This is a genomic window from Streptomyces sp. BoleA5 (assembly GCF_000373665.1).
Lineage (GTDB): Bacteria > Actinomycetota > Actinomycetes > Streptomycetales > Streptomycetaceae > Actinacidiphila.
Map to the genome: position 1 here is coordinate 57,672 of NZ_KB892154.1, position 57,671 is coordinate 115,342.

Here is a 57,671-nt window from a genome sequence, read left to right on the forward strand (position 1 = left end):
TCCGTGGTCACCAACGGCTTCACCGCGGACCTGTCCGCCACGCAGGTGGCGGAACTCTCCAAGGCGCCCGGAGTGCTGTCGGTCGCGCCCGACACCCTCAACAAGGTCTCCGACGACCGGAACTCGCAGGACTTCCTCGGGCTCACCGGGCGGCACGGCCTGTGGTCGGCCCTCGGCGGCACCAAGGAGGCCGGCCGCGGAGTCGTCGTCGGTGACATCGACACCGGCATCTGGCCGGAGAGCCGCTCCTTCGCCGCCGCCCCGCTGGGTACCTCGCGGCCCACGTCGAAGGACCCGTACCGCCCCTACCGCAAGGGCGACAAGGTTGTCATGCGGAAGGCCGACGGCGGTACCTTCACCGGAACCTGCAAGGCCGGCGAGGAGTTCACCGCCGGCGCCTGCAACAGCAAGGTGATCAGCGCCCGTTGGTTCGGCGACGCCTGGCTGGCCCAGGTGCCGCCGGAGCGCCGAGCGGACTACGTCTCAGCGCGGGACGGCGAGGGCCACGGCACGCACACCGCCTCCACCGCCGCGGGCAACAGCGGGGTTGACGTCACCGTCGACGGGCGGCACCTCGGAGAGGTCTCCGGCGTCGCGCCGGCCGCCGCGATCGCCGTCTACAAGGCGTTCTGGACCGGCAAGGCGGCCGGCGACAGCGGCGGCATGACCTCCGACATCGTCGCGGCCGTCGACCAGGCGGTCGCCGACGGCGTCGACGTCCTCAACTACTCCGCGGGCTCGGTCATCGAGACCGCGCCGGACTCCCCGGTCCAGGCCGCCTTCCGCACCGCCGCGGCCGCGGGCGTCTTCGTCGCCACCGCGGCCGGCAACTCCGGCCCCGAGGTCTCCTCCGCCGACAACGTCGCCCCGTGGACGACCACGGTGGCCGCGAGCACCCTGGCGCCCTACGAGGCCACCGTGCGCCTCGGCAACGGCGACACCTACGTCGGCGGAAGCACCACCGTGGACTCCCCGCTCGGCCCGAAGCCCCTCGTTCTCGCCGAGAAGGTGAAGAACGCCTCCGCCTCCGCCGGCGACGCCGCGCTGTGCCAGGACGGCACCCTCGACCCGGCGAAGGCCGCCGGCGCGATCGTCGTCTGCGACCGGGGCGTCAACCCGCGCGTGGACAAGTCCCACGAGGTCCAGCGGGCCGGCGGAGTCGGCATGGTCCTGGTCAACGTCAGCGACCTCGACACCGACGGCGACCTGCACGCGGTGCCCACGGTGCACCTCAACACCCCCGGTGCCACCGACGCACGGGCGTACGCGGCCACCGCCGGGGCCGAGGTGAGCCTGCTCCCGGGCGGCACGACGGGCCAGCCGTACCCGCAGATCGCGCCGTTCTCCTCGCGCGGTCCGTCGACGGTCAACAACGGCGATCTGCTCAAGCCCGACATCGCCGCCCCGGGTGTCGGCATCCTCGCGGCCGTCGCGCCCGCCTCCAACTTCGGCCACGACTACGACTTCATGACCGGCACCTCGATGGCCACCCCGCACATCGCCGGCCTGGCCGCGCTCTACCTGGCCGAGCACCCCTCGTGGTCGCCCATGGCCGTGAAGTCCGCGATGATGACGACCGCCGTCGACACCAGGACGGCGACCGGTGCGAAGAACACCGACCTGTTCGCGCAGGGCGCCGGTGAGGTGCGGCCGTCGGACATGTTCGAGCCGGGCCTGGTCTACGACTCCGCCGAGAAGGACTGGCTCGGCTACCTGGAGGGCCTGGGCGTCGACACCGGCAGCGGGGTGAAGGCCGTGGACCCCAGCGACCTCAACTACCCGTCGATCGCCATCGGCCGGATGGTCGGCTCGCAGACCGTGACCCGTACCGTCACCGCCGTGACGCCGGGCACCTACCGGGCCTCGATCTCGGTGCCCGGGGTCAAGGCCACCGTCCACCCGTCCGTGCTGCACTTCGGCAAGGCGGGCCAGAAGGCCCGGTTCAGCGTCTCCTTCGAGCTGACGACCGGGCGGTCCGGCGAGACCGTCACCGGTGACCTCACCTGGCGGCACGGCCGCACCGGCGTGCGCAGCCCCGTCGTCCTCACCCCGTGGAGCCTGATCGCCCCCGACCAGGTGTCCGGCACCGCGGGCAGCGGCAGTGTCTCCTTCCAGGTGACGCCGGGCACCACCTCGCTCGCCCTGGCCCCCCGCGGCCCGGTCGCGGGCACCCCGGTCCGCAATGCGGTGTCCAACGACAAGCCCGAGCAGGACTTCACCTTCACGGTGCCGGAGGGCACGCAGGCCGGGCAGTTCTTCGTCACGCCCGACAACCCCGAGGCCCGCCTCAGCCTGCTGCTCGCGTATGACCCGGGCGACGGCCAGGACCCGTACATCGTCGGTGACCTCGCCCTCGACCAGACGCGGCCGGTGGTGAGCCTGCCGAGCATGAAGGCGGGCAAGTACCTGGCCCTCGTCATGACACTGGGCGGCCAGCCGGAGCTGACGGACTTCCCGTTCTCCTTCCAGGCCAACCTGATCGGCCCGGACAGCGCGCCGACGCAGGGCACGTTCACGGTGACACCGCAGAACCCCGCCACGAAGCCCGGCGTCCCGCTGACGCTGACCGCCTCGTGGAGCGGCGTCCCGTCCGACCGTCCCGCGACCGCCTACATCGGGTACCCCAACGCGGCGGGCACCCTCGTCACCATCGGCTGACGGGCCCCACGCGACGGTGCCGGCCCCCTCATGACGAGGGGGCCGGCACCGCTCCGTGCCCGGGGCCGACGCCTTGACCGGGACGGCGACGCACGGCGGCGCGGCACGGAACTCCGGCTCCCGCTCAAGCGCCCCGCGCGTCTGGCGGACCATCGCCACCCCGACGGCCAGTGCCACCACGGCGATCAGCAGCCATGCCCCGGCCGGAGACTTCTCCGGCTTCGCAGATCCCACCGCCTCTCCTCACCCCGCGCGACCCTCGCGGCCCCATCCGATCACGCCGTGCGGAGGCCGCCGAGGGCGGTTGTCGGCAGCGGGCGACCCGTCCGCCCTGCCGGGCCGAGACCGGCGACGGGCGAGCGCCGACGGAACGACGGCGCGGCCGGCCCCTCCGCACGGAGGGACCGGCCGCGCCGTGTGCGGACGCGGATCAGACCAGGCCGGTCGCCCGGATCACCGTCTGCGTCACCGTGTTGCCCCGCTTGTCCGAGGCGCGCACGCGCAGCGACAGGAACTCGGCCCGCCGCGGCGCGTCCAGCCGGACCCGGGCGGCGCCGTCCTCCGCGCCGCGCAGCGAGAGCCGGTGCCAGGTCCGGCCGTCGTCGTACGAGGCCTCCACCGCGTCGGTGCTGACCCGTCCGGCCGACACGCCCGGCAACGGGGAGGCGCTCACCGTGAGTTCGGCGTCGCGTCGCGCGGCGCCGCCCGCGTCGGTGCGGATCCCGTAGTCGAGCTGCAGGAGCGGGAGCACCTGCGGGTCGTCCGTGCCCGGCGTCGCCGAGGAGAAGCCCCACTCGGTGCGGGTCGCGGTGGAGTACGGGTACGCCTCCGTCCGCTCGGTGGACGTCACCAGGCGGTACCGGCCCGGCGCCGCGGGGACGTCGCCGCCCAGCCAGCCGCCCTCGGTGCGGGTGACCAGGTCGCCGCCCCGGTAGAGCTCGTTCACCTGCGAGGTGGTGCCCGGACCGACCACACCCGCGTGGTCGCGGCCGCCGTCACCCCAGGCCGGGATGGTGACGTCGAGGACGTCACCGCTGCGCTGCGGCAGCCACTGGCTCTCGTTCATCCGAGGGTGCTCCACGGGCCCGAACCACTGGACGTCGGTGGTGCGCCCCGCCGGGTACCCGACCAGCCCGGAGAACTGCATCGAGCGGATGCCGTTGGCGGCCTCCTCCATCCAGGTCGCCTCACCCGACGGGGTCACCCAGTCGGTGCGCTCGGCGCCGGCGGACGACAGCCGGGTGCCGCCGACCTTGACGCCCAGGTAGGGCTGGATGTCGTAGCGGAACTCGTCGACCTCCGTGCCGGGTTCGTTGCGGAACCCGACGTCGACCCGGGCCAGCCGGTGCTCGGCCGGCGCGTAGCGCTGGGTCTGCGGGATCGTCCCGTGCCAGGTGCGCACCAGGTCGTACAGGTAGTCCGTCTCGGCGTGGCCGACGACCCGCATGGGCACCGAGCCGGAACGGCTGTCCTGGATGCGGCCGATCAGGGTCTCCCCCTCGGTGCGGGAGATGCCCGCGACGACGAGGGCGGTGCGGCGCACGGGCTCGCGCAGCCGGCCGTCCAGGTCGTTCACCACGACGAGCAGGGCGACGCCCGCCTTCTGCGCGTCGGTGAGCTGGTCGTCGTCCCCCGTGTAGCGGACCACGGCCACCTTGCCCTTGGCGCCGGCGGCCGCGTACTCGGCAGCGGTGCCCTTGCCGGCGAAGACCGCCGGCAGCGTCCCGGTGCCCTCGGCGGGGCGGCCGGAACCGGGCTGCAGCCACAGGTCGTCGAAGACCTGGTCACCGGAGGAGAGCGCCAGCAGCGGCTGCTGCATGCGCCAGCGGACCGTGTACGCCAGGTCTCCGCCGGAGGCCTTCGGCATGGGCAGCGCCCACACGCTGTCGAAGCCGTCGCCGACCGTCGCGGTGTCCGTGATGGCGGGGGACCCGTCCTTGAAGGACTGGTTGAAGTCCATGCGGATGTCGCTGTCGGTGGAGGTCTTCGGCGTGACGACCTCGGTCCGGCGCAGCTTCGTGCCGTCCAGCGTCGTGTCGGTGTCGGCGTTGCCGACCACGACGCCGGTCCTGGCCAGCAGAGCCCGCCCGTAGGAGGACTCGCCGTGGACGCCGCGTACGGCGCCCCAGGTCCAGACGGTGTAGGTGCCCGGCGGGACGACGGTGTCGAGGACGCCGTCGAGGTCGGTGTAGAGCGCCTGTGCGTACTCGTCGCCCTTGCGCTGGTACATCACCAGGCCGACCATCGGGTCGCCGGCGCGGTCGGTGACGTGGACGCGCAGGTGGTGGTACTCGTCACGGGTGCTGACCGCGAGCAGGGTGCGCGTGACGGCCTTGCCGTCGACGACGCCCTCGACGTGCCCGGTGAAGCGGGATCCCGCCGGGGCCCGGTCGAGCGTGGTGGTCACGGTGGTGGACGCGGTGCCGTGCGCGGGGACGGTGACCTGGCGGTCCGTCACCGTGAACAGGCCCTCGGGCGCGTCCCCCGCGTCCAGGCGCGGCGTCACGGTGACCGCGGTGTCACCGGAGTTGGCCCACTCCACGGTGCGGGTCACGGTCCCGCCGGCCGCGCCGCCCGGGGGGTGGATGCCGGCGTCGGCGGTGGCGGTTGCCACGAGCGTGCCGCTGGTGGCGGCCACCGCGTCCACGCGGCCGTTGCCGCCGGAGTCCGCGGGGATGTCCGGCGTCGCCACGGAGGTCGAGACCAGGGCGTCCTTGATCCGGGCCCCGTTCCAGTCGGGGTGCTTCGCCGCCACCAGGGCGGCGACGCCCGCGACGTGCGGGGTGGCCATCGACGTGCCGCTGAGCGTGGCGTACGACCCGGTGCCGAAGGGCGCCCACTGCGAGCGGGCCGCGAGGATGTCGACGCCGGGGGCGGTGATCTCCGGCTTCATCGCGTCGTCCCGGAAACGGGGGCCTCGGCTGGAGAAGTCGGCTATGGCGTCGGAGGAGTCGACGGCGCCGACGGTGAGCGCGGCGTCCGCGGCGCCGGGCGCCGCCACGGTGCCCTCGTACGGGCCCGAGTTGCCGGCGGCTATGGTGAACAGCGTGCCGGTCTCGGCGCTGAGTTCGTTGACCGCCTGGCTCATCGGGTCGGTGCCGTCGGTGGGCTGGTCGCTGCCGAGGCTCATGCTGACCACGCGGGCCTTGGCCTCGCGGGCGGCCCACTCCATGCCGCTGATGATCCAGGAGTCGGAACCGCTGCCGGCGTTGCTGAGGACCTTGCCCACGTGCAGCCGCACGCCGGGGGCGACGCCCTTCTCCTTGCCGTCGGACGCGGCGCCGCTGCCGGCGATGGTGGACGCCACGTGGGTGCCGTGGCCGTGGTGGTCGTCGACGTCCTCGCCGGGCACGAAACTGCGGGAGTCGGTGACGACGCCGTCGAGGTCGGGGTGCCCGGGGTCGTAGCCCGTGTCCAGGACCGCGACGTCCACACCCTGGCCCGTGTCGCCGCCGGCCCACACGTCGGGGGCGCCGATCTGCGCGACGCTGTCCGCGAGGTCGGCCTCGACCTTGCCGTCCAGCCACACCTTGCGCACGCCGCCGGTGAGGGCGAGGCCGCTCGCCTTCGCCTTCGCGGTGGTCTGCGCGGTGGCCGGGCCGGTCAGGTCGGCCCAGAACTCCGCCGCCCGGTCGTGGTCCTGGGTGGTGGCGGTGCTGTCGATGCTGGTCAGCGCACGTGCGCCGGTGGCCCCCTCGGGGAGGGAGGGCGCCGCGAGCCTGCGGCGGGCGTCGGAGGAGTAGGTCAGGATGACGGGCAGGCCCTTGGACCGGGCGTCGTCGTAACCGTCCGCGATCAGGCGCGTGACGTTGAAGAGGTCGGTGTCGAGCAGTCCGGCCGCCACGTAGCGCTCGGCGGCGAACGGGTAGACGTAGGTGTCGCCTTGCCGCGTGGTGATGCGGGCGTCCGCGCGGTGGCCCCGGGGGCCCTCCACGGTCACGGAGGCGCGGCCGTCGCCGCCGGGAGCGACGGTGACCCGGTCGCCGGTGATGAGGGTGACGGTGCGCGGGGCGGAGCCGGCGGGGGCTCCGCCGGTCACGGTCACGCCGTCCGACGGGGAGCCGGTGGCGGCATGGTCGCTGGCAGCCGCCGGTGGGATCGCCATCAGCACGGCCGCGACACCCGCGACGATCGGCAGGCCTGTTCGGCCTGGGAAGAGCGGTCTCACAGGGGATCCTTCACGTTAGATCCATCCAATGTCCGCCGCATGCTAGCGAGTTAAACGATTCAAAGGGCGGTGAACGGCACACGGACTGCGGCGTCTTTCCGCCCCCTGTCGGGATCACGACAGGGCCTGGACCCGGCCGCGCGAAGCCCCGCTCGGCCGGGGTGGTTCGCACCGCCCGGCTGCGGGCCCTCGTCCGCGGGTGCCCGGTTCGGTGATCCGCCCTTCGGGGGCATGTCCGGGGCCATCGCGCGAGGGCGGCCGCGCCCCGCGGGGCCACGGACGGCCCAACGAGGGGACCGGCCGAAGGCAGCCGACCTCCCAGGCCGCCCCGGCGCAGACGGCCGCACAGTCCTTCACGCTGACGGTCTCCGCCGCGACATGCGCCACGGCCGCCGCGACCATCACCGGGACCGACGGCGCCAACGTCCTCGTCGGCACCCCCGGCGATGACGTGATCTTCGCCCGGGGCGGCAACGACGTCGTGGACGGCCGCGGGGGCAACGACCTGATCTGCGGCGGGGCCGGCAGCGACACCCTGACCGGCGGCACCGGCAACGACCGCGTCGAAGGCGGCGACGGCAACGACGCCCGGGCCGGCGGTGACGGCGACGACACCCTCTTCGGTGACGCCGGCAACGACGTCCTCTCCGGCGGTCCGGGCGCCAACGCCAACGACGGCGGACCCGGCTCCGACGTCTGCACCAACCCGGCCGCCGGTCCCGGCTGCAATCCCTGACCGCTCATCCGGCCGAGGGCCTGGCCGCAGCGGCCCGGGTGGCCCCGGCGAGGGCGCTACCGGGTCGTGCAGAGGCGGTCGACCAGGTCGTGCCAGCCGGCGTCCAGCCGCTCGGCGGGCATGCCCCGGACCGTGAGCAGGTACTCCACGAGCACGGTGTCGACGTAGGCCTGCAGGGTGTGCCCGGTCAGTTCGACGTCGCCGGGCGCACCGGCCTGCCGCAGCAGCAGCGTCAGGTGCGTGTGCCTGAGCTGGTAGGCCGGGTGGAAGCGGCGGCTCAGTTCGCGGCGTGCGGCCATGTACAGGTCCCGGTGGGCGTGTTCGTGCCGGATCACGGCGGGGCCGAAGGCGCGCAGCCGCTCCAGCGGCGGGGCGTCCGGTCCGAGGGGCGGCGGGCCGGTGAGGAAGGCGGCCTGGATCTGCTGCTCGATGTGGTCGAGCAGCGAGAGCATCAGCCCCGCGCGGTCGCCGAAGCGCCGGAACACCGTCCCCTTGCCGACCTCGGCCGCGGCGGCGACGGCCTCCATGGTCACGTTCGCCGCTCCGCGCTCGGCGGCGAGTTCGGCCGCCACCTCCAGGAGGCGCTTGCGGTTCCGCGCGGCGTCGGCGCGCAGCCGAGGCGGCTCGCCCGCCGGTGTGAGCGAGAGGTCCACGGGCCCGGCGGAGGCGTCGCGCACGGGGAGGGCGGCGCGGGGCGGCTCGGTCATGGCCACAGCGTAGCGGCGGGAATGGAAGTGGACCGCGGTCCGTTTAGCTGGTAGACAGGTAAGCGGACCACGGTCCGCTTCCGGTTCCCAGAAGGAGATCCCCCATGTCCGTCCGCATCCTCGCTCTCGTCGGCAGCCTCCGCGCCGGTTCGCACAACCGCCAGCTCGCCGAAGCCGCCGTGAAGCACGCCCCCGAAGGTGTCGAGATCACGCTCTACGAGGGCCTGGCGGAGGTCCCCTTCTACAACGAGGACATCGACGTCGAGGGCGCGCTGCCCGAGGCCGCCGCACGCCTGCGGACCACCGCCGCGGCGAGCGACGCGCTCCTGCTCTTCTCTCCCGAGTACAACGGCACCATCCCGGCCGTCCTCAAGAACGCCATCGACTGGATGTCCCGCCCCTACGGCGCCGGGGCCCTGGTCGGAAAGCCGGTCGCCGTGGTCGGCACCTCCCTGGGCCAGTACGGCGGAGTCTGGGCGCAGGACGAGGCCCGCAAGGCCGCGGGCATCGCCGGCGCCTCGGTCCTCGACGACGCCAAGCTCTCCATCCCGGGCTCCGTGAACCGCTTCGCCGAGACCCACCCGGCCGACGACTCCGAGGTCGTCGAGGGCCTGACCCGGGTCGTCCGGCAGCTCACCGAGGCCGGCGCCGCGGCCTGACCAATCCACGCCGGGACCCCGCGGGCCGTTGCCCGCGGGGTCCTGTGTTCCCCGCGACCCCGCGGCCCCGCGTCACCCGAAGGCGAGGCGCATGGCCGGGCCGTCGGCGTGATCGACAAGGACGGCGGCCCGCGCCGCGCATTCGTGCCCGCCCGCGCACCGAGCCCCTCGGACCTCGCGCTCCTGCACCGCGAGGCGCTGCGCGTCCCGCGGCCCGGCACGACAGCGCGTATCCCGACGCGTATACCGACGGTGTGTGGCCGCGGGAGGTCCGGTCCCCCTGGGCGGGCCTGCTCGCCCTGGTCCGGGAGGCGATGACGGCCGGACGCGCTCAGGGAGGGACGACCCCGGAACGGGATCGACATCGACGCACGGGACGACGCGTGGTTCGGCCTGCTGCTCGACCTGGCCCCGTACACGATCCACGCCGAGGGCCGGTGCGGAGGACGGACGGTGTTCACCGCCGACGATCCGGGAGACCTGTGCAGCGCCGTCACGCGGGCACAGGAGGCGGAACTCCTGGCGCGGATCGCGGCGCCCGGGATCCCGGAAGCCGCGCTCGCGGCGCGGGGGCGCCGACGGCGGTGCGGGCGGGCCGTGAACGGCCCGCCCGCACCGGTGGGGATGTGTGACGCCCTCCGTCAGCGCAGGCCGAAGGCCCGGCTCACGGTCTGGGTGACCGCGTTGCCCGCGGAGTCGTGCGCACGCGCACGCAGCGAGACGAAACGCGCCTGCTTCGGGGCGGACAGCTTGAAGCGGCCGTCGTGCCCGCAGGCGGTCTTCCGCCAGGTGCGTCCATCGTCGTAGGACACCTCCAGCGAGACGGCCGAGAGTGCGCCCGCACCCACCGCGCCCGGGAGGTGCGCGGCCGTCACGGACAGCGTGCCGTTGCGGGCGGCCCTGCCCTCCGCGTCCGTGGCGACGCCGTAGTCGATCTGCGGCAGCGGCAGCACCGCGGCGTCGTCGCCCGACGGCGCCTTGGACGTGAACTGCCACTCGGTGTGCGTGGCGGAGGAGTAGGGGCTCACCGACGCGTCACGGCTCGCGTCCAGCACCAGGCGGTAGGGCAGCTTGCCCGCGGCGGGGGCGGTGCCCCCCATGCTGGTGTTGGTGCTGCTCTGCCCGAGGCGCGTGCCGCCCTGGTAGAGCGTCAGAGCCTGCTTCGTGCGGTCGTAGTCCATCGACATGCCGACGTGGTCCGCGCCGCCCCAGGCGGGGATGTCGAAGGCCAGCCAGCTCCCGCTGCGGGTGGGCAGCTTGTAGTTGTTGTTGAGGTACGGCCGCTCGACCGGCTTGAACCACTCCTGGCTGTGCCGGCTGCCCGCCCGGTACGTGGCGCGCGGCTCGATCTCGTAGATCAGGCCGTCGACGTACGCCTCCTGGCCCCAGGAGTACCCGGGCCCGGTGGAGACCCAGTCGACCCGCCGGGAGTTCACCGGCTCCCGCATCGTCAGGCCGAGGCCCCAGTTGGAGTACACGGGCCAGTCGAAGCGGAACTCGCCGCCGCCCTGGGCCGGGTCGGGACTGTCGAAGGTGACGTCCACCCGGGCCAGGTTCTTCGTGCCGCCCTCGACGACCAGGTTGCCGGGGATCTCGTTGTGCCACGTCCACATGAGGTCGTAGACGTACGGGCTGACCGGCTGCGAGCCGACCTTCAGCACGGCGCCCCGAGCCGCCGCGCGGCGCATGAGCCGCTCGCCCTCGTCGGTGCTCAGCAGCGCGACGTCGATGGCGGCGGGCGGGAGGAAGGGGTCGCCGGTGTAGCTCCGCAACTGGCGTCCCGGCTGGTCGTTCACGACCAGCAGGAGCCTGGCCCCCGCCGCGACCGCCGCCGCGGCCTGCTCGGCGTCGCCCACGTTCCCGTTGCGGCGCACGACCACGGCCTTGCCGCGGGCGGAAAGGCCGGTGTAGTCCGCGCTCGCGCCGTCACCGGCGGCCACCAGGGGGAACGAGTACGTGCCCTCGGGGAGTGCGGTGACGTCCTCCTGCCGCAGGACGTCCGTGAACTCGTCGCCGCCGGTCGTCACGGACAGCGCGGGCTGCTCCTTGCGCCAGCGGGCGCCGAGGTGGAAGTCGCCGTGGGTGACCTTGTGCGTGGTGGGCTGCGCCCAGAGGCTGTCGTAGCTGGTCTGGGTCTCCATGTAGTCGCGCCAGCGGCCGCCGCCCATCGCCCGGTTGTACTCCAGGCGCTGATAGGTCGCCTCGGCCGGCTGCGGTGTCGTCATCTCGACCCGCGTGACCTTCGTCGCGTCGAGCGTCACCGTCCGGTCGCGGTCCATGACGACCTCGGGGTCGCCGAGGAGCGCCATGCCCATCGAGTGCGGGCCGTGCACGCCGCGTACGTCCTTGAAGGACAGCACCGAGTAGACGTCGTTCGGGAGCCAGGCCTCCAGCCGACCGGTCGCGTCGGCGATGTAGAACTCCGGCTCGAAGTTCCCGGAGCGCAGCACCTGGACGACCCCGGACATCGGCTTGCCGTCACCGTCTTTGAGGACCATCGTCAGCTTGTGGGCGCCGTCGCCCAGCGACACCGCCGTGTGGGTGACCGTCCTGCCGTCCGTGTCGGCCGCGACGACCTGGCCGGACCAGCGGCCGTTGCCCGTCGCCTTCGAGCCGTCGATGGTGACGGTGACGTCGGCGGTGTCGTGCGCCGGCACGACGACCTGGGCCGCGGACAGCGAGAACAGGCCCGCCGGGGCGTTGGGGGCCTCGACGGACAGGGCGAGCGTCACCGGGGCACTCCCGGTGTTGGTGTACGTGACCGGACGCCGGACCGCGGCCGCGCCGCCGCCCGCCTCAGCCTGGCCGGTGAACGCGGTCGCCGAGGCGAACACGTCGGCACCGAGCGCCGACGGGACGTCCACCCGTCCGCTGCCCCCCTGGAACGCGTCGTACTGCGGGGTCCGCTTCGAACTGCTCACCAGCAGGTCCTTCAGCTGGACGCCGGTCAGCCCCGGACGCGCGGCCGCGAGCAGGGCGGCCGCGCCCGCGACGTGCGGGGTGGCCATCGAGGTGCCGCTGAGCGTCTGGTAACTGCCCTCGCCCTCAGGCGCGTACTGCGAGCGGGCGGCGAGCACGTCCACGCCAGGGGCGGTGATCTCCGGCTTGAGCCCGCCGTCGCCGGCCCGCGGTCCCTGGCTGGAGAACCAGGCCACGTCGTCGGAGGAGTCGACGGCGCCCACGGTCAGGGCGGAGTCGGCCGCGCCCGGTCCGCCGATGCTTCCCGGCGCGCCCGCGTTGCCCGCGGCGATCACGAACAGCGCGCCGGTCTGCGCGCTCAGCCGGTCGACGGCCGCGCTGAGGGGGTCCGTGCCGTCGGACGGCGTGCCGGAGCCCAGGCTCATGCTCACGATGTCCGCGTCCTGCTCCACCGCGGCCCACTCCATGCCGGCCAGTACCCAGGAGTCCTGACCGGAGCCGGTGTCGGCCAGTACCTTGCCGACGTGCAGGTCCGCGCCGGGGGCGACGCCCTTCTCCCTGCCGTCCGAGGCGGCCCCGGTGCCGGCGATGGTGGACGCGACGTGGGTGCCGTGCCCGTTGCGGTCCGTCACGTCCTCGTCCGGGACGAAGCTCCGCGAGGCCGCGATCCGGCCCGCCAGGTCGGGGTGCCCGGTGTCGACGCCGGTGTCGAGGACGGCGACGTCGACGCCCTTGCCGGTGTCGCCGGCCGACCACGCCTGCGGGGCGCCGATCTGGGCGGTGGTGTCGGCGAGATCGGCCTCGACCTTGCCGTCGAGCCAGATGTGGGCGATGCCGGAGGCGAAGGACGGGGCGGCGCCCGCCTTGGCGGTCCGCGCTGCGGCCCCGGACGCGGAGGTGACGGACCGCCAGAAGTCGCCGGAGAGGTCCCGGTCCTCGGTGAGGGCGGCGCCCTGGACGCCGCTGAGGTCCCTGACCCGGGTGGCGCCCTGGGGCGTCGTGGAACGCAGGCCCGCGGAGGCGCTGTCGTAGGAGACGATCAGCGGCAGGTGGTCGCGGTGGGCGTCGTCGTAGCCGTCCGCGACGAGCTTGCTGATGTTGAACAGACGCCGGTCCAGTGTGCCCGCAGCCACATAGGGGAGGGCCGACTCGGGATAGACGTAAAGGTCGCCGCGCGACTCCATGATGTGCGCGCGGGCCTTGCCGCCGTCGGCTCCGCGCAACTCGACGGTGCCTCCGGCGGCTCCGGACTGCCGGGTGATAACGATGTCGCCGGTGATCAGGGTGACCGTGTGAACGCCCGGCGGGACGTTGCTCCGTGGCGCCGGGGCGTCGGACCCGCTGCTCGCGGGCGTGGCTGCGTGGGCCGCGGAGAGCGCGGCGGGCTGTGCCAATGACAGGAGGGCGGCGCCGGCGGCGGCGAACACGCCCCAGCGTCCTGGTGATGGTCTCAAGGGATTCCCTGGCAGTTCCGTCGGGCCGGGTCGGCCCGGAAACGGTTAGGACCGCCCCGGTGGGGGCGGTGGCATCCTGGCCCCAAAACCGTCGGCGGAGGCCGTGCGTGCACGGTGATCTTCGCCACGTCCGCTGTCCCTCCCGTGGGTTTGGGGCCGTCAGTCACGTTGCCGCATGGGGGAGTTGCCCGTCGCACCAGTGGCGCGGCACACGGCTCCGCCTGGCCCGCGCGGGGCGCGAGCGGTTCGCCGCGGCCGCTCCGGCGTCGCGCTGCGCCGCCCGGCGGCACCCGCACTGCTAGAAAGGGAAAAAACTCGCATACAGGGCAAAGAGGAAAGGGGGCCGGCGTGGACTACGCCGCGTCCTTCGGAGCCGGCCTGGTCGTCGGCATCATGTACGGCCTGCTCAGGGTGCCTTCCCCCGCGCCGCCGTTCGTCTGCCTCGTCGGCCTGGCGGGCATCCTCGTCGGATACACCGTGCCGGAGTGGATCGCGTGAGGACGCTCCTGTCCCGGTGCCTCCTCGCCTTCTCCGTGGGAGCCCTGGCGGGTGTCCTGTACTGGCTGATGGGCGTTCTGGCGCCGGCCCCGCCGTGGATCTCGCTCGTCGGTCTGCTCGGCATCCTCGCCGGTGAGGTGGCCACCCGGCACCTGCTGGCGCGCCGGAACCGGCCCGCCGACCCGCCGGAGGGGGCGCCCCCGGCCACTTCCTGAGGGGCGCTCCCCGGTCCGGACCCAGCCGCGTCGTCCGGGCCCACCACCAGTGGAGGGCGTCCGGCGGGCCTGCCGAGGCGTCCGCGAGTGGCTCACCGGTGATCTGCCGGAGCCGGCCGAGCCGGCCGGGCCATCCCACCCGGCCAGGCCATCCCACCCGGCCAGGCCATCCCCCACCCGGCCCGCCGGCGCCCCACCTCCCGATAATCCGTTGCCCCCGGCCGACACACGGGTGATCATCGCCGGATGCTCACCACCCCGCCCGACGGTCGCGCCGGAATCGACGCCTCACTGGTCACGCGCCTCCTCGCGGCGCAGTTCCCGCAGTGGGGCCACCTGCCCGTCACCCCGGTGGCGGCCGACGGCTGGGACAACCGCACCTACCGCCTCGGTCACGCCATGACCGTCCGCCTGCCCACCGCCGAGGGGTACGTCCCCGCGGTCGCCAAGGAGAACGAGTGGCTGCCGCGCCTGGCGCCCTCGCTCCCCGTGGCCGTCCCGTCCGTCCTCGCCATGGGCGTGCCGGGCGAGGGCTACCCCTACCCCTGGTCCGTACGCGGGTGGCTGCCCGGGGAGACGGCGGCCCCCGAACGCGTCGCCGACCTCCGCCGGTTCGCCGGCGCCGTCGGCGAGTTCCTGCTCGCCCTCCAGAGCTGCGATCCCACCGGAGGGCCGGCCGCCGGCCCGCACAGCTGGTACCGAGGCGCGTCGCCCGCCCACTACGACGAGGAGACCCGCCGCTGCCTGACCCTCCTCGAAGGCCATGTCGACACCACCCGCGCCCGCGCCGTCTGGGACGCCGCCCTCGCCGCCCGATGGCACGGCCGACCCGTCTGGTTCCACGGCGACATCGCCTCCGGCAACCTCCTCGTCCACGGCGGCGAACTCACCGCCGTCATCGACTTCGGCACCTCCGGCGTCGGCGACCCCGCCTGCGATCTGGTCATCGCCTGGACCATGTTCTCCGGCGACAGCCGCGAGGCGTTCCGCCGCACCGTCCGCCAGGACGCAGCCACCTGGGCCCGCGCCCGCGGCTGGGCCCTGTGGAAGTCCCTGCTGGTGCTCTCCGGTTCCCTCACCACCGACCCGGCCCGCGCCGAGACCGAGCGGCGGATCATCGCCGAAGTCCTCGACGACCACGACCGGTTCGCCCGGGAGGGCGAGGGCGCGGCGGGGTGAGCGTGTCCCCGCCCGGCGCGGGGCCGGCCGGCCCCCGGCGCTCCGGCTCACCCGGGTGGCCGGCGCAGTACGAGCACGGCGCGTCCCTCGGCGTCGAAGCGGTCCACCGAGGCCCACCCCTCGACGAGGGCGCCGATCTCGTCCTCGTCCAGGGCGATGCGCCTCCGCTCTTCGGGGGTGTTCACGGCCAGGGGCGTGATCACCACCATGGCGCCCCCGGGGCGGAGACGGGCGGCGAGCCGGCGCAGCACGCGGCTGCGATCACGCAGAACCGCGACCACCAGGCGCAGAGTGATGAGGTCGTAGCCGGATTCGTCCAGTTCGGCGGGGACTTCGCCTTCGATGTCGCCGTGCAACCAGCGCACGCCCTCGACGCCCTGCCCGCGCGCTCCGGCCCGCTCCAGGGCGCTCCCGGCGAAGTCGACCCCGTCCACCGCATAGCCGAGTTCCGCCAGGTGCAGCGCCAACTCGCCCGTGCCGCAACCCACGTCAAGCGCCCGCGACCCGGTCCCGGGCGGAACGTGCTCGGCGAACAGACCGCGTTCCGATGCGGTGAGGCCACGGAAGTCCCGTCCCGCGGCGTAGTGCTCGTCCCATACGGTCCGGCTCGTGGATGCCAACGGATCACTCCTGTCGCGTGGGTGACGGCCCGGCCGGGCAGGCCGCTCCACCGGACTCGACGAGCGGGCCGGCCGAGGCGACGACGGCTGAAACGCCGGTCGGCTCAGCCCGCGCGCTCCGCCGCGCTGCGCTCGACGCAGAACTCGTTGCCCTCCGGGTCGGCGAGCACCACCCAGCCCGTGCCGTCCGGGCGGCGCCGGTCGTCGACCTGCGACGCGCCGAGCAGCAGCAGGCGCTCGACCTCCTCGTCGCGGGTGCGGTCCTGCGGCTGGACGTCCAGGTGCACACGGTTCTTGACGGTCTTGGCGTCCGGCACGGTCACGAAGAGCAGCCCCGGGCCGCCGTCGACCTCGATCAGCACCTCCTCGTCACCGGGATGGTCGTCCTCGTGGAGCGGGCGGTCCAGGACGAGGGACCAGAAGCTCGCCAGACGGTGGGCGTCGGCGCAGTCGATCGTGATGTGGCGCATCGCGGAGGTCATGGGGACGGATTCTTGTGCACGGCGGAGGACCGGGGCAACGCGGTTTGTGTCAGGGGTGCGGGACAGCGTGCAGGTGTTCCCCCGTCCGGTCCCGTGCGCCGGGAGGAAGGAAGCGACAGACGTGAGCGACGACGTCCTGTCGGTCATACCGACCGACCCCCGGTGGCAGCCGGGCCATGACGCGGCGGAGCGTGCCGCCGCCCTGGTCTCCTCGCTGGTACCCCGGGATCCCGACGGTTCCGACGCCGAGATCGAGGTCAGCCGGTACGACACCATCACGCCGGTCGACTGCGGGAGCAACCTCGTGTCCCTCGGCTGCCCTTTGTGCGGCGGCTCCATCGACACGCAGTGGTGGGCCGACCTGCTGGAAGCGTATGCCGACCTGGGCTTCGAGACCCTGGCGGTCGACGTCCCGTGCTGCGGCGGCGCCACCTCGCTGGACGCGCTGCGCCATGACTGGCCGTGCGGCTTCGCACGCTTCGAGATCGCCGTGTGGAACCCCGGACGCGACGGGTTCGCCGAGGACGAACCGGTCGCCCTCGGCGAGGCGCTCGGCCACCCCGTGCGGCAGATCAGGGCGCACATCTGAGGCGCCCGGGCGCCGGACCGTCAGTCCGCGCGGCCCGTCGCGGCGACCGTGACGCCGAGGCCGATCATCGCCAGCCCGCCGGCGCCGCCGATCGCGGAGAGGCGGCGGTCGGAGCGGCCCAGCCACATGCGGGCGGCGGAGGCGGTCAGGCCCCACAGGGTGTCGCTGACGAGGCCGATGCCGATGGGGACGAGGCCCAGGAGCAGCATCTGCGCGGGCAGCGACCCGGCGGAGTGGTCCACGAACTGGGGGAGCACGGCGGCGAAGAAGACGATGCCCTTGGGGTTGGTGACCCCGACCGCGAGGCCGTCGGCGACGGTCCGCAGGTCGCCGCGGGCCGGCCGTTCGGGGCCGTCCATCGCGCCCACCGTGAGCTCCCGGCGGTGCCGGAAGGCCTTCACGCCGAGGAAGACGAGGTAGGCGGCCCCGGCCAGTTTCACGGTGAGGAAGAGCGTCAGGGACCGCTCGAACAGCGAGCCCAGGCCGAACGCCACGGCCACCACCAGCAGGTACGAACCGATGAAGTTGCCCAGCACCGACGCGAGGGCGGTGCGACGGCCGTGCGCCAGGGCGCGGCCGATGACGAAGAGCACGCTGGGCCCCGGGACGACGATGACGAGCAGGGACATCGCCGCGAACGCGAGCAGCCGGTCGGTGGACACCATGGTCCCTCACCTCCGCGGCCATTGAACCAGGTGCCCGGGTTCCCCCGCCGGTCGTGCGGCGACCGGTGGGGGAACCCGGGCGGGCCGGGAGCGTCAGTCCCGGCCCACCGCGGCCTCGCCGTACGGGACCAGCCGGACCGGCCCGACGAGCCCCGTGCGCTGCGAGGCGGCACCGCCGTACACGGACGGGTCGCTGACGCGCAGCCGGTTGATCAGCGGCGTGGCCACCTCGATCTCGATGGTGTTGGTGCCGCGGCGCAGCAGCCCGCCGAGGTCCACCACGGGGTTGATGTGGCTGGTCACCGGAGCCGGACGCCCGTTGACGCTGACCCGGAAGGTGTCGGTCACCTCGCCGAGTTCGAGCACGGCGCCGAACCCGCCGCTCCAGGACTCCTCGAGTTCGACGGTGGTGCGGTAACGGCCGATGCCCGCGGCGTCCGTCAGGTCCGGGACGGCGTTCCACGGAGCCAGGGCGTCGAGGGCGATCCGGTGGCGTACGACCGTGGTGCGGTCCGGGTCGGCGCCTGGACGCCAGTCCTCGGCGTCCAGGGTCCACGAGGTGAGCTCGCGCGGCGCGGGCACCTCCTCGACCACGGTGCCGACCGAACCGCCGCGCGACAGCGCGGTGGTGTAGGTACCGGCCGCGTGGGCGCGCAGGACGAGCCGCCCGTCGTCGAAGCGCACGTCGTCCGCGTCCGTGGCGACGGCGTGCGTCCGGCCGGGCCCGCCGTGGAACCGTCCCGGCGGCGCGAAGGCCACGACCGTCGACTCGGACGGCTGCAGGGCCACCCGGAACGTGAACAGGTCGCCGTCCTGCGCGTACAGCGCCAGCGGCCGGGCCTCACCCGTCCACGGGTCGAGCAGGTACGGCACCGCCCCGGAGCGGGTGCGGCGCACCGTGACGGCGTGGTCGATCGCGGCGACGGGGGGCTTGACGGTCTCGGCGTGCTTGCCGTTGACGAGGTAGAACCAGTCGACGCCCTCGTCGAAGCGGTGCATCGTCAGCAGCGTCGACGGCACGGCGTAGCTGACGTCGGGCGCCAGACCGAGGTCCGCGAGGGCGTTGCCCACCGCCGCCTTGTCCGTGACCTGCCGGACCCGCGGCTGCGCCAGCAGCTCGGCGACGAGGGAGCGGACCTGCCGCAGCCGGGAGTCGTCCGCCACGCCGGGCGTCGTGACCGTCGTCCAGTCGCCGAGCAGGACGATCGGCAGCCCGGCCCGCGTCAGGCGCAGCAGGTGGCGCGCGTCCGCGAGGGTGAGGGTGACCGCGGAGCCGGAGAAGAAGTCGCCCTCGACGAACAGGGCCCGGTAGGCCGGGCCGTCGGGGGCGAGCCGCCCGCCGCGGACCTTCGCCGACGGCAGGTCCAGCAGGGGACCGCTGACGAACTGGTGGGTCCAGCCCAGCGGCACGCCCGTCGAGGTGAACCAGGAGGCGCCGATCCCCGTCGCGGTGTACCCGGTCTGCCGGAAGACGGCGACGTCGATCCGGGAGGTGCCGCGCTGCATCGCGTGGTGCACCCGGGAAAGGTACCCGGACACGTCGCCGACGTGCCGCCAGGTCGGATGCCGCGGTCCCCATGACTCGCCGTAGCCGACGGTGCCGTTGTACGGGGTGAAGGCCGCGTAGCCGGGCCACTTCACCCCGGGCAGCGTGGCGTAGGAGAAGCCGTGCACGACGGTCTGGTTGACACCGGCCGCGTAGGCGCCGCCCATGGTGCGCAGGAACTTCTCCCACGTGGTGCTGTACGCGGAGCCGGTGTAGGCGCCGGACTCGCAGGACAGCACCGTGTGGCCCGCCATGTCCCGGCCGCCGGCCAGGCAGCGGTAGTCGTCGAGGTTCTTGAAGCCCAGCGACTCGCCCTCGGGGACGTCCAGCAGCGCGGCGGACTCGATCGCGTCGGTCTGCAGCCCGTACGGCTGGGCGCGCATCCCCAGGCCCAGCGTGTGCGCCCAGTCGCGGAGCGCCGTGAGGTGGTGGGTGTTGTACAGGTCGCTGACGGTGTCCCAGAAGTCGTGGCGTATCTGGCGGGTCGCGACGGCGTCGTAGGCGTAGACCTGGTTGCCACCGCTCATCGCGATCACCGGCAGGACGGGCAGCAGCGGGTAGCCGTTGCGCTTCTCGAAGGCGTCGGGGAGCCCCGGGGTCCAGGGCAGCGCCTTGGTCTCGATCTCCAGTGAGTCCTCGAACAGGACGCCGCCGGCGCTCTTGAGGAGTCCCCGGATGTCCTTGGTGAGGAGGTTCCGATCCCAGAAGCGGGTGACCGCCGCGGTGCCCGCCGCGCTGAAGTGGTCCACGACGTACGCGGTCGGCGAGGTGTGCGGGCCGCCCTCGGGGGTCTGGCCGGTGCCGCGCTGCCAGAAGGCGGTCAGCACCCAGTCGCCCTCGGCCGGGGAGGTCCAGTCCACGGCGCCGTCGACGACCTGAGCGGTGAGGTCCCGAACGCTCGCCCGGTCCAGGCCGGTCTCCTTGCGGGTGGCGTTCCCGGGGGCGATCCGGGTGGCCAGCACGCCCAGCAGCCGCTGCCGGGTCACCCCGGAGGCGGGGGCCGCGGAGGGCGGCGGCACGGGGCCCGAGTAGGCGGCGCCGGCGGCCACGGTCACGGCGCCGAGGGCGAGTTCCTGCACCGCGGCCTCGCTGTCGGGGGTGATCCCGGGAACGGCGGCGGGCCAACTGGGGCCGACGGTGAGGTCGATGGTGATGCCGCGGCGGCGGGCCTGGTCCAGGGCCGCGCGGACGCCGGCGACCCAGGCGGGGCTGCCCCAGCCGTGGTGCTCGGTGTCCAGGACGGAGGTGTCCTTCACGCTGTGGTGGACGGCCGCGATCTCGGCGCCGCCGAACCCGGCGTCGGCGATCTGGTCGACCTCGCGTCTGATCTCGTCGGGGTCCACCAGCCCGTCCGGCCACCACCAGCGGAACTTGGGCCGCACCGCGCCGCCCGGCTCGGCGAAGGAGCCTGGCGCACCGCCCGCGCCCGCGGCCCCGGTTGCGGTCGGCGCCTCGGCGGCGGCGGGCAGCGCGGGGGCCAGGGCCGCCGCGGTGCCCGCGACGGCGGTGGCGATGAGGAGGCTGCGGCGGGAAACCCCGCCGCCCTCGGGGCGGTTGCTGTCGTCGTGCATGGTTCCGTGGCTCCCCGGAGTGAGAGGTGGAGGTGCTTTTTCACCTCGGAGTGATCAGTGCCGAGGTGAACGTGCTGATGTATTGAACCGTTTCAATCCCCGCGGAGGCTACGCGAGTTCCCGGGCGGGGGCAAGGTCCCGGCGGACACGAACCCCGACGGGCGTGGTGGGGGCGGGGCTCGCGGCGTCAGGGGGTGGGGGTCCCGGCGGCCTGCGCCAAGGCGTCGCGGCACGGGTGTGCCATGAGATGAGAACGTTTCACAGAGGGGTCTCCCCGGACGGCGTCCACTGCCGTCCGGAAGGGGCGGCGCGATCCGTCACCCGGCCGGCTCCGCCGGAATCCGGGGCGCTCGGCGGCCGTTTCCCGCGGTTCCACCGTATAGCGCACGGGGGGCCTTGCGGCAAGGCCCCCATAAGGGATGAAAATCGCTCCTCGCGCGCCGACGGAACGGCGCGGGACGGGAGCGAGATGCGTTTTCTGTTGTCCACGATCGGGACACGTGGAGAAGTCCAGCCGCTGATGGCGCTGGCGGTGGAACTGAAGGCCATGGGGCACGGCGCGGTGGTGTGCGCGCCCCCCGATTTCCGCGAATGGGCCGGGTCCCTGGGAATCACGTACGTACCCGTCGGGCCCGAACTCCGCGGGACGGCGAAGCGGAGTGCCGAAGCGATCCCGACACCGGACCAACGCCGTCGGATGATCGAGGGCACGGTCGCCGCGCAGTTCGAGGCCGTGAGCGCGGCCGCCGAGGGCTGCGACGGCGTCGTGGCGGGCGGCGCACTCGCCGTCGCCGCCCGATCGGTGGCCGAACAGCGGGGGATCCGCTACGTCTATGCCGCCTTCGCCCCGGTCACCCTGCCGTCCGCGCACCACGCGCCGCCGGTCTTCGGCATGCTCGGGCAGGAGCCCGCGGAGGGGGACGAAGGCAACCGCGCGCTGTGGGCCGAGGACGCCGCCCGCTGGGACGCCCTGTGGGCCGCGCCCCTCAACGCACGCCGCGCCGCCGCCGGACTTCCGCCGGTGCGGGACGTACGCGCCCACATCTTCACGGCCTCCCCATGGCTGGCAGCGGACCCGGCGCTGGCGCCCTGGCCAGAGCCCTCCGCCTCGTTCGACGTCCTCCAGACGGGCGCCTGGCTGCTGCCGGACGAGCGTCCGCTGTCCCCCGAGGCGGAGGCGTTCCTGGACGCCGGGGAGCCACCCGTCTACTGCGGCTTCGGCAGCATGCGCGCACCGGACGGCGTCGCCAGGACGGTGGTCGGCGCCGCCCGCGCGCTCGGACGGCGCGTCATCCTGTCGCGGGGCTGGGCCGGTCTGGAGGCTTTGGACGACGGATCCGACTGCCTGACGATCGGCGAGGTGAACCAGCGGGCGCTCTTCCCGCGCGTCGCGGCCGTGATGCACCACGGCGGCGCCGGCACGACCACCGCGGCCACCGCCGCGGGGACGCCCCAGGTCGTCCTCCCGCAGATGTTCGACCAGTTCTACTTCGCCGATCGGGTGTCCCGGCTCGGCATCGGCAGCGCCCACCCCGCAGGCACCCCCGACGCGGAATCCCTGCACGCGGCCCTGAACGCCGCCCTTGCCCCCGAAGTGGCGGTCCGGGCCCGGTCCGTCGCCGCTGCGGTCCGCACGGACGGCGCGCGGACCGCCGCCCGGCGCCTGGTCGAGGCGGTGTAGCGGGGCGTCTCGCGGAGCCTCCGCGGCCGGGATGTCGCCGACGGCATGGTCCTCGCCCGCCCTCGCCCGCCCCTCGCGCGGGCGAGGGCGGTGCCCCGTGCCGCCTACTGACCGACGGTGAAGATCACGGCTCGGCCCTCCCGGGCCGCCGCACCGTGGAACTGCTTCAGCCCGGGCAGGAACGCCTGCGTGCAGGCGATGTCCTCCGCGTCTGCCGTGCCCTGACAGGCGTCGAAGGTGAGCGTGGCGTAGTGCTCGCGCAGCCACTCGCCGTCCAATGGCTCCAGGGCGTCGGCGACCGCGGGAACCTGCTCCGCGGTGACGTGGCAGACGATGTAGCCGCCACTCTCGTGGAGCGGTACCCCGCCGAGGACGGCGTGCGACAGGGGGAAGTCGCCGTTGCCGAAGGCCGGCTCGCCTTCGTGAGGCACCGGTGCGGCGCGTCCCAGAACGAGTCGAGTTCGCAGAGGCGGTCCGTGTCCCGGCGCTCCTCGATCTCCGCGGCGACACCGATGAGCGCGTCGCCGTCCTCGCAGGCCAGGATGCGTGCTGAGTCGGTGGCGTCCAAGGCGAAGAGAACGGCGCGAGTCCCCATCGTTCTCTCCCCGCCGAGGTCCGGATGCGGTGCCGCGCGATCCCACCACACGGCGGTGCGGGCTCGCGCTACGTTCGGGGCCATGCGGATCACGAAGTACACCCACGCCTGCGTGCGCATCGAGCACGAGGGGCGCGTGCTCGTCATCGATCCCGGGACGTGGAGCGAACCGGCCGCGCTGACCGGGGCGGACGCCGTGCTGGTCACGCACGAGCACACCGACCACGTCGACGTCCTCCGCCTGGCCGGTCTCGGCGTGCCGGTCCACGCCCCCGCCGGGGCGGACATCCCGCGGCTGGAGACGAGCCGGGTCACCGCCGGCTCGGAGTTCACCGCCGCGGGCTTCCGCGTCCGCGCGGTGGGCGGCCGCCACGCGCCCGTCCACGCCGGCCGGCCGGACTGCGCGAACCTCGGCTACGTCGTCGAGGACGCCGTCTACCACCCCGGTGACGCGCTGCACCTGCCCGGGCTGCCGGTCGAGACGCTGATGGTCCCGCTCCAGGCCTCCTGGCTGAAGACGGCCGAGGCGATCGACTTCGTCAACGCGGTCGCCCCGCGGCGGGCGTTCGGTATCCACGACGGCCAGATGAACGAACGCGGTCTGAGCAGTGTCAACGGCTGGCTCGCTGAAGGGACCGACCACGGCTACCGGTACCTGCGGACCGGCCGATCGCTCTGACCCCGTGTGGGCGGCGACGAGCGGGTCGCCCACGCACGGCCCACGGGTGAACGGCGTTCGCCGGGACGCGGTAGGAGCGGGCCGGGCGCACTACGATCGCGCGATGGCTGATGACACCTTCCTCGCCCACGGTCCCCGGGTGGCCATCCGGCGGATCACCGTACGGGACCACGCGGAGATCGACGCGCTCGCCCGGGCCAGCGCCGCACTGCACGCGCCCTGGGTGCCCCGGTGGGAGCACACCCCCGAGTCCTTCGCCGCCTACGTGGAGCGCTTCGACCATCCGACGCACAAGGGCTTCGTGATCTGCCTCCACGAGACGGGCGCCGTCGTCGGCGGGGTCAACATCAACAACATCGTCAGGGGCACCATTCAGAGTGGCTCCCTGGGCTACGCCGCGTACGCGCCGACCACGGGCCGCGGCTACATGACGGAGGGGCTCCGGCTGGTGATGGCGTACGCCTTCGACGACCTGGGCCTGCACCGGCTGGAGGCGAACATCCAGCCCGCGAACGTCGCGTCGATCAGGCTGGTGGAGCGGCTGGGCTTCGAGCGCGAGGGGTACTCGCCGCGCTTCCAGTACCTGGACGGCGCCTGGCGAGGTCACGAACGGTGGGCCGTGACCGCGGAGATGGCGCTCGGAGACCCCCGCGACGGCGAGTGAGGCGGCACCCCGCGTGCCGGACGGGACGGGCGGGCCGCGGTGTTAGCGTCCCGGCCATGGACGACAGCGTTTACGTGGGCAATGCCGGTGAGGACGCGCCGCTCGACCGGGGCTGGCTGCTGGGGCACTTCAAGGAGGCCGGGGACCCCCGGCACAGTGACGCCGTGGAGATCAAGTGGGGCGTCCACCCGGCGGGGGACGAGCGCGGCGAGTGGGTGCGGGGCGAGGAGCGCACCGCGCTGCAGGTCCTCGTCAGCGGGCGCTTCCGCGTCGAGTTCCCGGGGCGGTCGGTGGTGCTGGCCCGTCAGGGGGACTACGTCGTGTGGGGCAAGGGCGTGGACCACTCGTGGGTGGCGGAGGAGGACTCGACGGTGCTGACCGTCCGCTGGCCGTCCGTGGCCGGGTACGCGGTCCCGGACGCCGGGGAGGCGTAGGGCCTCCTCGCATCCGCGGAATTCGTCTGCGGGCTCGCCCCGGTGCCCCGCACGTGGCTTCGATCCACCGGTGCCGGCGGTCGGCCCGTCGGCTTCTCCCCCGCCCGCCCGGCCCCGCGTTCCCCGTGAGCGCGGGTTCCGTCCTGCCGCGCCGTCGCCAACGGCACCGACCGCGCGACGAGTTGACCTCGGTGACCGGATTCCGGGACCGCCGCTCGGCCTCTTGGGTGTTGGCTCGAAATTTTCGCCTCCGCCGCTGAATTGGACCGCCCGATGCCGGTAGCGGCCTCAGCGGCACCGCACTGATCAGGGAAAACACCCTCAGATCCGCATCATCCGGGCGGTGAGGGGTGTCCGCCACCGTGGCTGAATCCATTCGGTCGTCACTGTCACCTCACTGTTGCCGCACCGTAAATCCGCACGTGGTCGGCACCGCGTGGGACCGCTCCCACGATGCGCAGTCGACCGACTTTCGGACAATGATCTCCGCAGTGATGACAGCGGACGAACATGCTGAAACGATCCACCACGTCGCGCGAGCATCACTCGCACGTCACCTCGCGGAGGCCTCATCGGCCTCCAATGTTCCCGTCCCCAGCGGCCGTTCGCATGGCCGCTCACAAGGAGCTCCACGAGTGACGAACCATCCCGCTGTCACGGGTGCCAGTTCACCGCCGAATCCCTCTCCCAGCCGACGTGCGCACGGCGCACGCGGCCGTGTCGCGGCGACCGCCGCTGTCACGCTCGCCGCACTGCTGACCCCCCTCCTCCCCGCCACCGGCGCCGTCGCCGCGTCCGACGGGGACGGCACGGCGCCGCGCAGGATCGTGGCGGAATCCCGTCCCGAAGCGCGCGCCGTCGCCCTGTCCGCCGCGCAGCGCAAGCAGTTGCTCAAGGCAGCGTCCGACGGACGCGCCACCACCGCCCGCGCTCTTCGGCTGGGCGGCAAGGAGGCGCTGATACCCAAGGACGTCATCAAGGACGCCGACGGCACGGTGCACACGCGCTACGAGCGCACCTACGCCGGACTCCCCGTCATCGGCGGCGACCTGGTGGTCCACGAGCGGGCGGGTGGTCGCACCGTCAGCAAGGCGTCCTCCGCGCCGGTCGAGGTGCCGAGCACCAAGGCCGCGATCAGCGCCGCGAAGGCCGAGAAGTCCGCCCTCGCCGCGGCCAGGGGCGAGCGGACCAAGGCCCCGGCCGCCGACGGCGCCCCCCGCCTGGTCGTCTTCCTCGCGGACGGCAAGCCGACCCTCGCCTGGCAGTCCTTCGTCAGCGGGACCCAGAAGGACGGGACCCCGAGCCGGCTGAACGTCGTCACCGACGCCACGACCGGCAGGGAACTGCAGAGCGTCGAGGAGATCCGCGCCGGCACCGGCAACAGCCAGTACAGCGGGCAGATTCAGCTCGGCACCGTGAACAACGGCGGCGTCTTCGAGATGACCGACCCGGAGCGCGGCGGGCACAAGACGTACGACCTGACCGGTGTCGGCGGCATCGGCAACCTGCTGACCGACGACGACGACGTCTGGGGCGACGGCACGATCGCCGACCGCCAGACCGCGGCCGTGGACGCCGCCTACGGCCAGCGCGAGACCTGGGACTTCTACAAGGAGCGCTTCGGCCGCAACGGCATCGCCGACAACGGCGCCGGAGCCTTCTCCCGCGTCCACTACGGCGACAACTACGCCAACGCCTTCTGGGACGACGGCTGCTTCTGCATGACGTACGGCGACGGCCGCGGCAACGCGCACCCGCTCACCGAACTCGACATCGCCGCCCACGAGATGACGCACGGCGTGACCTACGCCACCGCCAACCTCACGTACGAGAAGGAGTCCGGCGGCCTCAACGAGGCGACCAGCGACATCATGGCCACGGCCGTGGAGTTCTTCGCCGACAACCCCGCCGACGTCCCCGACTACATGCTGGGCGAGCTCGCCGACGTCCGGGGCACCGGCAAGCCGCTGCGCTACATGGACCAGCCGTCCAAGGACGCCGACCCCGTCAAGGGCACGTCACTTGACTACTGGACGCCGGACCTGAAGAAGGAGGACGTCCACCACAGCTCGGGTCCGGCGAACCACTTCTTCTACCTGCTCTCCGAGGGCAGCGGCAAGAAGACGATCAACGGCATCGCCTACGACAGCCCCACCTACGACGGCCTGCCGGTCGCCGGCATCGGGCAGCACAACGCGATCGACATCTGGTACCGGGCGCTGACCACGTACATGACCAGCAGCACCGACTACGCCGGCGCCCGCACCGCCACCCTCCAGGCGGCCGCCGACCTGTTCGGGCAGGGCAGCGACACCTACGAGGCCGTGGGCAACGCCTGGGCGGCGGTCAACGTCGGCGCCCGCTACGTCAACCACATCGCCATCGTGACGCCCTCCACCCGCCCCGTGGCCGTCGGACAGCCGATGACCCGTCAGATCGAGGCGGTGGGCTCCAGCCCCGGTCGGCTGGCCTACTCCGCGCAGCAGCTGCCCAAGGGCCTGTCGATCGACGCGCGCACCGGCCTGATCAGCGGCACGCCGAAGAAGGCCGGCACCTACAAGACGGCCATCACCGTCGAGAACACCGAGCAGCGCAAGGCCAAGCGCACGGTGCGCTTCGACTGGCCCGTCCTCGCCTCCGGCGGGCGCTTCTTCGTCAACCCCGACCGCTACGACATCCCCAACTGGAAGACGATCGAGTCGCCGCTGATCGTGACCGGCCGCAAGGGCAACGCACCCAGCGACCTCAAGGTGACGATCGACCTCGTCCACCCGTGGGTCGGCGGCCAGATCGTCACCCTGGTGAGCGAGAACGGCACGGAGATCCCGGTGAAGCCCTGGTACTGGGACACCGGTGAGGGCGCGGTGCACGCCACGTACACCGTGGACGCCTCGGCGGTCCCCGCCAACGGCACCTGGAAGCTGCGGGTCACCGACAACACCCCCGGCATCTTCACCGTCGACCCCGGCTACCTGGACCGCTGGAGCCTGACCTTCTGACCCTCCACCCCCGGCGCGGCCGGTGCCGATCCGGCACCGGCCGCGCCGCCGTCTTGCCCTCGTGCCCCGCCGCCACGCGGGGGCGAGGGCCGTGCGCCGGAGCTGACGGGTGATCAGGAAAGATTCCGCCCGGGTGTGCCGGGCAGCGGGTGGGCGGGCGCGTCGACCGCGGTGATCACCACCCGCAGCCCGTCGGTGCGCAGCGTGTCGACGGTCCGTTCGGCGGCGCCCGCTCCGCCGTGCGAGCACGTCGCCGGACCGCGGCCCCACCGATCCCGCCGGAGCCTTCCGCGGGCCCGGCGCGGCCGGCCGACCCTGCCCGCGCCGGGTGTGGGCACCCTCGCCGGGCGTGCGGACGCGGCGCGGGCGGACCGGGCGGGAGAGGCTGCCGCAGCGCCCCCGGCGCCCAGGGGCCCCGGTACCGTCCCGGAGCGTCGATAATCGATGTATGAGTCAGCGGAACGCTTCGAACACCACGCTGGGTGACTTCCTGCGGGCGTGCCGTGCCCGGGTGAACCCCGGGGACGTGGGCCTGCCGGACGACGGGCGGCACCGCCGGGTCCCGGGCCTCCGGCGGGAGGAGCTGGCGCAGCTGGCGAACGTGAGCGTGGACTATGTGGTGCGCCTGGAGCAGGGCCGCACGGTGCACGTCTCGACGGCGGTGCTGGAGTCGCTCGCGCGGGCGCTGCGGCTGCGCCCCGACGAGCGCGCCTACCTGCTGCGGGTCGCCGCGGCCGGCGCCGCACCGCTCGCCTCCGCGCCCGGCCGCATCCGGCCGCAGACGCAGACCCTGCTCGACGGTCTGCAGGAGTACCCGGCCCTGGTGCTGAGCCACCGGCTGGACGTCCTGGGCTGGAACGCCCTGGGAGCGGCGCTGCTCACCGACTTCTCGGCCGTCCCCGAACCGCAGCGCAACCTGGTGCGCATGGCGTTCCTGGACCCCGCCTTCCGCGAGCTGTACGTCGACTGGCGAACCGTCGCCCGCGAGTGCGTCGCGTACCTGCGCATGGGCACGGCGCGCGACCCGCAGGACCCGCGGCTGGGGGCGCTGGTGAAGGAACTCGCGGACGCCGACGCCGACTTCCGCCGCTGGTGGTCCGACCACCGGGTGCGGACCCGGGCGGCCGGCGAGAAGACCTTCCGGCACCCGGTGGCCGGCACGATGACGCTGGACTTCCAGAGCCTCGTCGTGGGCGACGACCCGGACCAGACGGTGTTCGTCTACACCGCGCAGCCCGGAACCCCGGCCCACGAGGCGCTGCGCTTCCTGGCCACGTGGTCGGCGAGCCCCGCTGCCGTGCGACCGTGACCGGATCCGGCTGGTACTGCCGGTCCCAGGCAGGCGTCTCCTACGGTTGATCCTTCTCTGGTCCGTCCCCCACCGGATGCGGACGCTGGGACACGTCGACAGAACGACCCCCAGTGATCATGAGGAGCACATCACATGACGACGTGGTTCATCACCGGCGCATCCCGCGGGTTCGGCCTGGAAATCGCCCGGCAGGCCCTCGAGCGGGGCGACAACGTCGTGGCGGGCGCCCGCACTCCCCGCGCGGTGGAGGACGCCCTCGCGGCCCACGCCGAGCGGCTGCTGGCCGTACCGCTCGACGTGAACGACGAGGAGCAGGCCCGGGCCGCCGTCGAGGCGGCGGTCGAGCGCTTCGGCACCATCGACGTCCTCGTCAACAACGCCGGCCGGGGCCTGCTCGGCGCGGTGGAGGAGACCAGCGACGCCGAGGCGCGCGCGGTGTTCGACACGAACGTCTTCGGACTGCTGACGGTGACCCGGGCCGTCCTGCCCGTCATGCGTGCCCGGCGCTCGGGCCGGATCGTCAACCTCAGCTCCGTCGGCGGCTTCGTCGGGTGGGCGGGCTGGGGCCTGTACTGCGCGACCAAGTTCTCCGTCGAGGCGGTGACCGAGTCGCTGCGGCTGGAGCTCGCGCCGCTCGGCATCCAGGCGACCGCCGTCGAGCCGGGCCCGTTCCGCACGGACTTCCTGGACTCCTCCTCCCTGCACCGCACCGAGCGGGTCATCGAGGACTACCGGGAGAGCGCGGGCGGGATGCGCGCCTGGGCCGACGACAGCAACCACGCCCAGGACGGCGACCCGGTGAAGGCGGCGGCCGCCATCATCACCGTCGCCGGCGCGCAGGAGATGCCTGCCCGGATCCCGCTCGGCAAGGCGAGCGTCGCCGACGTGGAGGGCAAGCTCGCCGGTGTCGCCCGTGACGTGGAGACCTGGCGGGACCTCGCGCTGTCCACCGACTTCACGTCGTGATCCAGACCGCTCCCGCGGTTGCGCGAAAGGCCCCGGGTCCCCCGCCGTCGCGGCGGGGGACCCGGGGCCCCGGTCCGTCCGGCCGGCCTCAGCGCACCGCCTCGGGGCCGCCGCCCAGCGCGGTGAGCAGTGCCAGCGGCGTGGCCGCGGCCCAGGCCTGGGGCGAGCAGGAGTGCGGGTACGGCACGGGGACGGGGTGCTCGTCCCGTCCGTACCCGGCCATCACCTCGGGCAGGCGCCAGTCGTGCGCGGCGGCCGCCTGGACCAGCCCGTGGGCGATCCGCGAGGCCTCCTCCGCCAGACCGCTGCGCGCCAGGCCCAGGACGACGATCGCGTTGTCGTGCGGCCAGATGCTGCCGCGGTGGTACGACAGCGGGTGGTACGGGACCTGGCCCGCCGCGAGCGTGCGCACCCCCCAGCCGGAGAAGAAGTCGGGCTGCAGCAGCCTGCGGCCCACCGTCCGCGCGTCGGCCGGGTCGAGGATGCCGGACCACAGCAGGTGCCCGGCGTCCGAGGCGAGGGCGTCCACCTGCCGGTTCCCGCCGTCCAGAGCGAGCGCGGGGAAGTCCCGGCCGCTCATCCAGAAGTCCCGGCGGAACCGCTCCCGCAGGTCCGCCGCGGCCTTCTCCAGCCGGTCCGCCTCCCCGGCGTCGCCCCAGACCCCACGGGCCAGGCGCGCGGTGCGGACCAGGGCGTCGTACGCGTAGCCCTGGACCTCGGCGACGGCGAGCGCGCCCTCGGGCCGGCGCCCGTCGGCGAAGCAGATCGCGCCCTCGGAGTCCTTCCAGTTCTGGTGCGCCAGCCCGCCGCGTGCGGCGTCGGAGGTGTAGCGGAGGTAGCCGCCCTCGCCCAGCCCGCCGTCGCGGAACATCCACTCCACCGCGGCACGCGCGTGCGGCTCCAGGCGCCGCGCGAGCCCCGGGTCGCCGGTCGCGGCGCTGTGGGCCTCCAGCAGCACCAGGAACAGCGGCGTGGCGTCGGCACTGCCGTAGTAGCGGCCGTACGGCACCTGCCGGAAGTGGGCGAGTTCGCCGTGCCGGACCTCGTGCACGATCCTGCCCGGCTGCTCGAGCCGGGCCGCGTCGTGCCGGGTGCCCTGGGTCGCGGCGAGGGCGAGGAGCGTGTCCGCGGCCAGCTCCGGACGGTACGGCAGCGCGAACAGCGAGGTCAGCAGGGAGTCGCGGCCGAACAGGGTGAGGAACCAGGGGATGCCGGCCGCGGGCACCAGCAGCGCCTCGCCCGCCGGGCCCGTCGCCGGCACGCGCAGCCGAGCCAGGTCGGCCAGGCCCGCCGCGCAGGCGCGCGCGAGCTCGTCCCAGTGGGTGAGCGAACGCGGCCGCGGGCGCGCCTGGACGAAGGCGTCCTCCTCGGCGGCGTGCCGGTTGCGCACCGACATCGGGTCCGCGGGCGCGGCCGGTTCCGCGGCGCCGGGGGGCACCGCCCGGACGCGCAGGGCGAGTTCGGCCGCACCGTGGCCGGGCAGCGGCAGGCGCCAGGTCAGCAGGCGCGCGATGCCGGCCGGCTCCAGCGGACGGACGGCGGCGGGGGCGGGGGAGGCGGTGACGGTGGTGCGGGCGTCCCAGTCCTCGCCGCGCCGGTAGCGGAAGGCGACACCGTCCGCGCGGTCCTCGGCGGTGCGCCGGCCGTCTGCCTTGTCGTAGCGCCGGTGGTCGCCCCGCAGTTCGAACTGGTCCGCGAAGTCCGCGTCGACCTCCAGCGCGATCTCCACCGTGGCCGGTTCCGCGCGGTTGCTGACCACGCGGACGCGCTCGGTGAGCGTTCCCGCCTCGACGGCCTGCGTGCGGAAGAGCGAGTACGCCGGCGGTTCGTCCCGGCCGCCCTCCGGGGTGAGCACGAAACCGTCGTCGGAGGAGGTCAGCAGGGACGGTTCGACGCCGTCGGCGGTGAGCCGCCAGCGGCTCAGGTGGCGGGCGTCGCGCAGGAAGAGGCCGTCCGGGGTGTCGCCTCGGCGCCCCGTGATGTCGCCGGAGCGGCTGGTGGAGGCGAAGGTGCCGCGGTGGACCAGCAGACGTTCGACGCTCATCGGGCGGGCTCTCCTTGCGGTGTCCTGTGCAGCAGGTCCAGGGCCAGGGCTGCCGTCCAGCTGAAGCGGCGGATCCCGCGGCCCTGGCCGCTGTGCGGTTCGACGTACTCGGCGAAGCCGGTGCGGCGGGCGTCGTCGAGGGCCTGCTCGCGCAGGGCGCCGGCCGCCCGGTCGGCGCCGTGCTGCCGCAGTCCGCGGTGGACGAGCCACGCGGTGTTGAACCAACTGGGGCCCCGCCAGTAGCGGTTGCCGTCGTACTCCGGGGCGGTGAGATCGTAGCTCGGCACCAGGTGCACCCGGCCGAGCCCGAAGCGCTCGCCCTGCGCCGTCGCGATCAGCGACCGTGCGACGGCCTCCGGGAGGCCGGGCACGATCAACGGCACCAGCCCCGCGACGCTGTGGCCGCCGACGGCCTCGCCGGTCGTCAGGTCCCGGGCGAGGAAGACGCCCGCTGCGGGGTCCCACAGCCGCTCGACCAGGGCGGCCGTGGCCTCGGCGGCCTTGCGGCGGTGCGGGGCGGGGTCCGCGCCCGTCGCCGCGGCGATCTCGGCGAGGGCGTGCTCGGAGGCGACGAACAGGGCGTTGAAGCAGGGGTCCTCGAGGGCGAAGGCGTGCGGGGTGCGCGCGTCGTCGTAGCCGTGGTCGCGGTAGTCGGCGGCGAGCCGGACGTAGCGCCCGTAGTCGAGGTCGGTGGGGCGGTCGGCGGCCTCGCTGTGGTCGAGGTCCGCCCTGCGGAAGGACTCGGGCGGCGCCGGCTCCACCCGGGCGAGCGCCGCGTCCCACACCGGGCTGTTGTCGAGCCCCGGCTCCCAGGGGTGCACCACGGCCGCCAGTCCGCCGCCGCCCAGGTCGCGCGAGGCGGCGAGGTAGCGGTGCCAGGCGGCCAGGCGGGGGTACATCCGCCGCAGGAAGCCGCGGCGCCGGGACTCGGCCGGGTCCGCGAGGTGGACCTGCCAGGCGGCGAGGGCGTGCACCGGCGGCTGGACGATGCCGGAGGTCTCGATGTCCGCGGGAGCGCCCGAGGCGGCGCCCGCGCCCGAGCTGCGCCAGAAGTCGGGGCTCGGGAAGTACGCGTCCAGGGGCACTGAGGGGTTGAAGACGATGTGAGGCACACGGCCGTCGCGCCACTGCGCCCCCAGCAGGGTCTCCAGTTCCCGCTGGGCGCGGCGGGGGGCGAGCCGGGCCAGGCCGATGGCGATGAAGGCGGAGTCCCAGCTCCACTGGTGCGGGTACAGGGTGCGGGAGGGGACGGTCGCCGCGCCCGTCCAGTTGGACAGCAGGACACGGGCGGCGGCCCGGCGCAGCGCGGTGTCCCGGTCCTCCTCGCGGTCCGGGGACCGCAGGGCCGGTTCGAGGACCGCCGTCATCCGGCGGCCCGGTGCAGGAAGGCGGGGACGGAGCGCACGGCGTCGACGGGGTCTCCCGTGAGGCGGCACTCCGCGGCGAGGTAGCCGTCGTAGCCGGCGGCGTCCAGCGCCCCGAGCCAGGCGGGCCAGTCCAGGTGGCCGGCGCCGGGCTGGAAGCGGTTGGAGTCGCTGACCTGGGCGTGGCCGATCAGCGGTGCCACGGCCAGAATGGCCGCCGCCGGATCGGTCTCCTCGATGTTCATGTGGTAGCTGTCGATCCCGATGCGCACCGAGTCCAGACCCACGGCGCGGATCAGCTCGGCGGCCTGCTCCAGCCGGTTGACCATGTGGTCCTCGTAGCGGTTGAGGGGTTCCAGGAAGAGTGTGACCCCCTCGGCGCGGGCGTGCTCGCCGAGTTCCGTCAGCCCCTTCAGGAGCACCTCGCGGTCCTCCTCCTCGCTGCGCGGCGGCTCGAAGGGCGGCAGCCGGCGGGAGAACATGCCGTACGAGGCGGGTGTTTGCGCGCCGCGACCGCCGAGTTCGGCGATGACGCTGAGCTGCGACTTCATCTGCGCCACGGCGTCGCGGCGCAGGTCGGGGTCGAAGGCGCCGAAGAAGTGCAGCATGTCGACGCAGACGGTCGGCATGACGACACCGTCGGCCTGGGCCCTGCGCAGCTCGGGGAGCCGGTCGCGGAAGTGGAAGCCGCCCTTCCCGCGCAGTTCGATGGCGTCGTAGCCGGCCTCCTGGGCGAACTCCCACTTCTGCTGGAGGGTGTCACCGGGCAGCAGCTGTTCCTGGCAAGCGGTCTTGAACATGATCGAGGGGCCTCTCAGAACTCCAGGACGACCTGGAGCGCGTCGGCGGGACGCTCATCCAGCAGGACGTAGGCTTCGGCCGCGTCGGCGACCGGGACGACATGGCTGACGAGGGACCGCACGTCGACGTGGCCCTCGGCGATCAGCCGCAGGAAGGTCTGCTGCAGGCGCTCGACGGTCCAGCGCCCGCTGAGCTGCGGCGGGACCCCGCCGATCTGGGAGCAGATCAGCTGGACGCGGTTGTGGTGGAACTCGTCGCCGAGTCGCAGGCCCACGCCGTCGCCCTGGTAGAAGCCGGAGGCCACGACCCGGCCGCCGACCGCGACCGAGCGCAGGGCGTCGTGCAGGGCCGGGTAGGCGCCGCTGATCTCGATGGCGACGTCGGCGCCGCGGCCGTCGGTGGCGGCGCGGATCCGTTCGGCGACCGCGTCGGTGCGGGCGTTGAGCGTGGTCGTCGCGCCGTACTCCCCGGCCTTGGCCAGGCGGACGTCGAGCGCGTCGACGGCGGTGACGCGGGCGCCGTTCAGCTGGGCGAGGCGTGTGGTGAGCAGCCCGATGACGCCCTGGCCGAAGACGGCGACGTCCTCGCCGAGATGGATGTCGGCGCCGAGGACGGCGTTGTACGCGATCGCGCCGACGCGGGCGAAGGCACCGGCCAGCGGCTCAAGACCGGCCGGTAGCACGTGCCCGACCATGCGCTCGGCGGGCACGACGCCCTCGCTGCGGTGGCCCCAGATACCCCAGACGAGGTCGCCGACGGCGGGCATGCCGGAGACGTCCGTGAGTTCGGGTGAGACTTCCGTCACCTCGCCGACCTCGGAGTACCCCCAGCCGGCCACGGGGTACTCGATGCCCGCCGCGCCGTCGCGGAACAGGCGCGCCTCGGGGTCCCAGGTGCGGGTCAGGTACGGGTTGGTGCCGCGGTAGGCGGTGAGTTCGGTGCCCGCCGAGATGCCGGAGTAGCGGGTTCGTACGCGCAGATGGCCAGGGGGCAGGGGGACTGACTCGCTCGGGGCGACCTCCACCTGACGGGGGCCGGTGAACTGGACTACGCGTTCCACAGGGGACTCCGGAAAGATCGGTTATGCGGTCCGTTCAGCCATCGAAGGCTGACTTACGTCGAAGATATCCGAGACTTAAGTCTTGTCAACAAGCAAAAGTGGTGCTCTGATGCAACGCGTACGTAACGCAAGGCTGACGATGAGGACGGTTGATGCGCATGTGGTCCCGACGGTCGAGGGCGCTGGCGAGCGGCTTGGCCGCCGTAGTGGGAATCGGGGTGATGTCCGGCTGCGCGGCGCAGGACAACGGGAAACCCGACAACAAGATCACCGTCTGGAGCCTGGAGAACCTCACCGACCGCGTGGAGGCGACGAAGAAGACCATCGCCGCCTTCGAGAAGGAGTCCGGGGTCGAGGTGAACCTGGTCGGGGTCGACGAGGGCCAGTTGCCGCAGCTGATCATGTCGGCCGCCGCCGCGGGCACCCTCCCCGACGTCATCGGGGGCATCCCCCTCGCGCCGGTCTGGCAGATGTACAGCAACGGCCTGCTGAACACCGCCGCCACGAAGAAGATCGTCGACGATCTGGGGCCGGGCACCTTCAACGGCAACGCCCTCAAGCTGACGGGCGACGGCGCCACCCGCCTCGGCGTGCCCAGCGACGCGTGGATGCAGATCCTCGTCTACCGCAAGGACCTCTTCGCCAAGGCGGGACTCGCCGCCCCCGACAGCTACGACGCGATGCTCAAGGCCGCGCGGAAGCTCAACAGCGGCGGTACCAGCGGCATCTCGCTCTCCACCGACCCCAGTGACGTCTTCACCCAGCAGAGCTTCGAGGACATCGCACTGGCCAACGGCTGCGAACTCGCCGACGCCAAGGGCGACGTCACCCTCGACAGCCCGCAGTGCGACCGCGCCTTCGACGCCTACGACAAGCTCGCCGGCGACTACGGCGCCCCCGGCACCCAGACCGTGGACACCACCCGGGCCGTCTACTTCGCGGGCCGCTCCTCCATGATCGTGTGGTCCACCTTCCTCCTCGACGAGCTGGCCGGCCTGCGCGGCGACGCACTGCCCAGCTGCGCCCAGTGCAAGAAGGACCCGCAGTACCTCTCCGACAACAGCGGCATCGTCACGGCGCTGAGCGGTCCCGACGCCGCCAAGCCCGCCCAGTTCGGCGAGGTCTCCTCCTGGGTGGTGACCAAGACCGCCGAGACCGCGGCCTCGGAGAAGTTCATCGAGTACATGATGGGCGACGGCTACCAGGGCTGGTTCGGCATGGCCCCCGAGGGCAAGATCCCCGTCCGGGCCGGAACCGCCGACGACCCGCAGAAGTACCTCAAGGCCTGGCGGGCCAGCGACATGGGCGTGGACACCAAGAAGTCCATGCAAGAGGTCTTCTCCCCGCAGCTGCTCGACGAACTCGCGGCCGGCGTCAGCAACATGAAGCGCTGGGGCATCACCCAGGGCCAGGGCGCGCTCGTGGGCGCCACCATCGGCGAACTGCCCATCCCCAAGGCGGTGGGCGACATGACCACCGGCCAGACCTCCCCCCGGGAGGCGGCCGAGGAGGCCGACGAGGAAGTCGCGTCCCTGCAGAAGTCCCTCCAGTGAGCCGCCCCCGGCCTCGTCCTTCAAGGAAGCAGTGATGAGCACCGCACAGAGCACACAGCAGCGGAGAACGCCGGAGGCGGACACCGCGAACACCAAGCCCCGGCGCCCTCTGACCCTGGCCCAGCGGGAGAACCGCGCCGGACTGGCCTTCGTCTCGCCCACCCTCCTGGTGGTCCTGGTCGTCGTGGTCCTGCCGATCGCCTGGACCGTCCTGCTGGCCTTCCAGCACGCCCGGCTGGTCGACATCCAGGGCATGGGCTTCCTGTCCAACTGGACGTGGAGCAACTTCAGCGAGGTCTTCACCTCGCCCGGCTTCTGGACCTCGCTGTGGACCACCCTGGTCTACACCGTCGGCGCCACCGCCGGCTCCATCGTCCTCGGCCTGATCGCGGCGCTCGCGCTGCGCCGCCCCTTCCGCGGCCGGGCCCTGCTGCGCGGCACGATGCTGCTGCCCTACGTCGCGCCCGTCGTCGCCGTGACCTTCGTCTGGGAGATCGCGCTCAGCCCGCAGTTCGGCGTCGTCAACGAGGTGGGCACCAAGCTGTTCGGCTGGGACGAGCCGGTCGCCTTCCTGTCCACCAGGTCCCAGGAGATATCCCTGCTCGGCTGGCACGTCCACGTGCCGCTGGCCCTGCTGACCGTGATCGCCTTCGAGACCTGGCGCTACTTCCCCTTCGCCTTCCTCTTCCTGATGGCCAGACTGCAGGCCGTCCCGGAGGGCCTGGAGGAGGCCGCCGTCGTCGACGGCGCCACCCTCACCCAGCGGTTCCGGCACATCCTGCTGCCCCAGCTGATGCCGGTCATCGCCCTGCTGTCGGTGCTGCGCTTCATCCTCACCTTCAACAAGTTCGACGACATCTACCTGCTCACGGGCGGCGGCTCGGGCACCGACGTGGTCGCGGTGCGCGTCTACGACTTCCTCACGGCCCGCTACGACGTGGGCGCGGCCGCGGCACAGGCCCTCGTCCTCGCCGCGATCCTCGCCGTGCTGCTCGGCATCTACTTCAAGTTCTTCGCCAAGAAGGTTCAGGAGGAGGCGTGATGGCCAGTCGCGCACAGATCGAGGACCGCACCTTCGGGGTCCTTCGGTGGGTGGTGATCGCCGGACTCGCGGTCATCACGATCTTCCCCTTCTACTACATGCTGCTGCTCTCGGTGAAGCCGATCGACCAGCTGCTGCTCGACCCCGGCAAACTGTGGGTCGGCACCTCCGAGTTCACCCTCGACACCTACCGCACCGTCCTCAAGTCCGTGGACGACGGCGGCCAGGGCTTCCTGCGGATGCTCGGCAACTCCGCCCTCGTTGCGCTCGGTTCCATGCTGCTGACCCTGCTGGTGTCCGTCCCCGGCGCCTACGCCATCACCCGGCTCAGGTTCCTCGGCGGGCGGCAGGTCAGCGCGCTGTTCCTGGCCGTCTACCTCTTCCCGGCGACGCTGCTCGCGGTGCCGCTGTTCGTCATCTTCGCCCGGATCGGCCTGCAGGGCAGCCTGTTCGGCCTCGCGATCGTCTACATCGCGCAGACCGTGCCGGTGTCCATCTACATGCTCAAGAACTACTTCATCACCATCCCGGAGAGCATCGAGGAGGCCGCCGCCCTCGACGGCGCCTCGCGGCTGCAGACCGTGCGCAGGGTCGTACTGCCCCTCGCCGCACCCTCGCTGATGGCCACCGGGCTGTACGTCTTCATGATCGCCTGGAACGAGTTCCTCTTCGCGCTGCTCTTCCTCGCCGCCGACCCGGACAAGTGGACGGTGTCCCTGGGACTGCAGCAGCTCGCCAACGGCATCGAGGTGCCGAAGACCGTCCTCATGGCAGGCTCCGTCGTGCTGACGATTCCCGTGGTACTCCTTTTCTACGCGGCCGAACGGCTCCTCACCGAGGGCCTGACCAGCGGCGCGGACAAGAGCTGAGCACCATGGCCCGACACGAGGGGGAGCGAGGACGGATGGCTACGCCCTGGAGCACCGCCGGACACCTGCTGGAACTGATCAGGACCGGGCAGGCGACCACCCGTGGGGAGCTCCAGCGCGTGACGGGCCTGTCCCGCTCCACCGTCGGCCAGCGGCTGGACCAGCTCTTCGCCGCGGGCTGGCTGCGCACCGTACCCGGCGGGCAGTCCACCGGCGGACGGCCCTCCACCCACCTGCAGTTCGACTCCGGGCACGCCGCCGTACTCGCCGCCGACCTGGACACCACCAGCGCCCGCGCCGCGGTGCTGGACCTGTCCGGGCGGGTACTCGCCGAGCACACCGGGGAGTTGCTGCTCGACCAGGGCCCGGAGCGGGTGCTGGACGAACTCGGCCGCTGGTTCGCCAAGCTCCTCGTCGCCGCCGGTGTCCCGGCGGCCGCGGTGTGCGGTGTCGGCCTGTCGGTGCCCGGTCCCGTCGACTGGACCACCGGCGTGGTGGTCCGGCCGCCGATCATGCCCGGCTGGGACGGGTACCCCGTGCCGGCCCGGACGCAGGAGGCGCTCGCCCGCCACGCCGGACTGCCCGCCTCGGTGCCGGTCCTGGTCGACAACGACGCGAACCTGATGGCCCTGGGCGAACAGCGCGACTCCTGGCGCGACTGCTCGGCCTTCGTCCTGGTCAAGGTGTCCACCGGCATCGGTGCGGGCGTCGTCATCGACGGCACCGCATTCCGCGGCATCGACGGCGGCGCCGGCGACCTCGGGCACATCCGCCTGCACGACGCGTCCGACGCCCTGTGCATGTGCGGGTCCCACGGCTGCCTCGCCGCCGTCGCCAGCGGTCGCGCCCTGGCCGGGCAGCTCAGCGCCCTCGGCGTGCCGGCCGGCTCCGCCGCGCAGGTGCGCGAGCACCTCGACGCAGGCCACCCGGACGCGGTGCGCCTGGCCCGCGAGGCCGGCAGGCGCTGCGGCGAGGTGCTGGTCACGGTCGTGACCCTGCTCAACCCCGGTGTCCTGATGATCGCCGGGGACCTCGCCGAGACCCACTTCGTCACCGGGGTGCGCGAACTGCTCTACCAGCGCGCGCTGCCCCGGGCCACCCGCAACCTGCAGGTCGTGACCTCACAGCTCGGCGACCGCGCCGCCCTCGCCGGCGCCACCGCCATGGTGGTCGAGCACCTCTACGCCCCGGACCAGGCCAACGAACGGCTGGCCGCCGCGGCCCCGACCGACCCTGGAGCACAACTGTGAACACCCCCGCCCCCGTCGAGGTCGGACTGATCGGCGCAGGCCCCTGGGCCCGCGCCATGCACGCGCGGATCCTGGCCGCAGGACCCGAGACACGGCTCACCGCCGTCTGGGCCCGCCGGACCGAGGCCGCCCGCGAGATCGCCGACACCTACGGCGCGGTGACGGCCGGCAGCCCGGAGGAACTCTTCGACCGCTGCGAGGCCGTGGCCTTCGCCGTGCCCCCCGCCGTCCAGGCCGAACTCGCCGTACGGGCAGCCAAGGCCGGCAAGGCCCTGCTGCTGGAGAAGCCGCTCGGCCCCGACCTGGCCTCGGCACGCGCGGTAGCCGACGCCGTCGCGGAGGCCGGTGTCGTCTCCCAGATGGTGCTGACCAAGCGATACCAGGCCGAGACCCGCGACTTCCTGCGGCGGGCACGGGAGGCCGAGGTCACCGGCGCGCGGTCCTGCTATCTGCACGGGGCCTTCCTCGGTGGGGAGTTCGCCACCGGCTGGCGCCTGGAGCAGGGCGCCCTGCTCGACCTCGGCCCGCACCTGATCGACCTGCTCGACGCGGCCGTCGGCCCCATCACCTCGATCCGCGCCACCGGCGACCCCCGGCGATGGGTGGAGGTCACCTGCGAGCACGAGAACGGGGCGGTGAGCCAGGCCTCCCTCTCCGGAAGCGTCCGGCTGCCGAAGCCCCGTACCCGGATCGAACTCCTCGGCCCCGGCGGGGAACTCGTCTACGACACCTCCGTCATCGACCACGAGGAGGGCTGGCCCGTCCTGCGCGCCGAATTCGCCGCCGCCGTCCGGTCCGGCCGCGCGGGCGAGCTCGACGCGCGACGCGGACTGCGCCTGCAGGAACTCATCGACGCGGCCCTGCGCTGATACCCGGCGGGTATCACAGAGCGCGGAACAGGTCTTGGACGCGGCGCCCGCCCGGCCCGAAGACTCGGAGGTGTCACAGGACACCACGAGAGGGGCGAGCGTCATGAAGGTCTTCCTCACCGGAGGCTCCGGCTACATCGGGCGGGCCACCATCGAGGCATTGGTACGCCGGGGGATCCAGGTCGTGGCCCTCGCGCGCAGCGAGGAATCGGCCCGGGTCGTCCGCGACCTCGGGGCCGCACCCGTGCAGGGGGGCCTGACCGACACCGACGTGCTGCGGGCCGCCGCGCGCGCCGCCGACGGGGTCATCCACATGGGCCAGCACTACGGCCCCGACACCGCCGAGGTCGACCGGGCGGCGTCCGAGGCGCTGCAGGACGGCGCCGGAGCGCGCCCGTACGTGCACACCGGCGGGGTGTGGGTCTACGGCGACACCGACGGCGTGGCCGACGAGGACGCCCCGCTGTCGCCGCCCCGCATCACCGCCTGGCGGCTGGAGAACGAGAAGCGCGTCCTGGCCCGGGCCGGGACGGGCGAACGGCCCGTCGTGATCATGCCAGGCCTGGTCCACGGCCGCTCCGGCGGGCTCGTCGAGACGTTCTACGCGGCCCCGGGCCGCGAGACCGGCTCCGTGCCCTGCGTCGGCGACGGCGCCAACCACTGGTCGACCGTGCACGTCGACGACGTCGCCGAGCTGTACGTACTCGCCCTGAACGCCGCGCCCGGCTCGGTGTACGCCGGGGTCGGCGATCTCTACCCGACCCAGGCGGAGATCGCCCACGCGGTGAGCCGGGCGATCGGCCGCCCCGGAGCGGTCCGGCATCTGACGAAGGCGGAGGCCGAGGAGCGGATGGGCCCCATCGCCGAGGCCTTCGCCCTCGACCAGCGGCTCACCGGTGCCCGGGCCCGCCGGGAGCTGGGCTGGCGGCCCACCCGGTCCGACCTGCCGGCGGACCTCGCCCGCCCGTGAGCCCGCGCGCGAGCGTGCCCACGAGCCGGCGCGTGAGCCTGCCCCGCTGAGAAGGGCGGGCCGGGCGGATACGCTCGGATGTGTCCGTCCCGGCGTGAATGCGAGGAGGGACCCGTGGACCTGGATCTCCGCAAGTTGCGGTACTTCGTCGCGGTGGCCGAGGAACTGCACTTCGGCAGGGCGGCCGAGCGCCTGCACATCGCGCAGCCCGTGCTGTCACGGCAGATCAGGGCGCTGGAGGACGAGCTCGCGGTGCGGCTGTTCTCCCGCGACCGCCGCAGCACCGAGCTGACCCGGGCAGGCGCGCAACTGCTCACCGACGCGGGACCGCTTCTGGCGGCCGCCGACGCGACCCGGCGGCGCGTCGCCCGCGCGGCCCGGGGCGTGGCCTCCTTCACCGTGGGCTTCATGCCGGGACTGATCGTCACGGGTGCCGTGCGGGAGCTCTCCCGCCGGCACCCGGAGCTGTCGGTCGAGGTCGTCAGGACGAACTGGGACGACCAGGCGGAGGTGATCCTCGACGGACGTGTCGACGTCGGCTACGTCAGGATGCCCGTCGACACCCGGGGCCTGGCGACCCGCAGCCTCCTCGCCGAACCCCGCGTCGCGGTCCTGCCCGCGGACCACCCCTACGCCGGCAAGCCCGCCCTGCGCATCGCGGACCTGGCGGGCGAACACCTCCTGCAGGACCCCGCCGCCGTGCCCGAGTGGCGGGACGTCGCCCGGGAGCTCTCCGACCCGCGGCAGCGGCCGGCCGTCCCGGGCTTTCGTTCCGTCGAGGAGAAACTCGAGAGTGTGGCGGCCGGTCGCGGCGTCGTCGTGCTGCCGCTGTCCACCGCGACCTACTACACCAGGGCCGACATCGCCCACGTCGAGATCGAGGACATCGGCCCCAACCGGGTGTTCCTTGCCTGGGACGGCAGCCGGCACGACCCGCTCCTGGAGGAGTTCGCCGACATCGCGGTCGACTGCGCCGACTCGTCCGCCTGACCGCCGCCTGACCGCTGAACGGATTCCGCACCCGGTCCGTACTGAGGGCACGGGGACGAGAGGAGAAGCCCCGCGCGAAGGCGCGACGGGGCGGCGGAGCGGGAGAGAGACGCCGATGAATCTTGACGTGGTGGGGGAGCCGGGGCCGACGGGCGTCACCGGCGGGGCCGACGTCTGGGTGGAGAACTGGGGAGCGCAGGCCATGTGCCGGATGGAGGACCCGGACGTGCTGTTCGTCCAGGGTGCCGCCCAGAAGCGCGTCAAGGCCGTGTGCGGCGGTTGCCCCGTGCGCACCGAGTGCCTGGCCGACGCCCTCGACAACCGTACCGAGTTCGGGATCTGGGGCGGTATGACGGAGCGTGAGCGCCGCGCGCTGCTGCGCCGCCGCCCCACCGTCACGTCCTGGCGCACTCTGCTGCGGACGGCACGTCAGGCCTACGAGCGGGGGCCGCGGCGGGCCTCGGCCTGAACGTGCCGCACACCGGAGGCGGCGGGGACCCGACGCCGTTGTCGGACCCCGCTGTTACGGTCAGCGGCCATGGCGGCAGACGATGGAATCGCATGGATCGGCGAGCGCTGGCCGAATTCCGAGGACCCCCTCCTGGGGGTGCAGGCCGGCCTCGTGTTCGCCGAGCACGTCGCGCCGCAGGACCTGGCGGTGGTCTTCGGCGCCGTTCCCTGGGAGATCCCCGAGCCCGTCGGCGCCGAGGCCAAGGCCGTCCACGACCGGACCCACCCCCGTATCCGGGTTCCCGACGAACCCCGCCTCACCGCCTACGGGAAGGAGGGGGACTGGTCCTTCCTCGCGGGGAACTTCGACTACCTGATCCACTTCCGGGAAGGCTTCGCGCTGCCGCGGGGAACGGGCCGGGCCGTCCTCCTCTACAACATCGCCGCGAGGGGCATGTACTGCATGGCCTACTTCGAGGGCGGCCGCCGGGTGTGGAGCGGCGAGATCCACGGCCGCTTCGGCGGCGCGGCCGAACCGGACGGCGGGGACTGCTTCGACCACGTGCCGGAGATGTCCTTCCTCAACCGGGCCATGCACGACGCAGGATGCCGTCCCGAGGTCCACCATGCCGACGGGCGCCGGGTCTTCGAGAACGACGGCTGGATCACCGACTGGCGGGAGCGGTTCCTGAAGGGCCTGGAGATCGCCTTCGGGATCTCCGTGTGCCAGGAGGCCTTCGACGCCGGCCGGTACCCGCTGGCCTCCGTGTACGTGTCCTGATCACCATCGGTGAGCTCCGACGGGCCGGATGGAACCGGGCCGGGCGATCGGGCACCATGGCCCGGTGAGCACCATCGTCAAGTTCTTCGTGGCGCCGGGTCACGAGACCGCGGCCGCGGTCGTGGCCGGCGGCCCCGGCAGGGCTGCCGAGTCGCTGGAGTACGGCAACTTCGACGCCGAGGAAGCGCTGATCGAATGGGAGGGCATCGTCACCGGCCGCAGCTTCGGTGAACTCGTCGACGCCGGTGTGCCCGAGGCCGTTGCCGACGCCGGCGCCTGGGAAGGTCCCGTCGTCCTCGCCGTTTCGCGCGCCCTTCAGGACGCACTCGCCGCCGCCGACGCGTCCCGGCTCGCCGGGATCGGCGAGGCGTGGATCCGGGTGCGGGCGGAGGAGGGGGAGGTGTTCGACCAGGAGATCGTGACCGGGATCCTGGGCGGTCTCGCCCGGCTGGCCCGCGGCAGCGGCGCCCGGGACGGCCACCGCCTGTACTGCTGGATGGCGTAGGGGCGCAGACGTCACCGCCGATCGACTCCCGCTCGATCAAGGGCCCGTGTCAGTCCGGCGCGCCGGTGCCGTCGATCGCCGTGGTGATGGGCCCGTCGCCGTACGCGTCGAACCCGACGATCCTGCCCTCCTCGACCGTGAAGACGTGCACGACCGCGGAGTCGAACGGCCGGCCGGTCCCGTGGCCCGCGCCCTGCGTCCGTCCCACGGCGACGACCTGGCCGCCCTCCTCGAAGAGCCGATCGGTCTCGATACGGCTCTCGATCATGTGGAACGTCTTCTTGAAGAACGCCGCGAAACCGGCGAGTCCGGGGTCGGCGCCCCCGCCGGGCAGCGCGTCCGTCACCCGGATCCGGATCCCGGGGGAGGCGATGGCCGCCAGCGTGTCCCGGTCGGACCGCAGCATGGCGTCGTACATCGCCTCGGCGACCTCCTGTGGGGCCGCGCTCCCGGATCCGGGTGTCTCGGGCATGGCGATCTCCTGAGGTGATTCAAGGATCAACTGTTGGGAAGGTTGTCGGATCGTAGGTGAGCATAGGGGAGTCGGGGGTTCCTCCGCCGGGCGGTCCGAACGGCGGAACCCGGCGGCGTTCCACGGCGAGTCCGGGGCGTGCCACCCCGGTCCCCGCCGGCCTGGGCCGTGGCGCTCGGATGAGGGCGGCGGGGCCGCACCGATGGGCGCTCGCAAACGGCGCCCCGGCGGACGCCCGGTGAGGCGGTGTCCGGGTGCCTCTCGGCGGTTCCCGGCCGCCCACCCCGGTGGTACGGTCCGGTCCAGTCGTGGCCCCGTCCGGAGGGTGACGAGACGCACCCGAGGGTGACCGGCGAGGGAGAAGCGCGACGTGAGACGGATGACGGCCCGTCCGGCGAACGGGCACCAGGCGCGGGTGCTGCGCCTGCTGCGCGACGCGGGTCCGCAGTCGCGGGCCGTGCTCGGCGACCAGGTGGAGCTCTCCCGCTCCAAGCTGGCGGTCGAGCTCGACCGCCTGCTGGATACGGGTCTGGTCGTCCCCGACGGACTCGCCGCCTCCCGCGGCGGACGGCCCTCCCATAATGTGCGCCTCGCCCCCTCGCTGCGCTTCCTGGGCGTGGACATCGGTGCCACGTCGGTCGACGTGGCGGTCACCAACGCGGAGTTGGAGGTGCTCGGCCACCGTGCCGCGCCGTACGACGTCCGCGAGGGACCGGTCGCGGTGTTCGAGCAGGTACTGGCGATGGCGGCCGAACTGCGCGACACCGGCGCCGCGGAGAGCTTCGACGGCGCGGGGATCGGGGTGCCCGGCCCGGTGCGCTTTCCCGATGGCGTTCCGGTCGCCCCACCGATCATGCCCGGCTGGGACGGCTTCCCCGTCCGGGAGGCGATGAGCCAGGAACTCGGCTGTCCCGTCCTCGTCGACAACGACGTGAACCTGATGGCGCTGGGGGAGCAGCATGCCGGGGTCGCCCGTTCCGTGCGCGACTTCCTCTTCGTCAAGATCGGGACCGGGATCGGCTGCGGCATCGTCGTGGGCGGACAGGTCCACCGCGGGGTCACCGGCAGTGCCGGGGACATCGGGCACATCCAGGTGGTGCCGGGCGGGCTCTCCTGCGCCTGCGGCAACCACGGGTGCCTGGAGGCCTACTTCGGCGGCAGCGCCCTGTCCCGGGACGCGGCCGCCACGGCGACGGCGGGCCAATCGGCCGCGCTCGCCGACCGGTTGGCCTCGGCGGGGACGCTGACCTCCGCCGACGTGGCGGCCGCCGCGGCTGCCGGGGACGGCGCGTCCCTCGATCTCATCCGGCAGGGCGGCAACCGCACGGGGCAGGTCATCGCGGGCCTGGTGAGCTTCTTCAACCCCGGACTCGTCGTGATCGGCGGCGGGCTCACCGGCCTGGGGCACACCCTCCTGGCGAGCATCCGCAGCCAGGTGTACGGCCAGTCGCTGCCGCTGGCGACCGGCAACCTGCCGATCGTCCTCAGCGAACTCGGTCCGACCGCGGGAGTGGTCGGCGCCACCCGTCTGATCAGCGACCACGTCTTCTCGCCGGTGTGACCCGACCGGCGGGCACGGCCCGCGAGTGCGCGGCCGTTCCCCTCCGTTCGCCGTTCCTTCGTGGTTCCCTCGCCGTTCCGCTGCCGTGAGTTCGGCGTCGGCGGCCACCACGGGCGCTGTACGCCAGGTGAGTCGGCCTGCGTTCAGACTTTGTCCTGGAACCGGGAAAAGGCCTTGCCGATTCGTGCGCAACTTCTTCCCCCACCGGGCGGGCGCTGCTACTTTCCCATCGAAAGCCTGACGGAGCGGGACCGGCCGATGGCGGTCCGGTATCCCCATGCCGAGGGCCGGGGGAGGTGAGGGGCACGTGAGACGCATGACAGCTCGACCCGCCAACGCGCACCAGGCGCGGCTCCTGCGGCTGCTCCGGGACGGCGGACCCAACTCCCGTGCCCAGATGGGGGACCAGATCGACCTGTCCCGTTCCAAGCTCGCGGTCGAGGTGGACCGGCTGCTGGAGACGGGCCTTGTCGTCGCGGACGGCCTGGCCGCCTCGCGCGGCGGCCGGCGTTCTCACAACATCAGGCTCGCGCCGGGCCTGCGCTTCCTCGGCGTCGACATCGGCGCCACCTCGATCGACGTCGCGGTCACCAACGCCGAGCTGGAGGTGCTCGGCCACCTCAACCATCCGATGGACGTCCGTGAGGGACCGGTCGCCGTCTTCGAGCGGATCCTGGAGATGGCCGCCAAGCTCCGGGCCGCCGGCCTCGCCGAGGGCTTCGACGGGGCGGGGATCGGGGTGCCGGGGCCGGTGCGCTTTCCCGAGGGCGTGCCCGTCGCCCCGCCGATCATGCCCGGCTGGGACGGCTTCCCGGTCCGCGAGGCGCTCAGCCAGGAACTGGGCTGCCCCGTCATGGTCGACAACGACGTGAACCTGATGGCGCTGGGGGAGCAGCACGCCGGAGTCGCCCGCTCGGTCGGCGACTTCCTCTGCGTCAAGATCGGCACCGGCGTCGGCTGCGGCATCGTCGTCGGCGGTGAGGTTCACCGCGGTGTGACGGGCAGCGCCGGCGACATCGGCCACATCCGGGTCGAGGCCGACGGACGCGCCTGCGCCTGCGGCAACAAGGGCTGCCTGGAGGCCCACTTCAGCGGCGCGGCGCTCGCCCAGGACGCCGTGGAGGCGGCCAGGTCGGGCCGGTCCCCGGCCCTCGCGGCGCGGCTCGAGGCGTCCGGGCAGCTCTCCGCCGTCGACGTCGCCGCGGCGGCCGCGGTGGGCGACGCGGCGGCACTGGAACTCATCCGCGAGGGGGGCAACCGCGTCGGGCAGGTCATCGCCGGGCTCGTCAGCTTCTTCAACCCCGCACTGGTCGTGATCGGCGGCGGCGTCACCGGTCTCGGCCACACGCTGCTCGCCAGCATCCGCAGCCAGGTCTACCGCCAGTCGCTGCCGCTCGCGACCGGCAACCTTCCCATCGTCCTGGGTGAACTGGGCCCCACCGCCGGAGTGATCGGCGCGGCCCGGCTCATCAGCGACCACGTGTTCTCCCCGGCCTGATCCCCCCACCGGCCAAGGCTCCACCGGCACCACGGCACCACCGGCTCCACCTGCACGCTCCGCACGCGCACGTGTCACCCGCACCCGCCGAGGGGATCGTCATGGCACCTGAACCACCGGCACCGCCGCCCCCGACAGCACCTTCGCTGCTCACCATGTCCGGCATCACCAAGTCGTTCCCGGGCGTCCGCGCCCTGGACGGCGTCGACCTGGACGTCCAGGCCGGCGAGGTGCACTGCCTCCTCGGCCAGAACGGCGCGGGGAAGTCCACCCTCATCAAGGTCCTCGCCGGGGCTCACCAGCCCGACGGCGGGGAGATCACCTGGCGCGGGGAGCCGGTGTCGCTGAGGTCGCCGATCGCCGCCATGCGGCTCGGCATCGCCACCATCTACCAGGAACTCGACCTGGTCGAGGGGCTGTCCGTCGCCGAGAACGTCTTCCTGGGCCACGAACCGACCACCGCCGGCTTCGTCGTGCGCGGACGTGACGCCCGCCGCGAGGCCGCCGTGCTGCTGCGCCGGCTCGGCCATGCCGAGATCGACCCCGCCCGCCGCGTCGGCGACCTCTCGGCCGCCCAGCAGCAGATCGTCTCGATGGCCCGGGCGCTCTCCCACGACGTGCGCCTCATCGTCATGGACGAGCCGTCCGCCGCGCTGGACCCCGAGGAGACGGACAACCTGCTGCGCATCGTCGGGCAGTTGACCGCCGACGGCGTCGCGGTCGTCTACATCTCCCACCGGCTGGAGGAGATCCGCCGCGTGGGCGACCGGGTGACCGTACTGAAGGACGGCCGCGCGGTCGCCAACGGGCTCCCGGCCAAGTCCATGCCCACCCGGGACATCGTCGCGCTCATGACGGGCCGTGACGTCGAGTACGTCTTCCCCCCGCGCCCCTCGGGGCCACGCTCCGGCGACCCCGTCCTGCGGGTCGAGGGACTCGCCCGCGACGGCGAGTTCGCCGCGGTCGACCTGGAGGTGCGTCCGGGCGAGATCGTCGGGCTCGCCGGACTCGTGGGCTCCGGACGGTCGGAGATCCTCGAGACGCTCTACGGCGCCAGGAAGGCCACCGCCGGCCGGGTCACCGTCGACGGCCGGCCCCTCAAGCCCGGCAGCGTCCGTTCGGCCGTCCGCGCCGGGCTGGGGCTGGCGCCGGAGGAGCGCAAGGCGCAGGCACTCCTGATGCTGGAGTCCGTCACCCGCAACGTGTCGGTCTCCACGCTCACCCGCTTCTCACGGGCCGGGTGGCTCGACCGCAGGGAGGAACGGCGCGCCGCCCGGGAGGCCACGCGCTCGCTGTCACTGCGGCCCGACAACCCCGACGCCCGGGTGCGAACCCTGTCCGGCGGCAACCAGCAGAAGGCCGTCCTGGCCCGCTGGCTGCTGCGCGGCTGCCGTGTCCTGCTGCTCGACGAGCCCACCCGGGGCGTCGACGTGGGCGCCCGCGCCGAGCTGTACGCGGTGATCCGCCGGCTCGCCGACGACGGGCTCGCCGTACTCCTCGTCTCCAGCGAGGTCCCCGAGGTCCTGGGGCTCGCGGACCGGGTGCTGGTGCTCCGCGAAGGACGCGTCGTGCACGCGGCGCCCGCGACGGAGCTCGACGAACACCGTGTACTCGACCTTGTCATGGAAGGGAGCCCGAGCCGATGACGCAGCCCGCATCCGAGGCCCCGCAGGCACCGACGCCGCCCGCGGAAGCGCCTCCCGTCACGAAGGGCGGCGGCCGGCGTCCCGCGCTGGGGTTCCACGCCGACGTCCGGAACCTGTCCCTGCTCGGCGTCCTCGCCGCCCTCGTCCTCGTCGGCGGCATCACGCAGCCCGACTCCTTCCTGGACGTCTCCAACCTCCAACTGGTGCTCACCCAGGCCTCCGTCATCGGTGTCGTCACCGTCGGCATGACCTTCGTGATCACCAGCGGGGGCATCGACCTGTCCGTCGGCGCGATCGTCGCGCTCGCCTCCGTGTGGGCGACGACCCTCGCCACCCAGGAGTACGGCTTCACGGGCATCCTCTTCACCGCGGTCGTCGTCGGCGTCGGCTGCGGACTGGTCAACGGGGTGCTCATCGCCTACGGCGGCATGGTGCCGTTCATCGCGACCCTCGCCATGCTCGCCTCGGCGCGCGGCCTCGCCCTGTACCTGACCGACGGCAAGACGCAGATCGTCACCGTGAACTCGGTGCTCGACCTCGGTCTTCCCGCCAGCTACGTCCTCGGCATCCCGCCGCTGGTGCTGGTCTTCGCCGGGGTCACCGTCATCGGCTGGCTGGTGCTGAACCGGACGACCTTCGGGCGCAGGACCGTGGCCGTCGGCGGCAACGCCGAGGCGGCCCGCCTCGCCGGCATCGACGTCCGCCGGCAGCGGCTCTACCTCTACCTGCTGTCCGGGCTGTGCTGCGGCATCGCGGCCTTCATGCTGATCATCCTGTCCGGCTCGGGCCAGAACACCAACGGCAACCTCTACGAACTCGACGCCATCGCCGCGGCGATCATCGGCGGCACGCTGCTCAGCGGCGGCCGCGGCACGATCGTCGGCTCCGTCCTGGGCGTCCTGGTGTTCATCACCATCCAGAACATCTTCGCCCTCAACAACCTGGAGAGCGCCGTCCAGCAGATCGCCAAGGGAGCGATCATCGTGGCCGCCGTCCTGGTCCAGCGCAGCACCGTGCGCAACGGCGACGGCTGACCCAGCCCGTCGCGCCCGGCTCCACCCGACAACCCGCACGCGCCCCGCACCGCCCTAGCCCGAAGGGTTTCACCGTCATGCCAAGAATCCCGGTCACCAGCCGCAGAGGACTGCTCTTCGGCGCCGCCGCCGTCTCCGCCGGAGCGGCCCTCACCGCCTGCACCAGCAACGAGCCGAAGAAGGCCGGCACGGCCGCCACCACGGCGGCGGCCGCCGACGACAAGCCCGGCACGCCGGTCACGATCGGCTTCGCCGGCCCGCAGGCCGACCACGGCTGGCTCAACGCCATCAACCAGAACGCCAAGGACCGCGCGGCGAAGTACTCCGAGGTGACGCTGGAGATCACCGAGGGCTCCAACGACACCGCCGCCCAGATCGGGCAGATCCAGACGCTGATCAACAAGAAGGTCGACGTCCTGGTCATCCTGCCCGCCGACGGCAAGGCCCTCACCCAGGTGGGCCTGCAGGCCATGAAGGCCGGCATCCCGGTGATCAACCTGGACCGGATCTTCGCCTCCCCGCAGGCGTACCGCTGCTGGATCGGCGGCGACAACTACGGCATGGGGCTCAACGCCGGCCGCTACATCGGCGAACAGCTCAAGGACAAGCCCGACGCCAAGGTCGTCGAGCTCGCCGGCATCGACAACCTGGAGCTGACCCGGCAGCGCACCCAGGGCTTCGACGACGCCCTGAAGAACTACCCCAACATCAAGAAGGTCGCCCGGCAGGCCGCCGAGTTCACCGTCGAGACCGGCCAGGCCAAGATGGCCCAGCTGCTGCAGGCGCAGAAGCAGTTCGACGCGCTGTGGAACCACGACGACGACCAGGGCGTCGGCGCCCTGCGCGCCATCGCGCAGGCGGGCCGCGACGACTTCTTCATGGTCGGCGGCGCCGGGTCCAAGGCGGCGATGGACGCCATCAAGGCCGACAACGGCGTGCTGAAGGCCACCGTCCTCTACCCGCCCACCATGGCCGCCTCCGCCATCGACCTGGCCCGAGCGCTCGGCCAGAAGAAGGGCGTCAGCGGGATGTCGGAGCTGGAGATCCCCGCGTCGATCACCCTGTACTCCGCCGTCGTCACCAAGGAGAACGTCGACGAGTACCTGCCGACCGGCTTCATCTGACAGATCCGACCCGCCCGTCCGATCCGAGCAACCGACGAGGAGCAACGGCATGGCTGACATGGCCGGCAAGGAAGACAGTGAGGCAGGGGCCGCTTCGCCGGCGCTCGGCATCGGCATGGTCGGATACGCCTTCATGGGCGCCACCCACTCCCACGCGTGGCGCACCGTGGGCCACGTGTTCGACCTGCCGATGAGGCCCGTCATGGCCGCGATCGGCGGCCGGGACGCGGGCGCCGTCCGGGCCGCGGCCGCCAGGCACGGCTGGGCGGCCGCGGAGACGGACTGGCGGGCGCTGGTGGACCGGGACGACGTCCAGCTGGTGGACGTGTGCACCCCCGGCGACAGCCACGCCGAGATCGCCGTCGCGGCGCTCGAGGCGGGCAAGCACGTGCTGTGCGAGAAGCCGCTGGCCAATTCGGTCGCCGAGGCCGAGGCCATGGTCGCGGCGGCCGAGCGGGCGGCCGCCCGCGGCCAGGTGGCCATGGTCGGTTTCAACTACCGGCGGGTGCCCGCGGTCGCGTTCGCCCGGCGGCTCATCGCGGACGGGAGGGTCGGCACGATCCGCCACGTGCGGGTGACCTACCTCCAGGACTGGCTCGTCGACCCGGACTTCCCGCTGACCTGGCGGCTCAAGCGCGAGTACGCGGGCTCCGGGGCGCTGGGGGACCTCGGCGCGCACGCGGTCGACCTCGCCCAGTACCTGGCGGGGGAGCTCCTGGTGGGCGTCTCGGCACTCACCGAGACCTTCGTACGGGACCGGCCCGAGCTGGACGGCGCCTCGTCGGGGCTGTCGGGCTCCGGGAGCGCGCGGCGGGGGCCGGTGACGGTCGACGACGCGGCGCTGTTCACCGGGCGGCTCACCTCGGGGGCGCTCGCCTCGTTCGAGGCCACCCGGATGGCGTCGGGGCGCAAGAACGCCCTGCGGCTGGAGATCAACGGCGAGCGCGGTTCGCTCGCCTTCGACCTGGAACGGCTGAACGAGCTGTCGTTCCACGACCACACGGAGCCCGCCGAAACGGCCGGCTTCCGGCGGATCCTGGTGACCGAGCCGGGCCATCCGTACCTGGAGGCGTGGTGGCCGCCCGGCCACGCGCTCGGCTACGAGCACACCTTCACCCACCAGGCGCGCGACCTCGTCGTCGGCATCGCCGAGGGGACCGCCCCGGCGCCGTCGTTCGCCGACGGCCTGCAGGTGCAGCGCGTCCTGGCCGCGGTGGAGGAGAGCGCCGAGAAGAACGCCGTGTACACCCCCGTCCCCTCCTGACCACACCCGCATCGAGGAGGCCCTCGCCGTGCCACGACCCTTCACACTCTTCACCGGCCAGTGGGCCGACCTGCCTCTGGAGGAGGTCTGCCGACTCGCCCGCGACTTCGGATACGACGGGCTCGAACTCGCCTGCTGGGGCGATCACTTCGAGGTCGACAAGGCTCTCGCCGATCCCGCGTACCTGGACGGGCGGCGGGCGCTGCTCGACAAGTACGGACTGAAGTGCTGGGCGGTCTCCAACCACCTGGTCGGACAGGCCGTCTGCGACAACCCCATCGACGAGCGCCACCAGGGGATCCTGCCCGCCCGCATCTGGGGCGACGGTGAGCCGGAGGGCGTGCGGCAGCGCGCCGCGCGCGAGCTGGCCGACACCGCGCGCGCCGCGGCGGCCTTCGGTGTGCGCACCGTCATCGGCTTCACCGGCTCGTCGATCTGGCATCTGGTGGCCATGTTCCCGCCGGTCCCGGAGCGGATGATCGAGCGCGGCTTCGAGGACTTCGCCGAACGGTGGAACCCGATCCTGGACGTCTTCGACGCCGAAGGGGTCCGCTTCGCCCACGAGGTCCACCCCGCCGAGATCGCCTACGACTACTGGACCACGCACCGCGCGCTGGAGGCCGTCGGCCACCGGCCGGCGTTCGGGCTGAACTTCGACCCGAGCCACTTCGTGTGGCAGGACCTCGACCCCGTCGGGTTCCTGTGGGACTTCAAGGACCGCATCTACCACGTCGACTGCAAGGAGGCCCGCAAGCGCCTCGACGGCCGCAACGGGCGCCTGGGCTCCCACCTGCCCTGGGGCGACCCGCGGCGCGGCTGGGACTTCGTCTCGGCCGGGCACGGCGACGTGCCGTGGGAGGACGTCTTCCGGATGCTGCGGTCGATCGGATACGACGGCCCGATCTCGGTCGAGTGGGAGGACGCGGGGATGGACCGCCTCGCCGGCGCCCCTGAAGCGCTCTCCCTCCTGAAGCGCTTCGACTTCGACCCGCCGACGGCGTCCTTCGACGCCGCGTTCGGAGGCAACGACTAGGGCGTCGTCGCAGGTCACAGCCAGAAGTCCGCAGCCCGGCGGCCATCGCCGCCGGGCCTGTCGGGCTGCCCGGGCGCTCCTTTGTCCTGACCCTGGAGAAAGTTCAACTTATCTGCCGCACAAGGGCTTTCGGTCCCGGACGAACCCGGCTACCGTCCCTGAGGTGTACAGGACACAGGCCTGAAACACGAGGCCGGTCCTGACGTGGCATCCCCGACCAGCGTGACGGCGCACGCCGGTCCCCGGATCTTCCGCACGGCAGCTGCATCCGCCCGTACGACCTTCCCGGAGGACACACGTGCACAGAAAACGGCCCGGAGCACCCGGAACCCGATTCCGGCAGGGACTCGCGCTCCTCACCGGCGGCCTCCTCGCCGCCACGTCCCTCGTCGTCTCCGCCCCCTTAGCCGCCTCGGCCCGGCCTCTGGATACGGAGCCCGCGGCCGCGGCGGCGGAGGAGTTCCAGCAGGTCACCCTCGCCAAGGGCGAGCCCGAGACCGGCGAGCCCATGTCGCTCGCGGTCCTGCCCGACCGCAGCGTGCTGCACACCTCGCGCGACGGCGAGCTGCGCAGGACCGACGCCGCCGGCGACACCACCGTCATCGGCACCGTCCCCGTCTACACCCACGACGAGGAGGGCCTGCAGGGCGTCGGCATCGACCCTGACTTCAGCGAGAACCGGGCGATCTTCCTCTACTACGCGCCCCCGCTCGACACCCCCGCGGGCGACGCCCCCGACCAGGGCACCGAGGCCGACTTCGCCAAGTTCGACGGCGTCAACCGGCTCTCCCGCTTCACGCTGAACGCCGACTGGACCCTCGACCTCGGCAGCGAGAAGAAGGTCCTCGACGTCTCCACCACCCGCGGTATCTGCTGCCACGTCGGCGGTGACATCGACTTCGACGCCCAGGGCAACCTGTACCTGTCGACCGGCGACGACTCCAACCCCTTCGCCTCCGACGGCTTCTCGCCCATCGACGACCGCCCGGGCCGCAACCCCGCCTACGACGCGCGCCGCACCTCGGGCAACACCAACGACCTGCGCGGCAAGCTGCTGCGGATCAAGGTCGCCGACGACGGTTCGTACACGATCCCCGAGGGCAACCTCTTCGCCCCGGGCACCGAGAAGACCCGGCCCGAGATCTACGCCATGGGCTTCCGCAACCCGTTCCGCTTCAGCGTCGACAAGAAGACCGGCGTCGCCTACGTCGGCGACTACGGTCCCGACGCCGGTGCGGCCGACCCCCAGCGCGGCCCCGGCGGCCAGGTCGAGTTCGCCCGTGTGACGGAGGCCGGGAACTTCGGCTGGCCCTTCTGCACCGGTGACAACGACCCGTACGTCGACTACGACTTCGCCACCGGGCAGTCCGGCCAGACCTTCGACTGCGCCGCGCCGAAGAACGACTCCCCGTACAACACGGGCCTGACCGACCTGCCGCCCGCGCACGCCGCCTGGCTCCCCTACGACGGCGGTTCGGTGCCCGAGTTCGGCTCCGGCTCCGAGTCCCCGATGGGCGGACCGGTCTACCGGTACGACCCCGAGCTGGACTCCCCGGTGAAGTTCCCCGAGGCCTACGACGGCGACTTCTTCGCCGGCGAGTTCGGGCGCCGCTGGATCAAGCGCATCGAGCAGGGCGAGGACGGCACCGTCCAGTCCATCAACGACGTCCCCTGGACCGGGACGCAGATCATGGACATGGCCTTCGGCCCGGACGGCGCGCTGTACGTCCTCGACTACGGCACCGCCTGGTTCGGCGGTGACGAGCACTCCGCGCTCTACCGGATCGAGAACGCCACCGACGGCCGCTCGCCGAGCGCCGAGGCGTCCGCAAACAAGACCTCGGGCACCGCGCCCCTGAAGGTCACCTTCTCCTCGGCCGGCACCACCGACCCCGACGGCGACACGCTCGCCTACAGCTGGGACTTCGGCGACGGCGGCACCTCCACCGCGGCCGACCCCGCCCACACCTACCGCACGAACGGCACCTACACCGCGACCCTCACGGTGAAGGACCCGACCGGGCGCACCGCGACCGCGAGCGTCCAGGTCGTCGTCGGCAACACCGCGCCCAAGGTCACGCTGGACCTGCCCGCCGAGGGCGCCCTGTTCAGCTTCGGTGACGAGATCCCGTTCAAGGTCACCGTCACCGACCCCGAGGACGGGACCGTCGACTGCTCCAAGGTCAAGGTCACCTACATCCTCGGCCACGACAGCCACGGCCACCCCGTGACCTCCGCCAACGGCTGCTCCGGCACCATCAAGACCTCCGCCGACGGCGGCCACGACCCCAACGCGAACATCTTCGGCGTCTTCGACGCCGAGTACACCGACGGCGGGGGCGGCGGCCAGGAGGCGCTCACCGGCCACGACCAGGCCCAGCTGCAGCCGCGCCACCGGCAGGCCGAGCACTTCACCTCCTCGTCCGGAGTCGACCTCTTCGACAAGGCCGAGGCCCACGGCGGCCGTACCGTCGGCAACATCGACAACGGCGACTGGATCTCCTTCAAGCCTTACAACCTCACCGGCTCCGTCCGGCTGACCGCCCGGGTCTCCTCCGGCGGCGCCGGCGGCTTCCTCGAGGTGCGCACCGGCTCGGCGACCGGCCCGATCCTGGGCTCCGCCCCCGTACCGGTCACCGGCGGCTGGGAGACCTTCCAGGAGATCGACGTACCGCTGCGCGCCGTGCCGAAGAAGACCACCGAACTCTTCCTGGTCTTCAAGGGCGGCTCCGGGGCGCTCTACGACCTGGACGACTTCGAGCTCTCCGACGTTCCGGCCGACCGCGCCGCCAAGCGCGTCCTGGTCTTCTCCAGGACCGCCGGCTTCCGCCACGACGCCATCCCCACCGGGATCGCCGCGCTGAAGGAGCTCGGCGCCACCGCCAACATCACCGTCGACGCGACAGAGGAGCCCAAGCAGTTCACCAGCAACAACCTGGCGCGCTACGACGCCGTGGTGTTCCTGTCGACCACCGGTGACGTCCTCAACGCCGAGCAGCAGCAGGCGTTCGAGAACTACGTCAAGGGCGGGGGCGCCTACATGGGTGTCCACGCCGCGGCCGACACCGAGTACGACTGGCCCTTCTACGGTGGTCTCGTCGGCGCCTACTTCCAAGGCCACCCGCAGATCCAGAAGGCCACCGTCCGCGCCGAGGACCACGACCACCCGGCCACCGCGCACCTCGACGAGGCCGGCTGGGAGCGGACCGACGAGTGGTACAACTACCGCACAAATCCCCGCGGTCAGGCCCGCGTCCTCGCCACCCTGGACGAGACCACCTACCAGGGCGGCACGATGAAGGGCGACCACCCCATCGCGTGGTGCCAGACCTACCAGTCCGGCCGCTCCTTCTACACCGGTCTCGGGCACACCAAGGAGTCCTACGCCGAGCCGGCCTTCCGCCAGCACCTCCTCGGCGGACTGCGCTACGCCGCCGGACAGGTCAAGGCCGACTGCAAGCCGCAGACGGGCTACCGCGACCTGTTCAACGGGCA

45 protein-coding genes (2 of these 45 cut by a window edge) are annotated in these 57,671 nt (G+C 73.0%); 32 read left to right on the forward strand and 13 right to left on the reverse strand.

Annotation, left to right across the window (positions count from 1 at the left end; genetic code table 11):
* Window positions 1-2,658, forward strand: the 3' portion of a protein-coding gene (locus tag B085_RS51265; protein ID WP_018563695.1) for a S8 family serine peptidase. 339 nt of this gene lie to the left of the window's left edge; only the last 2,658 of its 2,997 coding nucleotides appear in the window; its start codon lies off the left edge, out of view; the stop codon is at window positions 2,656-2,658.
* Between the two features lie 430 nt (window positions 2,659-3,088).
* Here the strand turns inward: B085_RS51265 and B085_RS0137295 are convergent, their stop codons facing one another.
* Window positions 3,089-6,826 carry a S8 family serine peptidase gene (locus B085_RS0137295; protein WP_018563696.1) on the reverse strand — a complete coding sequence of 1,246 codons (3,738 nt, stop codon included), beginning with the start codon at window positions 6,824-6,826 and terminating at the stop codon, window positions 3,089-3,091.
* Window positions 6,827-7,037: 211 nt separating this feature from the next.
* Between B085_RS0137295 and B085_RS46120 the strand changes: the two genes are divergently transcribed.
* Window positions 7,038-7,562 (forward strand): calcium-binding protein, encoded by a 525-nt coding sequence (locus tag B085_RS46120; RefSeq protein WP_051102264.1) that lies wholly within the window; start codon window positions 7,038-7,040, stop codon window positions 7,560-7,562.
* A gap of 56 nt (window positions 7,563-7,618) precedes the next feature.
* On the opposite strand, the gene B085_RS0137305 is transcribed toward B085_RS46120, so the two are convergent.
* Window positions 7,619-8,269, reverse strand: coding sequence for a TetR/AcrR family transcriptional regulator (locus B085_RS0137305; RefSeq protein WP_026251847.1), 651 nt, complete (start codon window positions 8,267-8,269; stop codon window positions 7,619-7,621).
* 104 nt (window positions 8,270-8,373) lie between these two features.
* Between B085_RS0137305 and B085_RS0137310 the strand changes: the two genes are divergently transcribed.
* Window positions 8,374-8,928: an NAD(P)H-dependent oxidoreductase gene (locus B085_RS0137310; protein WP_018563698.1), complete on the forward strand. Its 555-nt coding sequence runs from the start codon at window positions 8,374-8,376 to the stop codon at window positions 8,926-8,928.
* 641 nt (window positions 8,929-9,569) lie between these two features.
* On the opposite strand, the gene B085_RS0137315 is transcribed toward B085_RS0137310, so the two are convergent.
* On the reverse strand, window positions 9,570-13,274 hold the full coding sequence (locus B085_RS0137315) for a S8 family serine peptidase (protein WP_018563699.1): 3,705 nt from the start codon (window positions 13,272-13,274) through the stop codon (window positions 9,570-9,572).
* A 375-nt stretch (window positions 13,275-13,649) separates the two neighbouring features.
* Between B085_RS0137315 and B085_RS47865 the strand changes: the two genes are divergently transcribed.
* The 3 genes from B085_RS47865 (at window position 13,650) to B085_RS0137330 (ending at window position 15,193) form a co-directional block, all read left to right on the forward strand.
* Window positions 13,650-13,799: a DUF1427 family protein gene (locus tag B085_RS47865; RefSeq protein WP_018563700.1), complete on the forward strand. Its 150-nt coding sequence runs from the start codon at window positions 13,650-13,652 to the stop codon at window positions 13,797-13,799.
* Window positions 13,796-14,014, forward strand: coding sequence for a DUF1427 family protein (locus tag B085_RS0137325; protein WP_018563701.1), 219 nt, complete (start codon window positions 13,796-13,798; stop codon window positions 14,012-14,014). The genes B085_RS47865 and B085_RS0137325 overlap by 4 nt, the downstream gene beginning before the upstream one ends.
* Before the next feature lie 246 nt (window positions 14,015-14,260).
* Window positions 14,261-15,193 (forward strand): aminoglycoside phosphotransferase family protein, encoded by a 933-nt coding sequence (locus B085_RS0137330; protein WP_018563702.1) that lies wholly within the window; start codon window positions 14,261-14,263, stop codon window positions 15,191-15,193.
* Between the two features lie 47 nt (window positions 15,194-15,240).
* Here the strand turns inward: B085_RS0137330 and B085_RS0137335 are convergent, their stop codons facing one another.
* Entirely contained in the window at window positions 15,241-15,813 is a 573-nt protein-coding gene (locus B085_RS0137335) for a class I SAM-dependent methyltransferase (protein WP_018563703.1), read from the reverse strand.
* 104 nt (window positions 15,814-15,917) lie between these two features.
* Window positions 15,918-16,295: a VOC family protein gene (locus tag B085_RS0137340; RefSeq protein ID WP_018563704.1), complete on the reverse strand. Its 378-nt coding sequence runs from the start codon at window positions 16,293-16,295 to the stop codon at window positions 15,918-15,920.
* 121 nt (window positions 16,296-16,416) lie between these two features.
* On the opposite strand from B085_RS0137340, the gene B085_RS0137345 reads away from it, so the two are divergent.
* Window positions 16,417-16,884 carry a hypothetical protein gene (locus B085_RS0137345; protein WP_018563705.1) on the forward strand — a complete coding sequence of 156 codons (468 nt, stop codon included), beginning with the start codon at window positions 16,417-16,419 and terminating at the stop codon, window positions 16,882-16,884.
* A 20-nt stretch (window positions 16,885-16,904) separates the two neighbouring features.
* Here B085_RS0137345 and B085_RS0137350 read toward each other — a convergent pair whose 3' ends face one another.
* Window positions 16,905-17,549, reverse strand: coding sequence for a LysE family translocator (locus B085_RS0137350; RefSeq protein WP_018563706.1), 645 nt, complete (start codon window positions 17,547-17,549; stop codon window positions 16,905-16,907).
* Between the two features lie 93 nt (window positions 17,550-17,642).
* Window positions 17,643-20,666: a glycosyl hydrolase gene (locus B085_RS0137355; protein ID WP_018563707.1), complete on the reverse strand. Its 3,024-nt coding sequence runs from the start codon at window positions 20,664-20,666 to the stop codon at window positions 17,643-17,645.
* Window positions 20,667-21,135: 469 nt separating this feature from the next.
* Here B085_RS0137355 and B085_RS0137360 point away from each other — a divergent pair, with 469 nt between their 5' ends.
* A complete protein-coding gene (locus tag B085_RS0137360) occupies window positions 21,136-22,347 on the forward strand; it encodes a glycosyltransferase (RefSeq protein ID WP_051102265.1) in 1,212 nt (403 codons plus the stop codon).
* Window positions 22,348-22,451: 104 nt separating this feature from the next.
* Here the strand turns inward: B085_RS0137360 and B085_RS49845 are convergent, their stop codons facing one another.
* Entirely contained in the window at window positions 22,452-22,778 is a 327-nt protein-coding gene (locus B085_RS49845; protein WP_018563709.1) for a DUF1877 family protein, read from the reverse strand.
* Window positions 22,779-23,024: 246 nt separating this feature from the next.
* Between B085_RS49845 and B085_RS0137370 the strand changes: the two genes are divergently transcribed.
* The 6 genes from B085_RS0137370 to B085_RS0137400 all read left to right on the forward strand — a co-directional run bounded on the left by B085_RS0137370 (window position 23,025) and on the right by B085_RS0137400 (window position 29,996).
* Window positions 23,025-23,621, forward strand: coding sequence for an MBL fold metallo-hydrolase (locus B085_RS0137370; RefSeq protein WP_018563710.1), 597 nt, complete (start codon window positions 23,025-23,027; stop codon window positions 23,619-23,621).
* A 103-nt stretch (window positions 23,622-23,724) separates the two neighbouring features.
* On the forward strand, window positions 23,725-24,285 hold the full coding sequence (locus B085_RS0137375; protein ID WP_018563711.1) for a GNAT family N-acetyltransferase: 561 nt from the start codon (window positions 23,725-23,727) through the stop codon (window positions 24,283-24,285).
* Window positions 24,286-24,341: 56 nt separating this feature from the next.
* Complete coding sequence (locus B085_RS0137380) at window positions 24,342-24,719, forward strand: hypothetical protein (protein WP_018563712.1); 378 nt, start codon at window positions 24,342-24,344, stop codon at window positions 24,717-24,719.
* Window positions 24,720-25,354: 635 nt separating this feature from the next.
* On the forward strand, window positions 25,355-27,718 hold the full coding sequence (locus B085_RS0137385; protein WP_018563713.1) for a M4 family metallopeptidase: 2,364 nt from the start codon (window positions 25,355-25,357) through the stop codon (window positions 27,716-27,718).
* 448 nt (window positions 27,719-28,166) lie between these two features.
* Window positions 28,167-29,027 (forward strand): helix-turn-helix transcriptional regulator, encoded by an 861-nt coding sequence (locus B085_RS0137395; protein ID WP_018563715.1) that lies wholly within the window; start codon window positions 28,167-28,169, stop codon window positions 29,025-29,027.
* A 135-nt stretch (window positions 29,028-29,162) separates the two neighbouring features.
* Entirely contained in the window at window positions 29,163-29,996 is an 834-nt protein-coding gene (locus B085_RS0137400) for an oxidoreductase (RefSeq protein ID WP_018563716.1), read from the forward strand.
* 88 nt (window positions 29,997-30,084) lie between these two features.
* Here B085_RS0137400 and B085_RS0137405 read toward each other — a convergent pair whose 3' ends face one another.
* Genes B085_RS0137405 through B085_RS0137420 form a run of 4 tightly spaced genes read right to left on the reverse strand, consistent with a single transcriptional unit; the run spans window position 30,085 to window position 35,265 of the window.
* The gene (locus B085_RS0137405) at window positions 30,085-32,040 is read right to left on the reverse strand and encodes a glycogen debranching N-terminal domain-containing protein (RefSeq protein WP_018563717.1); all 1,956 of its coding nucleotides are present in this window, start codon (window positions 32,038-32,040) and stop codon (window positions 30,085-30,087) included.
* Entirely contained in the window at window positions 32,037-33,407 is a 1,371-nt protein-coding gene (locus B085_RS0137410) for an MGH1-like glycoside hydrolase domain-containing protein (RefSeq protein ID WP_018563718.1), read from the reverse strand. Before B085_RS0137410 ends, B085_RS0137405 begins: the two co-directional genes overlap by 4 nt.
* Window positions 33,404-34,204 carry a sugar phosphate isomerase/epimerase family protein gene (locus tag B085_RS0137415; protein WP_018563719.1) on the reverse strand — a complete coding sequence of 267 codons (801 nt, stop codon included), beginning with the start codon at window positions 34,202-34,204 and terminating at the stop codon, window positions 33,404-33,406. The genes B085_RS0137410 and B085_RS0137415 overlap by 4 nt, the downstream gene beginning before the upstream one ends.
* A gap of 14 nt (window positions 34,205-34,218) precedes the next feature.
* Complete coding sequence (locus tag B085_RS0137420; RefSeq protein WP_018563720.1) at window positions 34,219-35,265, reverse strand: zinc-dependent alcohol dehydrogenase; 1,047 nt, start codon at window positions 35,263-35,265, stop codon at window positions 34,219-34,221.
* Window positions 35,266-35,417: 152 nt separating this feature from the next.
* On the opposite strand from B085_RS0137420, the gene B085_RS0137425 reads away from it, so the two are divergent.
* From B085_RS0137425 to B085_RS0137470, 10 genes are all read left to right on the forward strand, one after another.
* Window positions 35,418-36,818, forward strand: coding sequence for an ABC transporter substrate-binding protein (locus tag B085_RS0137425; RefSeq protein WP_026251850.1), 1,401 nt, complete (start codon window positions 35,418-35,420; stop codon window positions 36,816-36,818).
* 34 nt (window positions 36,819-36,852) lie between these two features.
* Window positions 36,853-37,860, forward strand: coding sequence for a carbohydrate ABC transporter permease (locus tag B085_RS0137430; RefSeq protein ID WP_018563722.1), 1,008 nt, complete (start codon window positions 36,853-36,855; stop codon window positions 37,858-37,860).
* Window positions 37,860-38,729: a carbohydrate ABC transporter permease gene (locus tag B085_RS0137435; RefSeq protein ID WP_018563723.1), complete on the forward strand. Its 870-nt coding sequence runs from the start codon at window positions 37,860-37,862 to the stop codon at window positions 38,727-38,729. The genes B085_RS0137430 and B085_RS0137435 overlap by 1 nt, the downstream gene beginning before the upstream one ends.
* 35 nt (window positions 38,730-38,764) lie before the next feature.
* Window positions 38,765-39,979, forward strand: a complete 1,215-nt coding sequence (locus tag B085_RS0137440; RefSeq protein ID WP_018563724.1) for an ROK family transcriptional regulator — start codon at window positions 38,765-38,767, stop codon at window positions 39,977-39,979.
* The gene (locus tag B085_RS0137445) at window positions 39,976-40,848 is read left to right on the forward strand and encodes a Gfo/Idh/MocA family protein (protein ID WP_018563725.1); all 873 of its coding nucleotides are present in this window, start codon (window positions 39,976-39,978) and stop codon (window positions 40,846-40,848) included. Before B085_RS0137440 ends, B085_RS0137445 begins: the two co-directional genes overlap by 4 nt.
* A 103-nt stretch (window positions 40,849-40,951) precedes the next feature.
* Window positions 40,952-41,818 (forward strand): NAD-dependent epimerase/dehydratase family protein, encoded by an 867-nt coding sequence (locus B085_RS0137450; protein ID WP_018563726.1) that lies wholly within the window; start codon window positions 40,952-40,954, stop codon window positions 41,816-41,818.
* A 114-nt stretch (window positions 41,819-41,932) separates the two neighbouring features.
* Entirely contained in the window at window positions 41,933-42,808 is an 876-nt protein-coding gene (locus B085_RS0137455) for a LysR family transcriptional regulator (RefSeq protein ID WP_018563727.1), read from the forward strand.
* Window positions 42,809-42,923: 115 nt separating this feature from the next.
* Window positions 42,924-43,277 (forward strand): WhiB family transcriptional regulator, encoded by a 354-nt coding sequence (locus tag B085_RS45015; protein WP_051102266.1) that lies wholly within the window; start codon window positions 42,924-42,926, stop codon window positions 43,275-43,277.
* A 69-nt stretch (window positions 43,278-43,346) separates the two neighbouring features.
* Complete coding sequence (locus tag B085_RS0137465) at window positions 43,347-44,039, forward strand: hypothetical protein (protein ID WP_234018737.1); 693 nt, start codon at window positions 43,347-43,349, stop codon at window positions 44,037-44,039.
* A 64-nt stretch (window positions 44,040-44,103) separates the two neighbouring features.
* Window positions 44,104-44,544, forward strand: coding sequence for a hypothetical protein (locus B085_RS0137470; RefSeq protein WP_018563730.1), 441 nt, complete (start codon window positions 44,104-44,106; stop codon window positions 44,542-44,544).
* Between the two features lie 49 nt (window positions 44,545-44,593).
* Here the strand turns inward: B085_RS0137470 and B085_RS45020 are convergent, their stop codons facing one another.
* Window positions 44,594-45,016 carry a nuclear transport factor 2 family protein gene (locus B085_RS45020; RefSeq protein ID WP_018563731.1) on the reverse strand — a complete coding sequence of 141 codons (423 nt, stop codon included), beginning with the start codon at window positions 45,014-45,016 and terminating at the stop codon, window positions 44,594-44,596.
* Window positions 45,017-45,395: 379 nt separating this feature from the next.
* On the opposite strand from B085_RS45020, the gene B085_RS0137480 reads away from it, so the two are divergent.
* The 8 genes from B085_RS0137480 to B085_RS0137515 all read left to right on the forward strand — a co-directional run.
* Window positions 45,396-46,577, forward strand: coding sequence for an ROK family transcriptional regulator (locus B085_RS0137480; RefSeq protein ID WP_018563732.1), 1,182 nt, complete (start codon window positions 45,396-45,398; stop codon window positions 46,575-46,577).
* A 316-nt stretch (window positions 46,578-46,893) separates the two neighbouring features.
* Entirely contained in the window at window positions 46,894-48,075 is a 1,182-nt protein-coding gene (locus tag B085_RS0137485; protein WP_018563733.1) for an ROK family protein, read from the forward strand.
* Between the two features lie 101 nt (window positions 48,076-48,176).
* Window positions 48,177-49,721 carry a sugar ABC transporter ATP-binding protein gene (locus B085_RS0137490; RefSeq protein WP_026251851.1) on the forward strand — a complete coding sequence of 515 codons (1,545 nt, stop codon included), beginning with the start codon at window positions 48,177-48,179 and terminating at the stop codon, window positions 49,719-49,721.
* Complete coding sequence (locus B085_RS0137495; protein WP_018563735.1) at window positions 49,718-50,755, forward strand: ABC transporter permease; 1,038 nt, start codon at window positions 49,718-49,720, stop codon at window positions 50,753-50,755. The genes B085_RS0137490 and B085_RS0137495 overlap by 4 nt, the downstream gene beginning before the upstream one ends.
* Before the next feature lie 77 nt (window positions 50,756-50,832).
* On the forward strand, window positions 50,833-51,879 hold the full coding sequence (locus B085_RS0137500) for a substrate-binding domain-containing protein (RefSeq protein ID WP_018563736.1): 1,047 nt from the start codon (window positions 50,833-50,835) through the stop codon (window positions 51,877-51,879).
* A 49-nt stretch (window positions 51,880-51,928) separates the two neighbouring features.
* Window positions 51,929-53,143: a Gfo/Idh/MocA family oxidoreductase gene (locus B085_RS0137505; RefSeq protein WP_018563737.1), complete on the forward strand. Its 1,215-nt coding sequence runs from the start codon at window positions 51,929-51,931 to the stop codon at window positions 53,141-53,143.
* Between the two features lie 28 nt (window positions 53,144-53,171).
* The gene (locus tag B085_RS0137510) at window positions 53,172-54,176 is read left to right on the forward strand and encodes a sugar phosphate isomerase/epimerase family protein (protein WP_018563738.1); all 1,005 of its coding nucleotides are present in this window, start codon (window positions 53,172-53,174) and stop codon (window positions 54,174-54,176) included.
* A gap of 298 nt (window positions 54,177-54,474) precedes the next feature.
* Window positions 54,475-57,671: the 5' portion of a ThuA domain-containing protein gene (locus B085_RS0137515; protein WP_018563739.1), read on the forward strand. It continues 523 nt past the right edge of the window; only the first 3,197 of its 3,720 coding nucleotides appear in the window; the start codon lies at window positions 54,475-54,477; its stop codon lies beyond the right edge, outside the window.

What these genes read in the sequence shown, in the direction of transcription:
- B085_RS0137400 (WP_018563716.1), top strand. Translation starts at nt 29,163, where the DNA reads ATGACGACGTGGTTCATCACCGGCGCATCCCGCGGGTTCGGCCTGGAA.
- B085_RS0137495 (WP_018563735.1), top strand. Translation starts at nt 49,718, where the DNA reads ATGACGCAGCCCGCATCCGAGGCCCCGCAGGCACCGACGCCGCCCGCG.
- B085_RS0137340 (WP_018563704.1), bottom strand. Translation starts at nt 16,295, where the DNA reads ATGACCTCCGCGATGCGCCACATCACGATCGACTGCGCCGACGCCCAC.
- B085_RS0137490 (WP_026251851.1), top strand. Translation starts at nt 48,177, where the DNA reads ATGGCACCTGAACCACCGGCACCGCCGCCCCCGACAGCACCTTCGCTG.
- B085_RS0137350 (WP_018563706.1), bottom strand. Translation starts at nt 17,549, where the DNA reads ATGGTGTCCACCGACCGGCTGCTCGCGTTCGCGGCGATGTCCCTGCTC.
- B085_RS0137380 (WP_018563712.1), top strand. Translation starts at nt 24,342, where the DNA reads ATGGACGACAGCGTTTACGTGGGCAATGCCGGTGAGGACGCGCCGCTC.
- B085_RS0137410 (WP_018563718.1), bottom strand. Translation starts at nt 33,407, where the DNA reads ATGACGGCGGTCCTCGAACCGGCCCTGCGGTCCCCGGACCGCGAGGAG.
- B085_RS0137305 (WP_026251847.1), bottom strand. Translation starts at nt 8,269, where the DNA reads ATGACCGAGCCGCCCCGCGCCGCCCTCCCCGTGCGCGACGCCTCCGCC.
- B085_RS0137395 (WP_018563715.1), top strand. Translation starts at nt 28,167, where the DNA reads ATGAGTCAGCGGAACGCTTCGAACACCACGCTGGGTGACTTCCTGCGG.
- B085_RS0137355 (WP_018563707.1), bottom strand. Translation starts at nt 20,666, where the DNA reads ATGCACGACGACAGCAACCGCCCCGAGGGCGGCGGGGTTTCCCGCCGC.
- B085_RS0137430 (WP_018563722.1), top strand. Translation starts at nt 36,853, where the DNA reads ATGAGCACCGCACAGAGCACACAGCAGCGGAGAACGCCGGAGGCGGAC.
- B085_RS0137480 (WP_018563732.1), top strand. Translation starts at nt 45,396, where the DNA reads ATGACGGCCCGTCCGGCGAACGGGCACCAGGCGCGGGTGCTGCGCCTG.
- B085_RS45015 (WP_051102266.1), top strand. Translation starts at nt 42,924, where the DNA reads ATGAATCTTGACGTGGTGGGGGAGCCGGGGCCGACGGGCGTCACCGGC.
- B085_RS0137485 (WP_018563733.1), top strand. Translation starts at nt 46,894, where the DNA reads ATGACAGCTCGACCCGCCAACGCGCACCAGGCGCGGCTCCTGCGGCTG.
- B085_RS0137435 (WP_018563723.1), top strand. Translation starts at nt 37,860, where the DNA reads ATGGCCAGTCGCGCACAGATCGAGGACCGCACCTTCGGGGTCCTTCGG.
- B085_RS0137500 (WP_018563736.1), top strand. Translation starts at nt 50,833, where the DNA reads ATGCCAAGAATCCCGGTCACCAGCCGCAGAGGACTGCTCTTCGGCGCC.
- B085_RS0137440 (WP_018563724.1), top strand. Translation starts at nt 38,765, where the DNA reads ATGGCTACGCCCTGGAGCACCGCCGGACACCTGCTGGAACTGATCAGG.
- B085_RS0137310 (WP_018563698.1), top strand. Translation starts at nt 8,374, where the DNA reads ATGTCCGTCCGCATCCTCGCTCTCGTCGGCAGCCTCCGCGCCGGTTCG.
- B085_RS45020 (WP_018563731.1), bottom strand. Translation starts at nt 45,016, where the DNA reads ATGCCCGAGACACCCGGATCCGGGAGCGCGGCCCCACAGGAGGTCGCC.
- B085_RS0137360 (WP_051102265.1), top strand. Translation starts at nt 21,136, where the DNA reads ATGCGTTTTCTGTTGTCCACGATCGGGACACGTGGAGAAGTCCAGCCG.
- B085_RS0137450 (WP_018563726.1), top strand. Translation starts at nt 40,952, where the DNA reads ATGAAGGTCTTCCTCACCGGAGGCTCCGGCTACATCGGGCGGGCCACC.
- B085_RS0137405 (WP_018563717.1), bottom strand. Translation starts at nt 32,040, where the DNA reads ATGAGCGTCGAACGTCTGCTGGTCCACCGCGGCACCTTCGCCTCCACC.
- B085_RS0137465 (WP_234018737.1), top strand. Translation starts at nt 43,347, where the DNA reads ATGGCGGCAGACGATGGAATCGCATGGATCGGCGAGCGCTGGCCGAAT.
- B085_RS0137375 (WP_018563711.1), top strand. Translation starts at nt 23,725, where the DNA reads ATGGCTGATGACACCTTCCTCGCCCACGGTCCCCGGGTGGCCATCCGG.
- B085_RS0137505 (WP_018563737.1), top strand. Translation starts at nt 51,929, where the DNA reads ATGGCTGACATGGCCGGCAAGGAAGACAGTGAGGCAGGGGCCGCTTCG.
- B085_RS0137370 (WP_018563710.1), top strand. Translation starts at nt 23,025, where the DNA reads ATGCGGATCACGAAGTACACCCACGCCTGCGTGCGCATCGAGCACGAG.
- B085_RS0137415 (WP_018563719.1), bottom strand. Translation starts at nt 34,204, where the DNA reads ATGTTCAAGACCGCTTGCCAGGAACAGCTGCTGCCCGGTGACACCCTC.
- B085_RS0137425 (WP_026251850.1), top strand. Translation starts at nt 35,418, where the DNA reads ATGCGCATGTGGTCCCGACGGTCGAGGGCGCTGGCGAGCGGCTTGGCC.
- B085_RS0137330 (WP_018563702.1), top strand. Translation starts at nt 14,261, where the DNA reads ATGCTCACCACCCCGCCCGACGGTCGCGCCGGAATCGACGCCTCACTG.